Origin of the sequence: uncultured Roseobacter sp. (assembly GCF_947499265.1) — a bacterium.
GTDB lineage: Bacteria > Pseudomonadota > Alphaproteobacteria > Rhodobacterales > Rhodobacteraceae > Roseobacter.
Genome location: NZ_CANMNK010000005.1, coordinates 55,862 through 108,659 on the forward strand (window position 1 = coordinate 55,862; position 52,798 = coordinate 108,659).

At 59.4% G+C, this 52,798-nt stretch carries 65 protein-coding genes and 1 riboswitch (2 of these 66 cut by a window edge); of the genes, 30 read left to right on the top strand and 35 right to left on the bottom strand.

Annotated features, from left to right (window positions below):
- The 3 genes in view from Q1A63_RS14305 to Q1A63_RS14315 are tightly spaced (each overlapping or abutting the next) and all read left to right on the top strand, a layout consistent with a single transcriptional unit that may run on beyond the window.
- On the top strand, nucleotides 1–49 hold the final stretch of the coding sequence (locus tag Q1A63_RS14305; RefSeq protein ID WP_298973603.1) for a DUF692 domain-containing protein. The gene continues 806 nt to the left of window position 1, outside the view; the window shows 49 of its 855 coding nt (coding positions 807–855); its start codon lies beyond the left edge, outside the window; its stop codon occupies nucleotides 47–49.
- Nucleotides 46–801, top strand: a complete 756-nt coding sequence (locus tag Q1A63_RS14310; protein WP_298973605.1) for a DNA-binding domain-containing protein — start codon at nucleotides 46–48, stop codon at nucleotides 799–801. The genes Q1A63_RS14305 and Q1A63_RS14310 overlap by 4 nt, the downstream gene beginning before the upstream one ends.
- Nucleotides 802–1,350, top strand: coding sequence for a DoxX family protein (locus tag Q1A63_RS14315; RefSeq protein ID WP_298973607.1), 549 nt, complete (start codon nucleotides 802–804; stop codon nucleotides 1,348–1,350).
- Nucleotides 1,351–1,352: 2 nt separating this feature from the next.
- Here Q1A63_RS14315 and Q1A63_RS14320 read toward each other — a convergent pair whose 3' ends face one another.
- Nucleotides 1,353–1,670, bottom strand: a complete 318-nt coding sequence (locus tag Q1A63_RS14320) for an ArsC/Spx/MgsR family protein (protein WP_298973609.1) — start codon at nucleotides 1,668–1,670, stop codon at nucleotides 1,353–1,355.
- A gap of 184 nt (nucleotides 1,671–1,854) precedes the next feature.
- Here Q1A63_RS14320 and Q1A63_RS14325 point away from each other — a divergent pair, with 184 nt between their 5' ends.
- Nucleotides 1,855–2,061, top strand: a complete 207-nt coding sequence (locus tag Q1A63_RS14325; protein ID WP_195820234.1) for a cold-shock protein — start codon at nucleotides 1,855–1,857, stop codon at nucleotides 2,059–2,061.
- A gap of 179 nt (nucleotides 2,062–2,240) precedes the next feature.
- Here Q1A63_RS14325 and Q1A63_RS14330 read toward each other — a convergent pair whose 3' ends face one another.
- The 5 genes from Q1A63_RS14330 to thyX all read right to left on the bottom strand — a co-directional run bounded on the left by Q1A63_RS14330 (nucleotide 2,241) and on the right by thyX (nucleotide 5,892).
- Nucleotides 2,241–2,489, bottom strand: coding sequence for a hypothetical protein (locus Q1A63_RS14330; RefSeq protein WP_298973611.1), 249 nt, complete (start codon nucleotides 2,487–2,489; stop codon nucleotides 2,241–2,243).
- A gap of 99 nt (nucleotides 2,490–2,588) precedes the next feature.
- Nucleotides 2,589–3,773: a cytochrome P450 gene (locus Q1A63_RS14335; RefSeq protein WP_298973613.1), complete on the bottom strand. Its 1,185-nt coding sequence runs from the start codon at nucleotides 3,771–3,773 to the stop codon at nucleotides 2,589–2,591.
- A gap of 50 nt (nucleotides 3,774–3,823) precedes the next feature.
- Nucleotides 3,824–4,147: a TraR/DksA C4-type zinc finger protein gene (locus tag Q1A63_RS14340; protein WP_298973614.1), complete on the bottom strand. Its 324-nt coding sequence runs from the start codon at nucleotides 4,145–4,147 to the stop codon at nucleotides 3,824–3,826.
- Between the two features lie 405 nt (nucleotides 4,148–4,552).
- Nucleotides 4,553–4,987, bottom strand: coding sequence for a TIR domain-containing protein (locus Q1A63_RS14345; RefSeq protein ID WP_298973616.1), 435 nt, complete (start codon nucleotides 4,985–4,987; stop codon nucleotides 4,553–4,555).
- A complete protein-coding gene (thyX, locus tag Q1A63_RS14350) occupies nucleotides 4,984–5,892 on the bottom strand; it encodes an FAD-dependent thymidylate synthase (RefSeq protein WP_298973619.1) in 909 nt (302 codons plus the stop codon). The genes Q1A63_RS14345 and thyX overlap by 4 nt, the downstream gene beginning before the upstream one ends.
- Before the next feature lie 185 nt (nucleotides 5,893–6,077).
- Here thyX and Q1A63_RS14355 point away from each other — a divergent pair, with 185 nt between their 5' ends.
- The 3 genes from Q1A63_RS14355 to Q1A63_RS14365 are packed head-to-tail and all read left to right on the top strand — an operon-like array spanning nucleotide 6,078 to nucleotide 7,934.
- Nucleotides 6,078–6,506 carry a VOC family protein gene (locus Q1A63_RS14355; RefSeq protein WP_298973622.1) on the top strand — a complete coding sequence of 143 codons (429 nt, stop codon included), beginning with the start codon at nucleotides 6,078–6,080 and terminating at the stop codon, nucleotides 6,504–6,506.
- Entirely contained in the window at nucleotides 6,503–7,216 is a 714-nt protein-coding gene (locus tag Q1A63_RS14360) for a DUF1194 domain-containing protein (RefSeq protein ID WP_298973624.1), read from the top strand. Before Q1A63_RS14355 ends, Q1A63_RS14360 begins: the two co-directional genes overlap by 4 nt.
- Nucleotides 7,217–7,220: 4 nt before the next feature.
- Nucleotides 7,221–7,934: a DUF1194 domain-containing protein gene (locus Q1A63_RS14365; RefSeq protein ID WP_366524365.1), complete on the top strand. Its 714-nt coding sequence runs from the start codon at nucleotides 7,221–7,223 to the stop codon at nucleotides 7,932–7,934.
- On the opposite strand, the gene Q1A63_RS14370 is transcribed toward Q1A63_RS14365, so the two are convergent.
- The 3 genes from Q1A63_RS14370 to Q1A63_RS14380 all read right to left on the bottom strand — a co-directional run bounded on the left by Q1A63_RS14370 (nucleotide 7,928) and on the right by Q1A63_RS14380 (nucleotide 9,192).
- Complete coding sequence (locus tag Q1A63_RS14370) at nucleotides 7,928–8,440, bottom strand: winged helix DNA-binding protein (protein WP_298973629.1); 513 nt, start codon at nucleotides 8,438–8,440, stop codon at nucleotides 7,928–7,930. The two genes, Q1A63_RS14365 and Q1A63_RS14370, sit on opposite strands and share 7 nt — an antisense overlap.
- 94 nt (nucleotides 8,441–8,534) lie before the next feature.
- Nucleotides 8,535–8,801: a succinate dehydrogenase assembly factor 2 gene (locus Q1A63_RS14375; protein WP_298973631.1), complete on the bottom strand. Its 267-nt coding sequence runs from the start codon at nucleotides 8,799–8,801 to the stop codon at nucleotides 8,535–8,537.
- On the bottom strand, nucleotides 8,785–9,192 hold the full coding sequence (locus tag Q1A63_RS14380) for a helix-turn-helix domain-containing protein (protein WP_298973633.1): 408 nt from the start codon (nucleotides 9,190–9,192) through the stop codon (nucleotides 8,785–8,787). The genes Q1A63_RS14375 and Q1A63_RS14380 overlap by 17 nt, the downstream gene beginning before the upstream one ends.
- Before the next feature lie 88 nt (nucleotides 9,193–9,280).
- On the opposite strand from Q1A63_RS14380, the gene Q1A63_RS14385 reads away from it, so the two are divergent.
- Together Q1A63_RS14385 and Q1A63_RS14390 are read left to right on the top strand one after the other, a co-directional pair.
- Nucleotides 9,281–10,483 (top strand): pyridoxal phosphate-dependent aminotransferase, encoded by a 1,203-nt coding sequence (locus Q1A63_RS14385; RefSeq protein WP_298973635.1) that lies wholly within the window; start codon nucleotides 9,281–9,283, stop codon nucleotides 10,481–10,483.
- A gap of 13 nt (nucleotides 10,484–10,496) precedes the next feature.
- Entirely contained in the window at nucleotides 10,497–10,904 is a 408-nt protein-coding gene (locus Q1A63_RS14390) for a hypothetical protein (RefSeq protein WP_298973638.1), read from the top strand.
- A gap of 164 nt (nucleotides 10,905–11,068) precedes the next feature.
- On the opposite strand, the gene ychF is transcribed toward Q1A63_RS14390, so the two are convergent.
- Both ychF and Q1A63_RS14400 read right to left on the bottom strand, forming a co-directional pair.
- Nucleotides 11,069–12,166: a redox-regulated ATPase YchF gene (ychF, locus tag Q1A63_RS14395; protein WP_298973641.1), complete on the bottom strand. Its 1,098-nt coding sequence runs from the start codon at nucleotides 12,164–12,166 to the stop codon at nucleotides 11,069–11,071.
- A 46-nt stretch (nucleotides 12,167–12,212) separates the two neighbouring features.
- Nucleotides 12,213–12,416 (bottom strand): hypothetical protein, encoded by a 204-nt coding sequence (locus Q1A63_RS14400; RefSeq protein WP_298973643.1) that lies wholly within the window; start codon nucleotides 12,414–12,416, stop codon nucleotides 12,213–12,215.
- A gap of 159 nt (nucleotides 12,417–12,575) precedes the next feature.
- Here Q1A63_RS14400 and trpA point away from each other — a divergent pair, with 159 nt between their 5' ends.
- Entirely contained in the window at nucleotides 12,576–13,367 is a 792-nt protein-coding gene (gene trpA / locus Q1A63_RS14405) for a tryptophan synthase subunit alpha (protein ID WP_298973645.1), read from the top strand.
- Here the strand turns inward: trpA and Q1A63_RS14410 are convergent.
- Both Q1A63_RS14410 and Q1A63_RS14415 read right to left on the bottom strand, forming a co-directional pair.
- On the bottom strand, nucleotides 13,359–13,823 hold the full coding sequence (locus tag Q1A63_RS14410) for a MarR family transcriptional regulator (protein WP_298973648.1): 465 nt from the start codon (nucleotides 13,821–13,823) through the stop codon (nucleotides 13,359–13,361). The genes trpA and Q1A63_RS14410 overlap by 9 nt on opposite strands.
- The gene (locus Q1A63_RS14415; RefSeq protein WP_298973650.1) at nucleotides 13,816–14,922 is read right to left on the bottom strand and encodes a twin-arginine translocation pathway signal protein; all 1,107 of its coding nucleotides are present in this window, start codon (nucleotides 14,920–14,922) and stop codon (nucleotides 13,816–13,818) included. Before Q1A63_RS14415 ends, Q1A63_RS14410 begins: the two co-directional genes overlap by 8 nt.
- 149 nt (nucleotides 14,923–15,071) lie before the next feature.
- Between Q1A63_RS14415 and Q1A63_RS14420 the strand changes: the two genes are divergently transcribed.
- Entirely contained in the window at nucleotides 15,072–16,238 is a 1,167-nt protein-coding gene (locus Q1A63_RS14420) for an alpha-hydroxy acid oxidase (protein ID WP_298973652.1), read from the top strand.
- Between the two features lie 18 nt (nucleotides 16,239–16,256).
- Here the strand turns inward: Q1A63_RS14420 and Q1A63_RS14425 are convergent, their stop codons facing one another.
- Nucleotides 16,257–17,420 carry an MFS transporter gene (locus tag Q1A63_RS14425; RefSeq protein ID WP_298973654.1) on the bottom strand — a complete coding sequence of 388 codons (1,164 nt, stop codon included), beginning with the start codon at nucleotides 17,418–17,420 and terminating at the stop codon, nucleotides 16,257–16,259.
- A gap of 149 nt (nucleotides 17,421–17,569) precedes the next feature.
- On the opposite strand from Q1A63_RS14425, the gene Q1A63_RS14430 reads away from it, so the two are divergent.
- From Q1A63_RS14430 to Q1A63_RS14450, 5 genes are all read left to right on the top strand, one after another.
- Nucleotides 17,570–18,226 (top strand): 50S ribosomal protein L25/general stress protein Ctc, encoded by a 657-nt coding sequence (locus Q1A63_RS14430; RefSeq protein ID WP_298973657.1) that lies wholly within the window; start codon nucleotides 17,570–17,572, stop codon nucleotides 18,224–18,226.
- Nucleotides 18,227–18,329: 103 nt separating this feature from the next.
- On the top strand, nucleotides 18,330–19,043 hold the full coding sequence (gene pth, locus Q1A63_RS14435; protein ID WP_298973659.1) for an aminoacyl-tRNA hydrolase: 714 nt from the start codon (nucleotides 18,330–18,332) through the stop codon (nucleotides 19,041–19,043).
- Nucleotides 19,040–20,095, top strand: a complete 1,056-nt coding sequence (locus Q1A63_RS14440; RefSeq protein WP_298973661.1) for a DUF2332 family protein — start codon at nucleotides 19,040–19,042, stop codon at nucleotides 20,093–20,095. Before pth ends, Q1A63_RS14440 begins: the two co-directional genes overlap by 4 nt.
- A 1-nt stretch (nucleotide 20,096) precedes the next feature.
- Entirely contained in the window at nucleotides 20,097–21,284 is a 1,188-nt protein-coding gene (locus Q1A63_RS14445; RefSeq protein ID WP_298973663.1) for a serine hydrolase, read from the top strand.
- Complete coding sequence (locus Q1A63_RS14450; RefSeq protein ID WP_298973665.1) at nucleotides 21,271–21,645, top strand: DUF2237 domain-containing protein; 375 nt, start codon at nucleotides 21,271–21,273, stop codon at nucleotides 21,643–21,645. The genes Q1A63_RS14445 and Q1A63_RS14450 overlap by 14 nt, the downstream gene beginning before the upstream one ends.
- 23 nt (nucleotides 21,646–21,668) lie before the next feature.
- On the opposite strand, the gene Q1A63_RS14455 is transcribed toward Q1A63_RS14450, so the two are convergent.
- The 11 genes from Q1A63_RS14455 to trmB form a co-directional block, all read right to left on the bottom strand.
- Complete coding sequence (locus tag Q1A63_RS14455) at nucleotides 21,669–22,043, bottom strand: SH3 domain-containing protein (protein WP_298973667.1); 375 nt, start codon at nucleotides 22,041–22,043, stop codon at nucleotides 21,669–21,671.
- 57 nt (nucleotides 22,044–22,100) lie between these two features.
- Entirely contained in the window at nucleotides 22,101–23,333 is a 1,233-nt protein-coding gene (gene trpB / locus Q1A63_RS14460; protein WP_298973668.1) for a tryptophan synthase subunit beta, read from the bottom strand.
- A 14-nt stretch (nucleotides 23,334–23,347) separates the two neighbouring features.
- On the bottom strand, nucleotides 23,348–23,797 hold the full coding sequence (locus Q1A63_RS14465) for a GNAT family N-acetyltransferase (protein WP_298973670.1): 450 nt from the start codon (nucleotides 23,795–23,797) through the stop codon (nucleotides 23,348–23,350).
- Nucleotides 23,794–24,438, bottom strand: a complete 645-nt coding sequence (locus Q1A63_RS14470) for a phosphoribosylanthranilate isomerase (protein ID WP_298973672.1) — start codon at nucleotides 24,436–24,438, stop codon at nucleotides 23,794–23,796. The genes Q1A63_RS14465 and Q1A63_RS14470 overlap by 4 nt, the downstream gene beginning before the upstream one ends.
- Before the next feature lie 45 nt (nucleotides 24,439–24,483).
- Nucleotides 24,484–24,834: a LapA family protein gene (locus tag Q1A63_RS14475; protein WP_298973673.1), complete on the bottom strand. Its 351-nt coding sequence runs from the start codon at nucleotides 24,832–24,834 to the stop codon at nucleotides 24,484–24,486.
- A complete protein-coding gene (ihfB, locus tag Q1A63_RS14480) occupies nucleotides 24,834–25,118 on the bottom strand; it encodes an integration host factor subunit beta (protein WP_298973675.1) in 285 nt (94 codons plus the stop codon). The genes Q1A63_RS14475 and ihfB overlap by 1 nt, the downstream gene beginning before the upstream one ends.
- A 410-nt stretch (nucleotides 25,119–25,528) precedes the next feature.
- The gene (gene rpsA, locus Q1A63_RS14485) at nucleotides 25,529–27,310 is read right to left on the bottom strand and encodes a 30S ribosomal protein S1 (protein WP_366524366.1); all 1,782 of its coding nucleotides are present in this window, start codon (nucleotides 27,308–27,310) and stop codon (nucleotides 25,529–25,531) included.
- A 141-nt stretch (nucleotides 27,311–27,451) separates the two neighbouring features.
- Nucleotides 27,452–27,997 (bottom strand): hypothetical protein, encoded by a 546-nt coding sequence (locus Q1A63_RS14490; protein ID WP_299402961.1) that lies wholly within the window; start codon nucleotides 27,995–27,997, stop codon nucleotides 27,452–27,454.
- Nucleotides 27,998–28,230: 233 nt separating this feature from the next.
- Nucleotides 28,231–28,848, bottom strand: a complete 618-nt coding sequence (locus Q1A63_RS14495) for a d(CMP) kinase (protein ID WP_299402959.1) — start codon at nucleotides 28,846–28,848, stop codon at nucleotides 28,231–28,233.
- 6 nt (nucleotides 28,849–28,854) lie between these two features.
- The gene (gene aroA, locus Q1A63_RS14500) at nucleotides 28,855–30,207 is read right to left on the bottom strand and encodes a 3-phosphoshikimate 1-carboxyvinyltransferase (protein ID WP_298973682.1); all 1,353 of its coding nucleotides are present in this window, start codon (nucleotides 30,205–30,207) and stop codon (nucleotides 28,855–28,857) included.
- Between the two features lie 82 nt (nucleotides 30,208–30,289).
- Entirely contained in the window at nucleotides 30,290–30,991 is a 702-nt protein-coding gene (gene trmB / locus Q1A63_RS14505) for a tRNA (guanosine(46)-N7)-methyltransferase TrmB (RefSeq protein WP_298973684.1), read from the bottom strand.
- A 142-nt stretch (nucleotides 30,992–31,133) separates the two neighbouring features.
- Here trmB and Q1A63_RS14510 point away from each other — a divergent pair, with 142 nt between their 5' ends.
- Nucleotides 31,134–32,015 (top strand): response regulator, encoded by an 882-nt coding sequence (locus tag Q1A63_RS14510; RefSeq protein ID WP_299632138.1) that lies wholly within the window; start codon nucleotides 31,134–31,136, stop codon nucleotides 32,013–32,015.
- 96 nt (nucleotides 32,016–32,111) lie between these two features.
- Here Q1A63_RS14510 and metK read toward each other — a convergent pair whose 3' ends face one another.
- The 8 genes from metK to miaB all read right to left on the bottom strand — a co-directional run bounded on the left by metK (nucleotide 32,112) and on the right by miaB (nucleotide 39,979).
- Complete coding sequence (metK, locus tag Q1A63_RS14515) at nucleotides 32,112–33,293, bottom strand: methionine adenosyltransferase (protein WP_298973687.1); 1,182 nt, start codon at nucleotides 33,291–33,293, stop codon at nucleotides 32,112–32,114.
- 4 nt (nucleotides 33,294–33,297) lie between these two features.
- A riboswitch (SAM-SAH riboswitch) is annotated at nucleotides 33,298–33,349 on the bottom strand.
- 36 nt (nucleotides 33,350–33,385) lie between these two features.
- Nucleotides 33,386–34,852 (bottom strand): apolipoprotein N-acyltransferase, encoded by a 1,467-nt coding sequence (gene lnt, locus Q1A63_RS14520; RefSeq protein WP_298973688.1) that lies wholly within the window; start codon nucleotides 34,850–34,852, stop codon nucleotides 33,386–33,388.
- A 68-nt stretch (nucleotides 34,853–34,920) separates the two neighbouring features.
- On the bottom strand, nucleotides 34,921–35,817 hold the full coding sequence (locus Q1A63_RS14525; RefSeq protein ID WP_298974365.1) for a hemolysin family protein: 897 nt from the start codon (nucleotides 35,815–35,817) through the stop codon (nucleotides 34,921–34,923).
- A 43-nt stretch (nucleotides 35,818–35,860) separates the two neighbouring features.
- Entirely contained in the window at nucleotides 35,861–36,355 is a 495-nt protein-coding gene (gene ybeY / locus Q1A63_RS14530; protein WP_298974366.1) for an rRNA maturation RNase YbeY, read from the bottom strand.
- A 34-nt stretch (nucleotides 36,356–36,389) separates the two neighbouring features.
- Nucleotides 36,390–37,406 carry a PhoH family protein gene (locus tag Q1A63_RS14535; RefSeq protein ID WP_298974367.1) on the bottom strand — a complete coding sequence of 339 codons (1,017 nt, stop codon included), beginning with the start codon at nucleotides 37,404–37,406 and terminating at the stop codon, nucleotides 36,390–36,392.
- 160 nt (nucleotides 37,407–37,566) lie between these two features.
- Nucleotides 37,567–37,875, bottom strand: a complete 309-nt coding sequence (locus Q1A63_RS14540; protein ID WP_298973689.1) for a hypothetical protein — start codon at nucleotides 37,873–37,875, stop codon at nucleotides 37,567–37,569.
- 12 nt (nucleotides 37,876–37,887) lie between these two features.
- On the bottom strand, nucleotides 37,888–38,463 hold the full coding sequence (locus Q1A63_RS14545) for an OmpA family protein (RefSeq protein ID WP_298973690.1): 576 nt from the start codon (nucleotides 38,461–38,463) through the stop codon (nucleotides 37,888–37,890).
- A gap of 190 nt (nucleotides 38,464–38,653) precedes the next feature.
- Nucleotides 38,654–39,979 carry a tRNA (N6-isopentenyl adenosine(37)-C2)-methylthiotransferase MiaB gene (gene miaB, locus Q1A63_RS14550; RefSeq protein WP_298973694.1) on the bottom strand — a complete coding sequence of 442 codons (1,326 nt, stop codon included), beginning with the start codon at nucleotides 39,977–39,979 and terminating at the stop codon, nucleotides 38,654–38,656.
- 110 nt (nucleotides 39,980–40,089) lie between these two features.
- Here miaB and Q1A63_RS14555 point away from each other — a divergent pair, with 110 nt between their 5' ends.
- Nucleotides 40,090–40,959, top strand: coding sequence for a hypothetical protein (locus tag Q1A63_RS14555; RefSeq protein ID WP_298973697.1), 870 nt, complete (start codon nucleotides 40,090–40,092; stop codon nucleotides 40,957–40,959).
- Nucleotides 40,960–41,000: 41 nt separating this feature from the next.
- Here the strand turns inward: Q1A63_RS14555 and irr are convergent, their stop codons facing one another.
- Complete coding sequence (gene irr / locus Q1A63_RS14560) at nucleotides 41,001–41,420, bottom strand: Fur family transcriptional regulator Irr (protein WP_298973700.1); 420 nt, start codon at nucleotides 41,418–41,420, stop codon at nucleotides 41,001–41,003.
- A 208-nt stretch (nucleotides 41,421–41,628) separates the two neighbouring features.
- Between irr and fabA the strand changes: the two genes are divergently transcribed.
- The 4 genes from fabA to Q1A63_RS14580 all read left to right on the top strand — a co-directional run bounded on the left by fabA (nucleotide 41,629) and on the right by Q1A63_RS14580 (nucleotide 44,616).
- A complete protein-coding gene (gene fabA, locus Q1A63_RS14565) occupies nucleotides 41,629–42,138 on the top strand; it encodes a bifunctional 3-hydroxydecanoyl-ACP dehydratase/trans-2-decenoyl-ACP isomerase (RefSeq protein ID WP_298973702.1) in 510 nt (169 codons plus the stop codon).
- Between the two features lie 37 nt (nucleotides 42,139–42,175).
- Nucleotides 42,176–43,405, top strand: coding sequence for a beta-ketoacyl-ACP synthase I (gene fabB, locus Q1A63_RS14570; protein ID WP_298973705.1), 1,230 nt, complete (start codon nucleotides 42,176–42,178; stop codon nucleotides 43,403–43,405).
- Nucleotides 43,406–43,415: 10 nt separating this feature from the next.
- On the top strand, nucleotides 43,416–44,207 hold the full coding sequence (locus Q1A63_RS14575; protein ID WP_298973707.1) for an enoyl-ACP reductase: 792 nt from the start codon (nucleotides 43,416–43,418) through the stop codon (nucleotides 44,205–44,207).
- A gap of 76 nt (nucleotides 44,208–44,283) precedes the next feature.
- Complete coding sequence (locus tag Q1A63_RS14580; RefSeq protein WP_298973710.1) at nucleotides 44,284–44,616, top strand: hypothetical protein; 333 nt, start codon at nucleotides 44,284–44,286, stop codon at nucleotides 44,614–44,616.
- A 130-nt stretch (nucleotides 44,617–44,746) separates the two neighbouring features.
- Here Q1A63_RS14580 and Q1A63_RS14585 read toward each other — a convergent pair whose 3' ends face one another.
- Nucleotides 44,747–45,190 (bottom strand): peptidylprolyl isomerase, encoded by a 444-nt coding sequence (locus Q1A63_RS14585; protein ID WP_366142078.1) that lies wholly within the window; start codon nucleotides 45,188–45,190, stop codon nucleotides 44,747–44,749.
- 168 nt (nucleotides 45,191–45,358) lie between these two features.
- On the opposite strand from Q1A63_RS14585, the gene Q1A63_RS14590 reads away from it, so the two are divergent.
- The 8 genes from Q1A63_RS14590 to Q1A63_RS14625 form a co-directional block, all read left to right on the top strand.
- Nucleotides 45,359–46,045, top strand: a complete 687-nt coding sequence (locus Q1A63_RS14590; protein WP_298973715.1) for a haloacid dehalogenase type II — start codon at nucleotides 45,359–45,361, stop codon at nucleotides 46,043–46,045.
- Nucleotides 46,045–46,869, top strand: a complete 825-nt coding sequence (locus Q1A63_RS14595) for an alpha/beta hydrolase (RefSeq protein ID WP_298973718.1) — start codon at nucleotides 46,045–46,047, stop codon at nucleotides 46,867–46,869. Before Q1A63_RS14590 ends, Q1A63_RS14595 begins: the two co-directional genes overlap by 1 nt.
- A complete protein-coding gene (locus tag Q1A63_RS14600; protein ID WP_298973721.1) occupies nucleotides 46,866–47,867 on the top strand; it encodes a threonine/serine dehydratase in 1,002 nt (333 codons plus the stop codon). The genes Q1A63_RS14595 and Q1A63_RS14600 overlap by 4 nt, the downstream gene beginning before the upstream one ends.
- On the top strand, nucleotides 47,864–48,652 hold the full coding sequence (gene pcaD / locus Q1A63_RS14605) for a 3-oxoadipate enol-lactonase (RefSeq protein WP_298973724.1): 789 nt from the start codon (nucleotides 47,864–47,866) through the stop codon (nucleotides 48,650–48,652). Before Q1A63_RS14600 ends, pcaD begins: the two co-directional genes overlap by 4 nt.
- A 31-nt stretch (nucleotides 48,653–48,683) precedes the next feature.
- Nucleotides 48,684–50,009, top strand: coding sequence for a lyase family protein (locus Q1A63_RS14610; protein WP_298973726.1), 1,326 nt, complete (start codon nucleotides 48,684–48,686; stop codon nucleotides 50,007–50,009).
- 3 nt (nucleotides 50,010–50,012) lie between these two features.
- Nucleotides 50,013–51,227: a TCR/Tet family MFS transporter gene (locus Q1A63_RS14615; RefSeq protein WP_298973727.1), complete on the top strand. Its 1,215-nt coding sequence runs from the start codon at nucleotides 50,013–50,015 to the stop codon at nucleotides 51,225–51,227.
- 111 nt (nucleotides 51,228–51,338) lie between these two features.
- Nucleotides 51,339–52,430 carry a Zn-dependent alcohol dehydrogenase gene (locus Q1A63_RS14620; protein WP_298973728.1) on the top strand — a complete coding sequence of 364 codons (1,092 nt, stop codon included), beginning with the start codon at nucleotides 51,339–51,341 and terminating at the stop codon, nucleotides 52,428–52,430.
- 56 nt (nucleotides 52,431–52,486) lie between these two features.
- Nucleotides 52,487–52,798, top strand: the beginning of a protein-coding gene (locus tag Q1A63_RS14625; protein WP_299632147.1) for a mandelate racemase/muconate lactonizing enzyme family protein. 921 nt of this gene lie beyond the right edge of the window; 312 of the gene's 1,233 nt are visible here — the first part of the coding sequence; its start codon is at nucleotides 52,487–52,489; its stop codon lies off the right edge, out of view.

Consider the following 52,798-nt stretch of genomic DNA (forward strand, 5'->3'; position numbering starts at 1 on the left):
GCGAGCAGAGGCCGAACGTGCGGCACTGGCGCTCGCCCCGGCACAATGAGCGTTTCACAGGCCACATTCCGCAGCGCTTTGCTGGACGCGGAAGAAGCCGTGCCCGAAGGTCTCCTCGACGGCTCCGACACCCCAGCAGGCGCCAGATTTTCCGTATACCGAAACAACGTAGTGGTGTCCCTGACCGAAGCTCTGCGCACGGCGTTTCCGTTGATTTACAAGCTCCTGGGTGCGCAAACCTTTGACCGGTTGGCAGCGATCTATGTGCGCCAGCAACCGCCATCGTCACCACTGATGATGCACTACGGACAAGAGCTGCCAAAATTCCTGCAAAGCTTTCAACCGCTTTCGCATATCGGATATTTGCCCGACTGCGCCCGTTTGGACATCGCAATGCGCCGCTCTTATCACGCGAAGGACGCCGCGCCGATTAACCCCAGCGTTTTCCAGACCGATCCCGAAGAGCTGATGTCGCTGCGGTTGGCGCTTGCGCCCGCAACCATTGTGCTGCGCTCTGACTGGCCCTTGCATGACATCTGGCGGTTGAATTTTGAGCCAGATGCGCCAAAACCACGGGCAACGGCCCAGGACGTTCTGATCACCCGCCCGGAATTCGACCCCGCGCCCCATGCATTGCAGCCGGGGGGTGCGGATTGGCTTCAGCACCTGCAAAACGGCATGGCATTTGGGTCGGCGCATGAAGCGACGATCACCGCCGCGCCCTCATTTGATCTCTCGGCAGCGCTGTCGCAGGCGCTGCAAACCGGTGCCCTCACAGAATTCAAGACAAAGGACAGCTAAATGATCTCCGCCTACACTTCAGTCACCGAACGCCTCTCGCGCGCAGACTGGCTCTTGCCGACGCTTGCGCGCCTTGTCTTCGCGGGTACTTTGCTGATGTATTTCTGGGTCTCCGGGCTGACAAAACTGGGCGGCGGTCTTGTCGGGCTCTTTCAGCCCTCTGTCGGTGCCTACGCGCAGATTTTCCCAAAGGCGATGGAAGCGGTGACATATGACACCTCACAGCTGTCCCTCTACCATTGGGCGGTCGTTGTTGCGGGCACCTGGGCGGAATTCATTCTGCCAGCACTCATCGTTCTGGGGCTGCTAACACGGCTCTCCGCGCTTGGCATGATCGGGTTCATCATCGTGCAATCCTTGACGGATTTGATTGGTCACGGCGGGTTTGAGCACAAGGAAACTTTTGGCGCGTGGTTTGATCGCTTTCCCGACAGCGTGATCCTGGACCAACGCAGCTTCTGGATTTTCGTATTGTTGGTTCTGGTGATCAAAGGAGCCGGGCCTGTGTCACTCGACAATGCGCTGCGCGGCCGCAGCGCCCAAACCTGATCTCACTGAACCCCAAGCGCCTGCTGTGTGGCGGGCGTCCACCCCAAATGCATGCCGCTCTCGGTGACAATCAGAGGGCGCTTCATCAGCGTTGGATGCACCTTGAGCAATTCAGCAGGTGGCTTTTCGCGCTCGGTCGCATCCAATCCGCGCCAGGTGGTTGATCTGGTATTCATCAACGCCTCCCCGAACTGCTCCAGTGCCGCCTGCAAGACAGCCTCCGGCACGCCATCGGCCCGCACATCGACGAATTCCGCCTCCGGCAAGGTTTTCAGCGCCTTCCTGCAGGTGTCACAGGTCTTCAATCCATAAAATCGCATAATTTGCCCACAACTTGGGGTTTTCGGCGCGAAAATCGCAACCTTTGCACCCGTTTTCCTTGATTTTTACATGTGAAGGTCAATCTCTTAAAGGGTGTTCAATGCAATTTTTGTGTTGGGTGCGTGAACAAGCCGCGTCGGAAGAGCTGACGCGGTCTCAAATACAAAAGGAGGCACGGGACTGATGCCAAACGGCACCGTGAAATGGTTTAACACGACTAAAGGTTACGGATTTATTGCGCCGGAAGGTGGTGGCTCAGATGTGTTTGTACACATCTCAGCAGTCGAACGATCCGGCCTGACCGGACTTGCCGATGATCAGAAAGTCAGCTTTGAACTTTCTGAAGGACGCGACGGACGGCAGATGGCCAGCGATCTGAAACTACTTTAACACCCCAGGAAACCCCAAAAGACCAGAAACGCGGGCGATCGCCGATCGGCCGCATGAAGACACTGAACCGCCTATGTGTTTGGGTACGGGCACGAAAAACCCGGTCAGGTGATCGCAATTGCTTCTGCAAGCCGGTAATCACACAGGGCTTTTCATCTCCGCATCTCAGACCAGCTTGATCAGCCCGGGTCGTGCGGCGCGAAATCTGTCCAATGCTCGCCCATGGCCACGATGCACGATGTGCCGGAGGCGTAGCGCACCACCATCGTCCAATCTCCACGATCATCCGTCCAGACTTCCATCACCTGTTCCCGCCCGCGCAGGCCACTGGCCTGGCGCGCGCTCCCGTATTGCTGGGCAAGCCGGGAAAGCATCTCGTCTGACGGCGCGCAAATGACCTCACCAATCGGTGTTGTCGCGCCAACCATGGACGCCGAAGATAGAAAAACGACTGCTGACCATTTCAACATGCTCAATCGTAACAGTTTTATGACGCCCTGTGGATAACAAAATGCGCCCAATTGCGACTATCTGGCGAGTTCGGCGCAAAGCGCGGCATAGCCCCGGAACCGGATACGTCCCCCATGCGTGCGCGCAGTGATCGCATAGTCCGGAAAGCGATTCAAAAACCGCTGAAGCGCGATGCGGCCTTCCATGCGCGCAAGCGTCAGGCCGACGCAAACATGTGGCCCGCCCGCAAAAGCCAAATGCCGGTTTGGATGACGGGAGATGTCAAATCTCGTTGGGGCATCAAAGACTTGCGGATCCCGATTGGCGGCCCCAATGCACAGATGCAGGTTAGCCCCCGGTGGGATCGCATAGCCACCCAACGACACCTCGACCGTCGTCTGCCGGTTCCCGAACTGATTGGGCGACCGAAAGCGCAGGATTTCCTCCACCGCCCGGTCGATGAGGTCGGGATTGCGCACCAGCAGGTCGCACTGTTGAGGGTGATCGTAAAGCAGCGCCAGACCATTACCGATCAGGTTCGTGGTCGTTTCATGCCCTGCGTTGAGGATAAAGATGCAGTTCTGGATCAGCTCGATTTCAGACAGTTGTCCGCCGTCATCGCCCTCGATCAAGCGGGTCAGCACATCGGTTTCCGGGTCGCCGGGATGGGCCCGTCTACGGGCGATCAGGTCTTGCAGATATTCCTTGAACTCGGAAACGGCCTCATGCCCGCGCGTGAGCTGCGCATCCGTCAGGGTTGGTTCAAGCGCGCCAAGAATGGCGAGGGACCAGCCCCGCAAGGGCGCGCGTTCCGACATCGGCACGTCCAGCAGGTTGCCAATCACCTGAATGGGGATCGAGGCTGCAAAATCCTCGATCAGGTCAGGCTGGTCCGGCATCTGATCCAAAAGCTCGTCAACGGTTGCGACCAGTCCGGGCTCCATGCGTTTCAGGGCCTTGGGCGTGAGCGCCGAAGTCATGATCCGCCGGACACGGGTGTGCAGCGGAGGGTCGTTGAAAACAAGGCTGGTGGTATGGTGTTCAAAGAGTGGGGACCCTTCGCCGAATTTTGGCGCAAAGGCGGTCTTTTTATCAGAAATATAGCGGGTAACGTCCCGATAAATTGATGACAGATCCGCATGGCGGGCGAGCAGAAAGGACCCATCGGGCTGCGGGCAGACAGGGCTCTCGCGCAGCCATTGATCGTAGTAGGGAAAGGGGTTTTCCGGGAAGTCCGGCGGCGGGTCTGCGAGGTTAAACATGGGCGAAGTGTGCGGGATCGGGCGGCCTTGTCAAATGCCAAGCAGCTTCGCTAACCGCGCGTGCAATCGAGACAGCGGGCGATGGCGAGGTCCGCTAGGAGCCGTGCGGGCGCAATCTCCTCTCCGCAATCGGTGCAAAAACCGTATTCGCCTTCGTCGAGGCGCTGGAGGGCGGCGGCGATCTTCTGACGCTCTGCCTGCCGACGTCTCGCCTGAGCCTGCGCCATGGCCTGATTCTGCAAGGCATCCATGCGGGAAAGCCGCCCCACCGCCTGCTGATCGAGCGTAACGGTTTTCTGACCATCAAGGCCTGCGGCATCCTCTGCGTCGAGGGTTTTGAGGCGTTTGGTGAGCGCGGTGCGTGGATTGGTCATTGGGTAAGCTTAGTCCGATTGATCGATGGCTCAAAGGTGCTTCGTCAAGCGACCAGGTAGTGTATCGGTCCGTTCCCGATGGGTCAGTGGGTGTGATGTGTTGCGGTTGGAACTGGCGCGCCCGCCCCGTGGTGGGGTGAGGCATGGTCCGGCGTCAGCCGGATCAAATGATCCGGGGGATCATTTGAAATGCCGAACGCAAAATTCGCAAGAATCGGGCCGGGTGACAGGCGCTTTTAACGTCACCAATACGCTTAGAATAGAGCCCCGCGCCCGAACCGAGGGGCAGGAAGCGAAGCGCCCGCCCCGTGGGGGCGGTTCGGGCGCTGCCCGCCTTTGGCGGGCAATACAATAGAGATCTAAGGCAATGGGCGATTAAGTTTGAATTGCTTAGAACTTTCAAGATTACTTACCAGATTGTCGCCAAGACGAATTGACAACAGACTTTCCAGACCAGCCGACAATCTCGTTGGCTGCTTTGCTCACAATCGATGATTTTCGGTCGGCACCCCAAAGATCAACTGCAACAATTGGCCTTCTAAAAGCTTGAGCCCCATCAATTTCAGTTTTTATCCACCGCGAATAGTTCGCGTACATCCCTGTTGGAATTACGACAACATCACTCTGATCAATTCGTTGAAAAATTGCCATTGCCAATTCCTGATCGTTTACCGCGGAATGAACCGGGCTACTTTCAGGAATCGATTTGTCAATGAATTGAAGGCTGGTTCGCTCGTTGCCCCACTGGGTTTCAAATAACCATCCTGCTAACCGCTCGTAGTGGTTCGAGTAGCGCCACGAGTGACTTATGAAAACGTTGATAACGGATGTATACTTCACCCATCAATAACCCCCATAAACTCCCGCCACTCGCCCTTGGACATTCCCGAGGTCTCTTGCGTGACCTCCTCACCTTTCAGCATACGCTTCACGCAGTCCAATGCTTTGCCGGACATGGTGGCGCCGCCCAGACGGTAGTCCTCGAAGGCGCCGTAGGCGGCGGGCACCCAGTCGGCTACCATGGCGCAAATCGCATCGGCGTAGACCCGGATTTCATATTGCGCGTGGGCATCGGCGCGCAGGCGCAGGAAGTGGAAGAGGTTGTGCAGGTCCACTTTCCAATACCATTGGGTGTAAACATTGGCGGGCAGGTTCATGCGGGCAAGCTCACGCGCCAGACCGTCCTGCCCCTCCTGTGAGATCATGGTTTCGTAGTTGTCATAGCAGCGGTTGCTGTCAGCTTTCAGGATTTCAAGAACGCGCGCGGCCTCATCGCCTTTCAGCACGCCACCACGCCCCTGATTATTCACCACCGATTGCGCGTTAATGTGTTCCGGTGCGGGAATGTAGAATTCGCGGTCGAGGATCGAGTAGCGGGCGGAGTATTCGTTGACGTTGGCGGTGCGGTGGCGGATCCACTGGCGGGCGACGAAAACGGGCAGTTTCACGTGCAGTTTGATCTCGCACATCTCGAAGGGGGTGGAGTGCCAGTGGCGCATGAGATAGCGGATCAGACCTTCGTCGTTCTGAACGGATTTGGTGCCCTTGCCGTAGGAGACACGGGCGGCCTGGCAGATAGCAGCATCATCGCCCATGTAGTCGATAACGCGGACAAAGCCGTGATCAAGCACGGGCTGCGCCTTGTAGAGGTGTTGTTCCATGCCGGGGCTGACCGCGCGCAATGTTGGCGTGGGTATGCTGCGTTGTTCGTCGATTTCGGCCTGTTGTTCAGGGCTCAGCGGCATGGGCGTGGTCCTTTTCGGGTGTGAGTCGGGGATGACTATATCTGGGCAAAGCGTATGGCGGAACAGCTATATGCTGTATTCCGGAAATGTTCTGATGCTGCATCACAAGTGTCTGATGGTGCTGGCATCTGGGGCGGGGCATGTTAGATTTGCCCGGAGCGTAACCTGAAAACTGGAGGGGCGAGATGAGCCTGAAGTACCTGCACACGATGGTCCGGGTCAAAGACCTTGATGCATCGATCGCGTTTTACAAGTTGCTGGGCCTAGAAGAGACCCGGCGGATGGACAGCGAGGGCGGTCGTTTTACGCTGGTGTTCCTTGCGCCGCCTGGCCAGGAGGAGTGCCCTGTTGAGCTGACATACAACTGGGATGGCGACGAGGGGTTGCCGAGTGACAGCCGTCATTTTGGGCATCTGGCCTACCGCGTCGGCAATATCTACGACGTGTGTCAGCACCTGATGGACAATGGCGTGACGATCAACAGACCGCCACGTGATGGCCATATGGCCTTTGTAAGATCGCCCGACAACGTCTCAATTGAGCTGTTGCAAGAGGGTGACCATCTGGCACCGGCAGAACCCTGGGCCAGCATGGAAAACACCGGGCATTGGTGATCCGTGCCGGCATCGTCGGGCTGACGCTCTTTGCCAGCGGGGCGGGGGCGGCTGAGTGCCGCCTGGCCTTGGTGTTGGCGTTGGACGTGTCCAGTTCGGTTGATGATACCGAGGATAGGCTACAGCGGGGCGGCCTCGTGTCCGCCCTGACGGCACCGGAAGTAAGTGCTGCTTTTTTTGCGACGGATCAGCCCGTTGCCCTTGCGGTATTTGAGTGGTCGGGGCGGTATAATCAGGAGATCCTGCTGGATTGGACCCTGATCGAAGGGCCCGCGGAACTGATCGGCGCCGCGGAAGCGATTGCCGCCAGCAAAAGAAGTCACAACGATTTTCCGACGGCGATGGGGTATGCTTTGGGGTATGGGGCGGGTCTGCTGCAACGCGCGCCCCAATGTCTGTACAAAACTTTGGATATGGCAGGTGATGGCCAGAACAATGAAGGTTTCGGCCCCGCCGCGGCTTATGCTGAGTTCCCATTTGAAGGTGTCACGGTGAACGGGCTTGTGGTGAACGGCGCGGACTACGAGGCGGAAACTGGCTTGATCGCATTCTACAAGAGCCAGGTGCTGCATGGGCCAGGTGCATTTATCGAAATCGCACAAGGATTCGAAGACTACGAGCGCGCGATGCGCCGCAAACTTGAACGTGAGCTGACACCGCCCGTGATCGGAATGGATGGTGCGCGCCCTGAACTGCGACCAAAGGGGTGAGATGATGCGCAGTCTGCTAACCAGCCTGCTGGTCACATGCGCTCTCGCCCAATCGACGGCGGCAAATTGCAGACAGGCCCTCGCGTTGGGGCTGGATGTTTCCGGTTCGGTGGATCTTCGGGAGTACAGGCTGCAGCTGGACGGATTGGTGACAGCTTTGAATCACCCGGACGTTGTAAGTGCTTTGCTGGCATCGCCCGATGCGCCCGTGGCATTGATGGTGTTCGAGTGGAGCGGACCTGCCGATCAATCGGTCCTCGTGCCGTGGACGTCCATTTCTGATGCGCAAACTCTGGCGATTGTCAGTGAAACCCTGGCTGGCACACAAAGACGCAACGCGACACCCGGAACGGCTTTGGGTGTGGCGATGACTCTAGGCGCGCAGTATCTTGATCAACAAAAAGATTGCTGGAAACGGACGCTCGATATCTCAGGAGATGGGCAATCAAATCTGGGTCCGCGTCCGCGAGACGTGAAACAGGCCATCGGCGCACGCGGGATAACGATCAATGCGCTGGTCATCGGCGCGGACGCTCCGGCAACAGGGGATCGCCAACAATCCGAAATTGGAGAGCTTTCCTCATACTTCCGCGCCGAAGTCATCACAGGCCCGGATGCGTTTGTGCAGACAGCTCTTGGTTTTGAAGCCTATGCAGAAGCCATGACCGCCAAGTTGAAACAGGAACTCGACGGCTTGGCTGTCAGCGCGCTTCAGTAGATGTAGCGGATCTGGTCGGACCAGTAACGCTCCATACGCTTCAGCGACCGGGTGATGTCATCGATCCCATCAGGTCCCAGGACACCTTTGGCCTCCAGCCCATCCGCGTGACGGGAGAACAACTCTGACACCACTTCTCGGATTTTTTGACCTTTTTCCGTCAGCTTGACACGCACGGACCGGCGATCAATTTCACAACGCTGATGATGCATGTAGCCCATATCCACCAGCTTTTTCAGATTGTAGCTGACGTTGCTGCCCTGGTAATACCCTCGGCTCTTCAGTTCACCCGCGGTGACCTCGTTGTCGCCAATGTTGAACAGCAACAGGGCCTGGACTGCGTTGATCTCCAGAACGCCAACTCTTTCGAATTCGTCTTTGATCACATCCAGCAACAAGCGGTGCAAACGCTCCACCAGCGAGAGTGCCTCAAGGTAGTTGACCATGAAGCCCTGCGTGCGGCTCATTGCAGAGGTTTCTGAAGGGATTTGATCTTGAATGCTCATCTACGCGCTCCGACTCGTTCTAATTTGGTCAGAATTTGCGTGGGAAAAGCCAATAATTCGTTAAAAGCGTGAAAAGAAGCCGTTCGCTGCGTTTTCAGGCCGAGGTTTTGGGCAACTGCTCGACAATGCGACCGATCAGATCAGCGTAGGTATCGGGCGGCGTTACCTGCCCGCTAACCCATTGATATAAGTCGTGATCATTCTCACTGAGCATTGCGTCATAGAGGCTGAGGCCCGCGTCATCCATCGCATCGAGATTGGCTTCGGCGAAGCGTTGCAGGATCAGGTCCATCTCCTTGATCCCGCGCCGCATCGACCGCATTTTCAGCCGCTTGACGCGGTGATCATGCGGCTCTTTCATGCGCTTCTTCTTTCAGTGCCGTCCGCAATTTCTTCTCCAGACGGCCCATTTGTTCCACGCGGGCGATCATATCTGTCCTCAGATCGCGTAGCTCGTTCAAAATGTCATTCGCTGATGTCGGCAAGGTCGCTTCTTCAAGAGGCGCGTCCAGCCCTTCCCCCTGCCCGTTGATCAACCACATCATGGAAACGTTCAACAACCCCGCCATCATCGACAGACGGTTGGCGCGCGGCTCACTCAGGTCATCCTCCCAGGCGCGCAAGGTACTGATGCGCACGCCCAGGCGCCGCGCCAGTTGAGACTGTGACATGTCCGCCATTTCACGCGCCGCTGCGACCCGGTCGCCGAATGTTGCGGTCTCGGGGCCATACCAATCTTGTGTCTCGTGCATGCTGTGATTTCCTTTGCGATGATCGCGCTTGAATGGCGGCGGGACGCCCCCTATGAGTCGGCCTTAGTCCTATCAAACGGAGGCCAGAATGGAATTCCTGTCTACGACACTTGCCCGCGTCAAACCGTCTCCCACTATTGCGGTGACGACGAAAGCCGCAGAGCTCAAGGCCGCGGGACGTGACGTTATTGGTCTCGGCGCCGGGGAGCCGGATTTTGACACTCCCCAGAACATCAAAGATGCTGCCGTTGCTGCAATTGCCTCTGGGAAGACAAAATACACCGCTGTAGATGGAATTCCAGAGCTTAAAAAAGCGATCTGCGAAAAACTGCTACGCGACAACGATCTGACCTACACCCCCTCACAGGTCAGTGTGGGCACAGGTGGTAAACAAATCCTTTACAACGCCCTGATGGCCACGCTGAATGAAGGCGACGAGGTGGTGATCCCCGCCCCCTATTGGGTGAGCTATCCCGATATGGTGCTGCTGGCGGGGGGCACGCCCGTGATTGCCGAGGCCTCGTTGCAGACGGGCTTCAAGCTGACAGCGGATCAACTTGAAGCGGCGATCACCGACAAGACCAAATGGCTGATCTTCAACTCGCCCTCCAATCCGACGGGTGCCGGGTACACATGGGACGAGTTGAAACAGCTGACCGATGTGCTGATGCGCCATCCGCATGTCTGGGTGATGACCGACGACATGTATGAGCACCTGGTCTACGACGATTTCAAATTCTGCACCCCGGCGCAGGTAGAACCGCAGCTTTATGACCGGACACTGACTGTCAACGGGGTCTCAAAGGCCTACGCGATGACCGGCTGGCGGATTGGCTATGCGGCGGGGCCCGAAGAGCTGATCAAGGCGATGCGCAAGGTGCAATCGCAAAGCACCTCGAACCCCTGCAGCATCAGTCAGTGGGCGGCGGTGGAGGCGCTGAACGGCACGCAGGAGTTCCTCGCCCCCAACAATGCGACCTTCCAAAGGCGCCGCGATCTGGTCGTCGATATGCTGAACGCCGCCGAGGGCATCCGCTGTCCGGTGCCGGACGGTGCCTTCTACGTCTATCCGTCCATCGCTGGCTGCATCGGCAAGACCTCGGCAGGCGGCACGGTCATTGCAGATGACGAAACCTTTGCCACGGCTTTGCTGGAAGAAACCGGCGTGGCGGTTGTTTTCGGGGCGGCATTCGGCCTTTCGCCGAACTTTCGGGTCAGCTACGCTACTTCAGACGAGGCCTTGAAAGAGGCCTGTGGCCGCATTCAGACATTCTGTGCGGGGTTGACGTAGCAAGGGGCACCACATGGCGGGCGAGCTGCCGGAATACTATTTCCGCGTGCGTGAGAACGGCGCTGCCGTTTTTCGCGTGGACACCGAAAACCGTCAGCGCCGGATCGAGATGGATCAGATTGCGGTGGTGAATATTCGCAATGGTGAGATCAAACCCCAGGGCAATCGCCAGCTGTCAGAGAACGATCTCGGGGTCATTCGGGATTGGATGTCAGAACGTAAGGCGCTTCTTGCGACACGCGACATGGATGACATCCACCGCGCCATCGACCACCTGAACCTTACGACACAATGGGCGCAGTCGCGTGCGACAACGGCACAGTTGGAAGATGTGACTGACGACCTGCTGCTCGCCATGCATGATTTGCGCTCGGTTCTGGTGCGCAAGAAAGCGGACCGCCTGATGAAGGAAGACACATGACGGATCAGCCGCCCTTTTGGTAAGGCTGTGCCATCTGCGCGCCCCATCTTGACGGTAGAAAGAGCGCCGCCTGCCCCCGTGATGCCCTGAAATAAGCGAAACCATCCCAATGCCTGCTGGGCGATCTTGGCAAAACGCGCCCGCTTCGCCGACCTGCGTGCCGCTTATGTATTGAACAGAAAATGAAGCACGTCACCGTCCTTGACGATGTAGGCCTTGCCCTCGGCGCGCATCTTGCCGGCTTCCTTGGCGGGACCCTCTCCACCCAGAGACACAAAATCGTCGTAGGCAATGGTTTCGGCGCGGATAAATCCCTTTTCAAAATCGCCGTGGATCACGCCAGCAGCTTTCGGTGCGCTGGTGCCATTGCGAATGGTCCAGGCACGCGCCTCCTTCGGACCAACGGTGAAATAGGTTTCCAGGTGCAACAGCGCATAGCCCGCCTGGATCAGCCGGTCGAGACCCGCCTCAGACAATCCCATTTCATCCAGAAACATTGACGCTTCGTCGGGTTCGAGCTGACTAATTTCCTCTTCGATCTGCGCAGAGATTACCACATGCGCATTGCCCTGCTTTGCAGCCATCTCCGCGACTTTGGCGGAATGCGCATTGCCAGAAGCGGCCTCCGCTTCACCAACGTTACAAACGTAAAGCACCGGCTTTGTGGTCAAAAGCTGCAAAAGCGACCAGGCGCGCGCATCCTCGTCATCCACCTCAACAACGCGGGCGGGCTGGCCCTCTTCCAACGCCGCCAACGCGGCGCGCATCAACCGTTCCTGTTGCACCGCTTCCTTGTCGCCACCGCGCACTTTGCGCACGATGTTTTGCAGGCGTTTCTCGATGCTTTCGATGTCGGCAAGCATCAATTCGGTCTCGATGGTCTCCGCGTCCGCAACCGGGTCCACCCGGCCCTCGACATGGGTCACATCACCATCTTCGAAACACCGCAGCACATGGGCGATCGCATCGACCTCGCGGATATTGGCCAGGAACTGGTTTCCCAGACCCTCGCCTTTCGACGCCCCTTTGACCAACCCGGCGATGTCTACAAAAGTCATGCGGGTCGGAATGATCTGCTTCGATTTGGCGATGTCGGCAAGACGGTCCAATCGCGCGTCAGGAACCGCAACCTCACCCACGTTGGGCTCAATGGTGCAGAAGGGGAAATTCGCCGCCTGTGCCGCCGCCGTGCGCGTCAACGCGTTGAACAATGTGGATTTACCGACATTCGGCAACCCCACGATACCCATTTTGAAACCCATGTCCGCGTCCTTTTTTGCTGGCGCTTGTCCTAGGGTGTCTCAGGCGTCAAGACAAGTCCCTGCGCTGGCGTCTGTCCTCACGGGCGTGGAAGATCAAAAACCAGGCCAGCAATATGAACATCGGATGGGTCAGCCCGCCTGATAAGAACAGCGCGGGAATCCAGATCAGAAACACCAGCACCGCCAGGATCGGGCGCCCCGTCAGCAGGATGGAGAGCGGGGGCAGAAGGATGGCAAGAATGTAGTTCATGACCTCAACCTAGGTGCCAATGTCGAAAACGTAAGGGGGAAAATGAAATTCTACCCCTCATGCGCTGCCCGCACAGCTCCGGCGCGCGGATGTCCAAGGTGCATTGATTTCCCTGCGCGTTTTGGGCATTGCGGGGCAAGTAGAAGAAAGGCACGCCCCATGACCCGCATCGACGCCAAATTTGCAGAGCTTTCCAAGGCCGGAAAGAAGGCTTTCGTTTCCTACATAATGGCAGGCGATCCGGATTTTGAAACCTCTTTGGAAATCGTGCGCGGCCTGCCGGGCGCTGGCGTCGATGTCATCGAATTGGGTCTGCCGTTTACCGATCCAATGGCGGACGGTCCGACCATCCAACTGGCGGGCCAACGCGCGCTCGAAGGCGGCATGACCTTGCAGAAGACGCTGCAGCTTGCCCGCGCCTTTCGCGAAACCGACCAGACGACACCGATTGTCCTGATGGGATACTACAACCCGATCTACAGTCGCGGCGTGGACAGCTTTTTGGCAGAAGCCAAGGCGGCGGGTATCGATGGTTTGATTGTTGTCGATCTGCCCCCCGAAGAAGACAGCGAATTGTGCCTGCCCGCGCAGGCAGCAGGGTTGAATTTCATCCGGCTGGCCACCCCGACCACGGATGCAAAGCGCCTGCCCCGCGTTTTGCAAAACACTTCCGGCTTTGTCTACTATGTGTCGATCACCGGCATCACCGGGGCGGCCGAAGCGCAGGCAGGCGATGTGGGCCCGGAGGTTGCACGGATCAAAGGCGAGAGCGGCCTGCCCGTCATCGTCGGCTTTGGGGTGAACACCCCCGAAAAGTCGCGCGCCATCGCAAGTGTCGCGGACGGCGTCGTGGTCGGCTCAGCGATCGTTGGCAAGATCGGTGCGGGCGCGCCGGTATCGGAGGTTCTGACTTTCGTGAAGTCGCTCTCGGATGGGGCGCATTCAGCCTGATTGCGCGGTGCCATTGCGGTCTTCATCCAGGAAAGCCCGCAGATCTTTCAGAACCGGCAGGATGTTCAGCAACCGGTCCGTATCGAACCCCTGGGCCAGTCGTTTGAAATCCGGGCCGAGGTCTGCAATCGCCTGATCCCGCATTTGACGCCCTTTTTCTGTAAGCCACACAAGTTTTGAACGGCCATCTTCCGGGTTTGGGCGCACATCCACCAGGTCATGCGCCTCCAGTCCCTTGATGGTATGAGTCATGGTTGTTTTAGGCACCTGAAACGCGCGCGCCATGTCGATGGGGGCCCGCCCATCCCCCAGCCGGATCAGATGGTTGATCACGGCAAAGTGCGGCGCAATCAACCCTCCTGGCAACCGCGCTTCCAGCAAAGCGCGACTGAGTTGTTCGATAATACCGATCTCATTGAAAACGTCGAAATAGAGGGCTGCACGTTTATCAGGCATTCATCAACTTTGCTTCAAGGGGCCAGCGCGGCGTGCGCGGCGTCATGGGACCGTACCCCAATCGTCCGAGCATTTGAACCGTCTGACCCGGTGACGCCAGCACATCCTGCGCGCGGGTGTAAAGCTCGGCCATTTCGGGGTATTCCTGCAAACACTGGCTGACCGGGTGCAGCGCAACTCCCAGGCCCGCGCATTTGAGGTTCAGGCGCACCCACCGGCGCCCCGCTTCAATCTGGTCGGCCCGCGTATTTCCAGCGGTGACCAAGGCGGCGTATGCGGGCGTTGCTTGCAGCATCTCCCGATAAATCTCGACACCCTGTTTGAAGCTCTGGCTTGTGGGATCGGCCTGCTCAGCGCGGGTTAGAACACCCGCCAGCATCAGGCTCTCCAGAAATGGCCCCCCAAGATCGATGCCATCCGGGTTGGCGTTGATCTGCGCCTTGCCAAATCGCATCAGGTCCACCGATTCCTGCATCGTGCGCGGGGTCCGAGCCTCAACCTCCCAGGCGGCCCAGGTCAGCGCTTTCAGCGCCTCAACGGTCGGTGCGTCGGTGTAGACATCCGCAAAGAGCTCCAGCTCATTTGCATGTGCCGCGCTCAAAGCTCTGTTTTCGAAAGGTTCTTTGCACGAGCGACGGCGCATCACCTTATCAAAAAGCGGATCATGTGTACCGCCGGAGGCAAAGACCGCCCTTGCAATCGGGCCATTATCGCCCTCGGGATACAGCGTCAGATCAACGGCATATCCGGCAGCACCCGCGGCCAGAACCATCAGTTCGAGAAAACAGCCGAAGCCAATGATAATCTGTCGGTCAAAGGGGTCGGTTTCGGGCAAACGGCGCGATGCGTCATGATAAATCATCACGCGATCCTCCCCTTCCAACGCCACCTGCCAGGGCTGAAGATTGTGCGGATTTGGGGCCAGCAACGCAAAGCTGAGCGCATTCAGGCGCGGGTCGCCGTAGTCACCGGCCGCATCCCAGGGGGCCAGGGCATCATGGGGCGTGCGCGTGGTCAAAAAGGCGCCCGCGGAAGCGGAGGCAGCAAGGATCGTGCCCCCTCCGATCAATGTCAGTGTCTTGCGGCGTGTGATGGGCATTCCAGAATTCCTCCATATATATAGTGCGATTTCGTACTTTATATATGGTACGATTTCGCACTAATCAACTTGTTTTTTTACTTTCCTTTCTCCGATTGATCTTTCCGCCCTCAATTGGTAACTAAAATTGACCAATCCGAGGGGCCAGCATGCCGATCATCACCACCATTCAAGACCTCAAAGACCTGCACAAACGCCGGACCCCGCGCATGTTCTACGACTACACAGAGTCAGGCAGCTGGACCGAGCAGACCTTCCGCGAGAACACAACGGATTTTGAAAAAATCAGGCTGCGGCAACGCGTGGCCGTTGACATGACTGGTCGGACAACGGCTAGCCAGATGATCGGGCAGGATGTCACCATGCCCGTGGCGCTCGCCCCCGTCGGCTCCACCGGAATGCAACACGCGGACGGCGAGATCCTGGCGGCGAAAGCGGCAGAGAAGTTCGGTGTGCCCTTCACGCTTTCCACCATGTCGATCTGTTCGATTGAGGATGTCGCCGAGAACACCAGCAAGCCGTTCTGGTTTCAGCTCTATGCGATGCGCGACAAAACATTCGTCAAAAACATCATCCAGCGCGCGAAGGATGCGAAATGCTCTGCGCTGGTGGTCACATTGGACCTGCAAATCCTTGGGCAACGGCACAAGGACATCAAGAACGGCTTGAGCATTCCGATCAAACCAACGCTGCCGAATATCATCGATCTGGCCACGAAATGGCGCTGGATCGCGGGGATGGCCCAGACCAAGCGGCGTCAATTCGGGAATATTGTCGGCCATATCGACGGGATCAGCGATCTGTCGTCGCTGGCGGTCTGGGCTGCTGAAAGCTTTGATCCACAGCTGAATTGGGAAGAGGTCAAGGAAATCAAGAAGATGTGGGGCGGGCCGCTGATCCTGAAAGGCATCCTGGATGCGGAAGATGCCAAAATGGCGTTGCAGGTGGGTGCCGATGCCATCGTGGTATCCAACCACGGCGGTCGACAATTGGACGGCGCGCTCTCCTCCATTCGCGCGCTGCCCGCGATCATGGATGCGGTGGGCGACAAGGTCGAAGTACATCTGGACAGTGGTATCCGCTCCGGTCAGGACGTCCTCAAGGCGCTCGCGATGGGGGCCAAGGGCACCTACATCGGCCGCGCCTTTGTGCATGGGTTGGGCGCGATGGGCGAGGCTGGCGTGACCAAAGCGCTGGAGGTGATCCACAAGGAACTCGACACCACCATGGCGCTCTGCGGCGACACCAAGGTCACGGATCTGGGGCGCCACAACCTCTTGATACCAGAGGATTTCGAAGGGCGCTGGCAGCCCTGACCCGAAGCTGAGCTGCGCTCAGACGGCCAGTTCGTTCCGCCGGACCCCACGTGCCAGTGCGGGTACGATGGTGGCGCAGGCAATGATCAGAACTGCGGCGATGACAAAAAACGCGGCACGCAGGCCAAAGAGTTCGGAGGTGAAGCCCATCAGCGGCGGTCCCAGAAAAAACGCACCATAGCCCAGTACAGACGCGCGACTAATGGCGGCCAGCCGCGCCTTGGGCGGGACAATCCGCCCTACAAGCGCGAGCGTCACAGGGGCCAAAACGGAAATGCCCAGGCCGCCCAGCCCAAACCCCAGGTAAGCGATGCCAAGCGTCGGCGCTGCCCCCGCCAGCGCCAGCCCGAAGCCCGACAGCAAGAGGGCGCAGATCATCATCACCGTATCGGTGACCCGATGCGCGATGATGTGGCCCGCAAGCCGTCCGATCCCCATGGTGAGGCCCAATATGGCAGGACCCAGCGCCCCCTCGGCAGCGCCGCCCCCAAGCGTGCGTTCCAGATGCAGCGCGGACCACCCTTCGGCGGAGGCTTCGGACAGGAAAGCGACCATGACCAGCAGCCCGGCCAGCCAGACCAAACCGTGCGGCATCGCGGCACCCTGGGGGATCTCCGTCTCCATCTCGGGCGGGGTGCGCGCTTCGAGCGTCATCCAGGCCAGAACCGCCACCACGGCGCCCAGTAGGGCAAAGACCTGTAACGGCGTCCACCCCAATTCGCGAAACGCCCCGGTCGCCAGGGCGGCACCGGCGTAGGTGAACGAATAAAGCGCGTGATTGAGGTTCATCAGTTTGCGCCCGGTCCGGGCCTCGATCTCGGAGACACGCACATTGACCAGCACATCGACCACACCAGAGCCCGTAGCGGCGAGCAGCATGCCCAGCGTAAAGGCGATCACCTCGGTTGCCGCCCCGGCTCCGATCATGCCCGCGCCCACGGCACAGGCAAAAACCGGCATGGCCCACCGCCCCGCGACGCGGTCCGCAAAGGGGGCCAGCCACATCGCCGCCAGCGCGCCCATCGAAGACACCAGAATCGCCGTGCCCAGAACCGCGTCAGACGCGCCGATCCCGGCCTTGATCGCAGGCATTTGGGCAAAACAGGTCGCCCAGGCACAGCCGATGACCAGAAAGCCAGCCAGCGGTTTACGCGAGTGTTTGATGTCGTTTATCAGGCTCATGCTCGATGCGTGACACGGGGTCCGATCCCCCGCAAGAGACAGGGTGCGAAAAACTTCTTTTCATGCTGCGCAAACCGGTCTATACGCGCGACTTCACGCGGGTCTACAGCCTTGGAGGAGGCCCGCCCTTAACATATTGGAGACTAAAGATGGCTGGAGCAATTCCGGATCTTGAAGCTCAGGAACGGACGGGGACAGGCAAGGGCGCCGCTCGTCAGGCACGCCGCGATGGCATGGTTCCTGGGATTGTATTTGGTGGCGACGTTGACCCGCTGCCGATCAACATTCCGTTCAACGTGCTGATCAAGAAGCTGCGCGCAGGACGGTTCAAGTCGACCCTGTTCAACATGAAAGTAGACGGCCACGACGACGTGCGTGTGATCTGCCGTGATGTGCAGCGCCACGTGGTCAAGGACCTGCCAACGCATATCGATTTCATGCGCCTGCGCCGCACCACCAAGATCAACCTCTTCATCGCGGTTGAAGTGGAAGGCGAAGATGTAGCGCCCGGCCTGAAGAAAGGCGGCGTGCTGACGCTGATCCGTCCGGAAGTTGAGCTGATCGTGACCGCGGGTGACATCCCCGATCACGTCACCATCGACATTTCCGAGATGGAGATTGGCGACAACATCACGATTTCCTCGGTGACGCTGCCGGAAGGCGCCAAGCCGACGATCGACCGTGATTTCGTGATTGCGCAGCTGTCCGCACCTGCGGGTCTGGCCTCGTCTGACGACGAAGATGAAGACGATGCAGCCGAGGGTGAAGATGCACCAGAGGCAGAAGCAGAAGCCACTGAAGAATAAGACAATCTCTTCGAATATGGTGAATGCGGGGCCCTTTGCGGCCCCGTATTTCGTTTCGGGCAGGCCTTTGCTAGGCTGCATCGCAACATAAAGGAGCAACGCCATGAAACTGATCGTTGGCCTGGGCAATCCAGGCGCGAAATATGCCCGTCATCGGCATAACATCGGCTTTATGGCGCTGGACCGCATGGCCGACGACCACGGGTTTGGCCCCTGGAAAGGCAAGCATCAGGGCAGCATCACCGAAGGACGCTTTGGCTCGGACCGTGCGGTGCTGTTGAAGCCCGAGACCTTCATGAACAACTCCGGCCAGTCGGTGCAGGCGGCGATGCGATTCTACAAACTGGACCCCGAGGATGTGGTTGTCCTGCACGACGAGATCGATCTTGCGCCGGGCAAGGTGAAACACAAGGTGGGCGGCGGCCACGCGGGGCACAACGGGCTGCGGTCGGTGCATGCACATATCGGACCTGACTACGCACGGGTGCGGCTGGGCGTTGGCCACCCCGGGCACAAGGATCGCGTGCCCGCCTATGTCTTGCATGATTTCGCCAAGACCGACGAGACCTGGCTGGAGGACGTTTTGCGCGGCGTCAGTGATGGCGCGCCTTTCCTGGCCGCAGGTGATCCGCCCAAATTCATGAATGCGGTCGCGCTGCGGGTGTCGCCGCCGCGGTCGGGAACCGGCCAGAAAGCCCCAAAGCCCAAGGCATCAGCCGAAGCTGTCCCAAAAACCGCAGCTGCCACGCCGGAACCAGCGGAGGCCGTAACCGAGAGCAAGTCGGCGATCCAAAAGCTGCTGGAGCGCTTTCGATGAACCTGCCTTTGGCCTTTCGGGAACAGGCGATCAGCTGCGAAAGACTGGGCTCGCCTTTCATGGCGCAATTGCTGCGGCTGCTGGCGGAACACTGGCCGCGTGACAGCAAACTGGACGCTGCGCTCGCGCGTTTTACCGGTGACATTGGTCCTGCTGGGGCATCCCTGCCTCTGCGCACGGCCGGTGGGCTTCACGCTTTGGTTCTGACCGGGCAGGCCCCGGAGCTCGCCGCCGTCTACCCGCCACAGAAAGTGTCCGATCAGGCGTTGTGGCAAGCGGTGCAGGCGGCGATGATCGCGCATGAAGATTTCATGCTCGACTGGGTCACCAGCCCGCCGCAGACAAACGAAGTGCGCCGGTCTGCGGCCCTGATGGCAGGCGCCGGCGTCGCTGCCGAGCGTTTCGATCTGCCGTTTGTGATCTCGGAACTGGGGGCAAGCGGTGGCCTGAACCTGATGTGGGATCACTACGCGCTGTCGCTGCCGAAGCTGCAGATCGCCCCACAAAACCCCGCGCTGACCCTGTCGCCCGATTGGACAGGGCCCATGCCGCCGGTCACACGCCCCAAGATCGCAGCGCGCGCGGGCGTCGACCTGAACCCGCTCGATCCTGCCAACGCCACGGATCTGTTGCGGCTGATCGCCTACCTCTGGCCGGACCAGCCCCATCGGCTCGCCCTAACCCGCGCCGCAGCCTCGGTGATGACCGCTGAAATCGTGCAGGGCGATGCAATCGATTGGCTGGACACACGATTAAACGAAGCGCCCGAAGGCCATGTGCATCTGATCCAACACACCGTTGCCTGGCAATATTTTCCACCCGATGCGCAAGAACGTGGCAGGTCCCTGATCGAAGCTGCGGGGCAACGGGCCACTGAAACCCGACCGCTGGCGTGGTTGTCCATGGAGAGCGATGGCGACACAACCGGTGCTGTTGGTGCGGCGATCACCCTGCGCCTGTGGCCAGGCGATGTGACGCTACACCTTGGCCGCGGTGACTTCCACGGTCGGTGGGTGAAATGGGTCGGCGCGACCGGGCAGGATCAGACCTGACATGCACAGCATTTTGAAATGGGTTGTGCGGCTCGTGGTCGCGCTGATGCTCGCAGGCCTGGTCATGGGCTATTGGAAACGCGAAGAACTCTTTCGGCTGATCGCTGTGAACAGCCTCTTTCTTCCAGATCAGATCGTCGAAAACTTCAACCATATGGATCGGGCGTTTCTGAATGCCCCGATCCCACGCGGGGATGGCCCTGCATCCCCCCTGCCCGGAGGCGCTGAAGCCTCCCTGCCCGATGGGTTTGAACAATTTGCGCAAGACCGAAACGTGACGTCGGTTGTCGTGCTCAAGGATGGTGCCATCGTCTACGAGCGCTACCTGCAGGGGACGCAGCCGGATGATCTGCGCGTCAGTTGGTCGATGGCCAAAAGCTATCTCTCCGCCCTGATGGGCGTTGTTCTGGCAGAGGGCAGCATCAACAGTTTGGATGACCGGGTCATCGACTATGTGCCGGCGCTGCGCGACGGGGCCTACCACAAGGCGACCATTCGAAACGTGCTCAACATGGCCACTGGTGTGACTTTCGACGAGGACTATCTGGACCAGAAATCCGACATCAACCGCATGGGGCGCATTCTGGCCCTGGGCGGCGAAATGGATGCCTTTGCGGCGGGCCTGACCGATACCTTTGCCGCGCCCGGCACCGATTGGAAATATGTCTCCATCGACACCCATGTTCTGGGCATGGTGATCCGCGCGGCCACCGGGCGGTCGATCATTGATCTGATGGGCGACAGGATCATCACGCCGCTGGGCGTTGAGCGTACACCCTATTATCTGACCGATGGCACGGGCGTGGCCTTTGTTCTGGGCGGGCTCAACAGCACGACGCGCGACTATGCCCGGTTTGGGCAGATGTATCTGCAGCAAGGGCTGTGGAACGGCAAGCAAATCGTGCCGCGCGACTGGGTGATCGCCTCGACCACACCGTCGGCACCGACAGATGCGGATCAGATGGGCTATGGCTACCAATGGTGGATGCCCCGTGACGCGCGACCGCGCGAATACATGGGACGTGGCATTTACGGACAATACCTCTACATCAATGAAGAGGCGGGCGTCGTGATCGCCCTGACCGCCGCTGATTTGCAATTTCGCGATAAAACAGTGCAGCGGCAGAACGTTGCGATGTTCCGGGACATTGCAGACAGCCTGCAAGGAGGCGCCGATGGAGAAAGATGAGAGCATAAATGTATTAGGCCAGGCGCTCGCCGTCTGTGGCACCGATCCTGTGACTGGTTTTTTTCGCGATGGTCAATGCAATACCTGCGCCGCCGATCAGGGCAGCCATACCGTGTGTGCCGTGATGACCGACGAATTCCTGGCCTATTCGAAATACGTCGGCAATGATCTGAGCACGCCACGGCCTGAGTTTGGCTTTGCTGGCCTCAAATCCGGCGATCCCTGGTGCCTCTGCGCGGGCCGGTTTCTGCAGGCCCATGACGAGGGCTGTGCGCCCAAGGTACATCTTGCCGCTACGCACCGGCGGGCGCTGGAAATCGTGCCGTTAAAGGTGCTGCAGGCGCACGCTTTGCCCGCGTGATGCCACCAAGCCAGAAGTTCTGATCAGATTGCGCTGAGATTTCTTGCGGGCACCCAGCCTTCCGCTCCGTTTTGTGCCCTGCATAGTATCCAGCCGTGCGTCTCGCTGAGGGCGAGCAGTTCTTCGCCTCGGTGAGACGTCAGCTCGACCGCAGAAAAATCTGCATTCGCATAGGTCTTACCGACACGACTTTGAACCAGCGTGTCGGGTATCCAGCCCTCTTTGCCCCTTTGATTTCGCGCCCAGACCCAGACATGTCCGTCCCACATGTCTGACTTTCCGGTCAACCAGAGTTCTTCACCCGCGCTCAGAGCAATCGGATCAGGGTACGCCGCTTTCCAATCAGCCGTCACGCGATAGCGATCCATCACTCGTTCTCCCATTGCGATCGTGACCATTGGGTCAAAAGCACTTCAAAATGACCAGGTAGGCCCGTCAGGGATTCTGCGACGGTTTTAAGCGAATTCACCCATCTCGAAGTCCAAGGCTTTGGCAACAGTGAAAATATCCTTATCGCCGCGCCCACACATATTCATGCAGATGATGTGATCTTTGGGCAGGTCCGGGGCGATTTTCATCACATGCGCCAGCGCATGGCTGGGCTCCAGCGCGGGGATGATCCCTTCCAACTCGCAGCAAAGCTGGAACGCCGCCAAGGCTTCCTTATCCGTGATCGACACGTATTCGGCGCGGCCAATGTCGTGCAGCCAGGCGTGCTCGGGCCCGATGCCGGGGTAGTCGAGACCGGCGGAGATCGAGAAGCCTTCGAGGATCTGGCCATCATCATCCTGCAACAGATAGGTGCGGTTGCCATGCAGCACACCCGGGCGACCACCGGTCAGGGACGCGCAATGTTCCATCTTGGCATTCACACCCTTGCCGCCAGCCTCAACGCCGATGATCCCCACTTCCTTGTCATCGAGGAACGGGTAGAACAGGCCCATCGCGTTTGACCCGCCACCAATCGCGGCAATCAGTGTATCCGGAAAACGCCCTTCCGCTGCGGTCATCTGCTCGCGGACTTCCTTGCCGATGATCGCCTGGAAATCGCGCACCATGGCCGGGTACGGGTGCGGGCCCGCAACCGTACCAATGCAGTAGAAGGTATCGCGGACGTTCGTCACCCAGTCGCGCAACGCATCGTTCATCGCGTCCTTGAGCGTGCCGCGTCCGGAGGTCACCGGCACCACCTCGGCGCCGAGCAAACGCATGCGGAAGACGTTGGGCGCCTGACGCTCGACATCATGCGCGCCCATGTAGACCACGCATTTCAGCCCGAACTTGGCGCAGACGGTGGCCGTGGCCACACCATGCTGGCCTGCGCCGGTCTCCGCGATGATCCGGGTCTTACCCATGCGGCGCGCCAGGATGATCTGACCCAGCACGTTGTTGATCTTATGCGCGCCGGTGTGGTTGAGCTCGTCGCGCTTCATGTAGACCTTGGCACCGCCCAGATGCTCGGTCAGCCGTTCGGCGTGATAGAGCGGGCTGGGTCGGCCCACATAATGGGTCCAGAGATGGTCCATCTCCGCCCAGAAGCTCTCGTCGGTCTTGGCCACCTCATATTGTTCTTCCAACTCCAGGATCAGCGGCATCAACGTCTCGGAGACGAACCGCCCGCCAAAATTGCCAAATCGGCCATTCTCGTCCGGGCCGGTCATGAAAGAATTGAATAGATCGTTCGCCATCCCGCGCACTCCTGTCAGATCAGATTGCGTTTATACCCGATGTGCGAAGGGGTAAAGCCAAGGTCACCGTAGAACCGCGCCGTATCAGTGCGACTTTTGTTCATGGTCAGCTGCATCAGGCTGCACCCTGCGGCCTTTGAACGCACCACCGCATCCTCGATCATCAGGTGCCCGATGCCCTGGCCGCGCAAGTCGCTGGACACCCGAACGCTTTCAATCTGCGCCCGGCGCGCGGCGCGCAGGGAAAGCCCGGTGATGAAGGTCAGTTGATAAGTCGCGATCACGCGACCGTCCATCTCACCGACAATCAACTGGTTGCCGCCTTCTTCAGCCATCCTGTCAAACGCGCTGAGATAAAGCTCCAGATCACTGCCCTCGCGGGTCGCGCCAAGCGCATCGTCCTGCAGCAGCGCGATGATGTCCGCGACCTCCTCGCGTTTTGCGGGGCGGAAGGTAACGTTCATGCGTGGGCCGCCTTCACGAAAGCTTTGATCAGCTCCGGGTCTTTCTCTCCGGGTGCGTGCTCTACGCCCGAGGACACATCCACCTGTTTCGCACCTGTCATGGCAATGGCTTCGCCCACGTTTTCGGGCGTCAGCCCGCCCGCCAGCATCCACGGGATCGGCCACCGGCGTCCGGCGATCAGCCGCCAATCGAACGATAACCCATTGCCGCCCGGCAGCGCGGCATCCTTCGGCGGCTTGGCATCGACCAGAATCTGATCGGCTACTTTCAGATAGCTTTCCAGCAGAGGTAAATCCGACGCATCAGCAACCCCCACCGCTTTCATGACCGGCAGGCCATAACGTGCCTTGATCTCGGTAACACGCTTGGGAGTTTCATGCCCGTGCAACTGAAGCATATCCAGCGGCACCTGGGCGGTCACCGCATCAAGAAAGGCGTCATCCGCATCGACGATCAACGCAACCTTGGCGAGCCCCAGCGGCGCGTCGAGGGCCAAGGCACGCGCTGTGGTCAGCGACAGGTTGCGCGGAGATTTATCGAAAAAGACAAAGCCGCAGTAGGCAGCCCCCGCTTCAGCAGCCGCTGACAGGTCTTTCGCTGTGCTCAATCCACAGATTTTTACAGAGGTGTCCTCAGGCATGGCCGGGTTTGATCACGGTCCCCGCGCCAATGCAAGATACTCAGGTCAACTCGCTTCATCCAGAAGCGCCAGAACCTCATCCTTGCCTTCGTGTTTTTCGCCCTTGAGCTTAGCGATCTCACGTTCCAGCCGACGCATCTCGCGGGCCTGGCGGGCCGCTTCGGCGCGCTGGTTGTGCTCACGCACCCACTCCCAGACGAACCCGACCAGAAGCCCGACAACAATCCCGCCGAAAATCACGATGAAGAGCGGCAGATCGATGCCAGGGTTCATATGAAACCATCCGGCCACTTCCGAAGGGATCAGTTGCAGCGAAACCATCTGACGATTGGCAATTGCCACAGAGATCAAAGCAGCCGCAAAGGTCGCAATGCAGGCGTAGCGGATGTAGCGCATCAGGATTTCCCGTTCAAACGATCACGCAGCAGTTTTCCGGTCTTGAAGAAGGGCACATGCTTTTCCTCGACGTGTACGGTTTCGCCGGTGCGCGGATTGCGACCTACGCGCGCATCCCGTTTTTTCACCGAGAAGGCTCCAAAGCCACGAAGCTCAACCCGATCCCCGCGCGACATGGCCCCGGTGACCTCTTCGAAGATGGTGTTGACGATACGCTCGACGTCTCGCTGATAAAGATGTGGATTTTCATCTGCGATCTTTTGGATCAGCTCGGAACGGATCATGGCAGCACCCCTCTTTGGATTTTAGGGCGTATTTTCTCGCGCCCCTTTGACGAACTATAGAAAGAAAGCAGGCCTACGGAAAGTGAACCATTGCCCGCCTTTCACAGTTTTTTGCGTCGAAGGCGCTGTATTTGTGCGGCTTTTCGCGGGCTTACCGGCAATCTCGGTTTTTCGGGCCAGACCGCCCGCATTGCTGCGTCGCAGCATTCCCAAATGATTCGCGGCGCCCCGACATCCATCTGATCTTCAGCAAAAGAAGCGTATTTTGGTCTGACCGGGTGCTGTTGAAAGGCATTGGTAACAGCCCCGCTACCCAGATCGCCGCAGAAAAATACGCTCGCTGGTGCCGATGAAAAAGGCCCCGCAGATTGCTCTGCGGGGCCCTCGAATTTTCAGATCGAGCGAAGCGCTTATTCGTCGCCTTTGAGCGCCGCGCCGAGGATATCGCCCAAGGATGCGCCGGAGTCCGAAGACCCGTACTGTTCCACGGCTTCTTTTTCTTCGGCGATTTCGCGCGCTTTGATGGAGACGCCAAGACGACGGGTCTTGTTGTCCACATTTGTGATGCGCACGTCGACCTTGTCACCAACCGAGAAACGCTCAGGGCGCTGTTCGGCTCGGTCACGCGACAGATCGGAGCGACGGATGAAGGACTTCATGCCTTCGTATTCCACTTCGACACCACCGTCTTCGATGGCTGTCACGGTCACGGTCACGATCGAGCCGCGCTTCACGCCACCAACGGCTTCGGCGAACTTGTCGCCACCAACGGCCTTGATCGACAGGGAAATGCGCTCTTTCTCAACGTCCACCTCGGAGACAACGGCATGCACCATGTCGCCTTTGCGGTAGTTCTGGATCGCATCCTCGCCCCGCTCGTCCCAGCTGAGGTCGGAGAGGTGCACCATGCCGTCGATGTCGCCGTCGAGGCCCACGAACAGACCAAACTCGGTGATGTTCTTGACTTCGCCTTCGACCTCTGTGCCCTCGGGGTGTGTTTCTGCAAACACTTCCCATGGGTTGCGCATGGTCTGTTTCAGGCCCAGAGACACGCGGCGCTTGGCACCGTCGATTTCCAGAACCATGACTTCGACTTCCTGGCTGGTGGAAACGATCTTGCCCGGATGCACGTTCTTCTTGGTCCAGGACATCTCGGAGACGTGCACAAGACCTTCAACACCGGCTTCGAGCTCAACAAAGGCACCGTAATCGGTGATGTTGGTCACGCGGCCTGTGTGCGTGGACTCCAGCGGATATTTCGCGGCCACCAGATCCCATGGATCTTCCTGCAGCTGCTTCATGCCGAGGGAGATACGGTGTGTATCTTTGTTGATCTTGATGACCTGCACCTTGATCGTCTCGCCAATCGCCAGAATTTCAGACGGGTGGTTGACCCGGCGCCATGCCATATCTGTGACGTGCAGCAGGCCGTCGACACCGCCAAGATCCACGAAGGCCCCGTATTCGGTGATGTTCTTGACCACACCGTCGACCGTTTGACCTTCGGTCAGGTTGCCGATCACTTCGGCGCGCTGTTCGGCACGGGATTCTTCGAGGATCGCACGACGCGATACCACGATGTTGCCCCGGCGACGGTCCATTTTCAGGATCTGGAACGGCTGTTTCAGACCCATCAACGGGCCCGCGTCACGCACGGGACGCACATCAACCTGGGAGCCGGGCAGGAAGGCCACGGCACCGCCAAGGTCGACGGTAAAGCCGCCTTTGACACGACCGAAGATGGCGCCTTCAACGCGCTCTTCATCGGCATAGGCTTTTTCCAGACGATCCCAGGCTTCTTCACGGCGGGCCATTTCGCGGGAAATGACAGCTTCGCCACGCGAGCTTTCGACCTGGCGGAGGAAGACTTCAACCTCATCACCAACTTCGATTTTGGGCGCTTCGCCCGGATCTGCGAATTCTTTGAGTTCGACACGGCCTTCCATTTTGTAGCCGACGTCGATGATGGCTTGGCCCGCTTCGATTGCGATCACCTTGCCTTTGACAACAGACCCTTCTTCGGGTGTGTCCATTTCGAAGCTTTCTTCCAAAAGGGCTTCGAAGTCTTCCATAGTTGCGTTTTGCGCCATGTAGCGTGTGTTCCTTTGTACGTTTGTTTCTGGCCGTGCGGTTGTCTCCGCCGGTCTTTGGATTTGATCTGCCGATACGCGCGGAACCAATGCATTTAACAAACGAAGGGCCGGTTTGCACCGACCCTGCTCGTTTGCTCAGCTGCAAAGGCTGTTCCCGCCTTGTCAACGCTCGCGCGTATAGAGGGGTTTTTGTCCGGGATCAACCCATCTGCGCATTTTGCCTGCTGTCAGACATTTGTGCTAGAGGGCCTGTCCCTTGCGCAATTCATCCAGCAGGTCCTGATAAATGCCGTTGCTGTCCCCACCGCCGAAGACTTGCGCGCCGCCGGAATAGGTCTGCCCATAGGTCCGCGCGACGTTAATCGTCTGCGCGATGGCGGAGAGGAATTGCTCGTGTTGCAGCGGTGACAGTGGGTGGATGAAAACCCCCCATAGCCTGCCCTGGGCCACGGCGTAGCGGGCGTCCAAGGCGCTATCAAAATTGGCCTGCATCAGGCGCATCAATTCTTCTGCGTTCAGGCCTTCCGCCGATCTGATCGGCACCATCGCCCGCATGCGATCCGCGCGCGGATCGGCAATGACAACCACCGGAATGTCCTGCACCGTGAATTCAATGGCTGCACCGCGCAGCTGTGCTTCGGCATCGATGACCAGAATAATCTCTGCGAGGCGTTCCAGTGTCATCGGTGGCTCAACCGCGGGCGCGCCCTCTGTTGTATCGTTTTCCTGTGCCAAACTGAGAGATCCCCAAAAAACCAGGACCAACGTGATGAGAAGTCGTGCCATTGAAATGCCTTTCGCCGTCGTTATGCGGTTAGGCTAGCCGCGCGGGGCATCAAACACCAAGCACCCTTTGGTGATCAGTTTGCAACATCGCGGGCGCGCGCCGGAAGCAAATTCAATCGATAAGGACCCACGGCCCCTGTAATCGCCGCCAAATCGAAACAGGCCGTTTTAGCGGAACCAGCCGGAGTTTGTGCAAAGCGTCGCGGGTCACAGACACCACCGGTGATTCCGGCCTAGCCCGCCCGCTTCGCCTCAATCACTGCGATTGCGGCCTCGATCGCGGCCTCGATCTTCATCTCCGAGGTGTCGATCTCAACCGCATCTTCTGCAGGCTTCAGGGGGGCTTCGGCGCGGTCCCGATCCCGGGCATCGCGTTCTTTAACATCGGCGAGCACCTGGGCGCGGCTGATCGCGGCACCTGATGCGGCCAGTTCGGCAAAACGCCTGTCCGCGCGCACCTCTGCACTGGCGGTCACAAAGAGCTTGGCCTCAGCATTGGGGCAAATGACCGTGCCAATGTCCCGCCCATCCAAGACAGCACCGCCTGCCCGACGGGCGAAACTGCGCTGAAAATCAAGCAAAGCGGCGCGCACTTCAGCAATCACGGCCACTTTACTCGCGGCCTGTGCCACCTCGGGGCTGCGCAAATCATCTGCCTCTAGGTCTTCGGCGGTCAGCGTCTGCGCCGCCATGATCGGCTCCATACCCAAAAGCAGTTTTGCGCCCACGGCGCGGTACAGCAGCCCGGTATCCAGATGCGCAAAGCCGAAATGCGCCGCGACCGCCTTGGAGATCGTCCCCTTGCCCGCCGCAGCAGGGCCATCAACCGCGATTGTGAAGGTTTTGGCCATAGCGTGTCACTGATTGTTGCGCACCAATTGCGCGCCCAGGGCAGACATAAGTGGCTCAAAGATCGGAAAGGAGGTGGCAATCGGCCCGCCATCATCCACGCTCACCGGGTTTTGCGTGGCCATCCCGAGGATCAGAAATGACATGGCAATCCGGTGATCCAGATGGCTGGCGCAGGTTGCACCGCCCGGCACGTTCCCATGCCCAAGGCCCGTCACCGTCCACCAATCCGGGCCCTCGTCCACGGTAATGCCATTGGCACGCAGACCCACCGCCATCGCATCGATACGGTCGCTTTCCTTGACCCGCAGTTCCTTGACGCCGCGCATCACGGTCTGGCCTTGTGCGAAGGCCGCAACCACGGAGAGCACCGGGTATTCATCGATCATGCTGGCGGCACGCTCGGGCGGCACCTCGATGCCTTTGAGGTCCGGTGAGAACCGCGCGCGCAAATCAGCCACAGGCTCCCCGCCCTCGGTGCGTTCGTTCTCATAGGTCAGATCCGCGCCCATCTCGCGCAGCGTGGTGTAGAGCCCGGCGCGCGTCGGGTTCAACCCGATGCCGGGCACCAGCACATCCGAGCCCGGCACGATCAGCGCTGCACAGACCGGGAAAGCCGCCGACGACGGATCACGTGGCACGTCGATCTTCTGCGGCTTCAGCTCTGGCTGCCCGGTCAGGGTGATGACGCGGCCCGCCTCCGTTTCCTCGACGGTGATCTCCGCGCCAAAGCCTGCCAGCATACGTTCGGTGTGATCGCGCGTGGCTTCGGCCTCGATCACGATCGTCTTGCCCGGTGCGTTCAACCCGGCCAGCAACACCGCCGACTTCACCTGTGCCGACGGCACTGGCACCGTGTATTCAACGGGTACAGGGTCAACGGCCCCCACGATGGTCATGGGCAAACGCCCCCCGGCCCGTCCGTACGCCTGCGTGCCGAAGAGCGCCAAAGGATCGGTCACCCGTGCCATCGGGCGCCCGTTGAGCGATGCGTCCCCGGTAAAGGTCGCGCTGATCGGGGAGGTGGCCATGGCGCCCATGATCAACCGAACACCGGTGCCGGAGTTCCCACAATCGATCACGTTCTCAGGCTCCGCAAAGCCACCGACACCTACGCCGAAGACCGACCAATCGCCATTGCCATGGTCGGTGACCTCCGCGCCAAAAGCCCGCATCGCATCAGCCGTATCGAGCACGTCCTGCCCTTCAAGCAATCCGGTGATCTCGGTTTTGCCGACGCTGAGCGCCCCAAGGATCAGTGAACGGTGAGAAATGGATTTGTCACCCGGCACCCGCGCTTCGCCTGTGAGAGGGCCGCAGGGGCGTGAGGTCATGGGAATGGGCGCGCCGTGGCTGGACATGGTATTTCTCGGTTAAGTCTGATGTTGCGCGAGGCTTAACGGCTGCGCCCCGGAGGGTCCAGCCCCCATGGCTCCGCCTGGGTCAGCTCTTTTGGAACGTCAGATAGTGGGGGGTGCGCCCCTCACGCAGGGCCTTTTGTTCATATCGCGTGGAAATCCAGTCGTCCCAAGGCTGCCGCCAGTCTCGCGGTCGCTCGGCTAACCACTCAAACCCATGCTTTGGCACCTCTTCCAGGGTCTGCCGCACATAGTCTTCGATATCCGTTGCGACACGAAAGATCGCGCCGGGTTTCAGGGCCTTGGCCAGCGGTTGCAGATGTTCCGGCGTGACAAACCGACGACGATGGTGGCGCGCTTTCGGCCAAGGATCCGGGTAGAGCAAGAAGGCGCGGTCTATCGTGTTTTCCGGCAAAACGTCGAAAAGGTCACGCACATCACCGGGATGCACCGCGAGATTGTCAACACCGGCGCGTCTGATTTTCCCCAGAAGCATCGCGACACCGTTGATGTAGGGTTCTGCCCCGATCAGGCCGACCTCAGGGTTGTTGCTGGCCTGGTGCACCATGTGCTCTCCCCCGCCAAATCCGATCTCGAGCCAAACCGGTTTGCCACCAAACAGCCCAGGCAGATCAAGTGGTATGCGGTCTGGATTGTCTTCCCAAGAGACCAGGCCAGCCGACAAAGCGCCCAGATCCTCATCCAAATATACCTTCTGTGATCGCTTGAGGCTCTTGCCTTTCAAACGTCCATAGAAGTTTCTGCGGGGGCGGGATTTCTGCGACATGCGAGGCCTTTAGCTTGGACCAGCCGCTACCGCAATGTCATCTGCTCAATGGCCTTCACTGTTTCATCAAGAATTAAGAAGGCGCTGCTACAGAGAGTGCCAGATAGGTATTGCTCCAGAGGGAGGCAGATCATTGAGCCAGATGGGAAAAATACACGCAAAGCTTGCGCCCAGCGTGACCGCCCTACCCAAGTTCGCGAGTATCTTGATCGTCGATGACCAACGCTTTGACCGGGCGCGGCTGTTGCGTCTGATCGATGAGTTGGAATTTGACACCCATGTGGTTCAGGCGGATTGTCTTGAAACGATGGGGGCAAAACTCCAGAGCGACAAGTTCGATTTGATCTTCGTGGACTATAACCTGCCCGATGGTAACGGGTTGCAAGCTCTGGATGCCATTCGCCTTGATCCGCACAACCGCCAGGCTGCGATCATCATGGTCGCCGGTGATGGCCAGAATGAGATCGCGATTGAGGCCCTGAAACGCGGGTGCAGCGATTACATTACCAAGGATGACATCTCCGCCTCTTCCTTCAGGCGCGCTTCGATCAATGCACTGCAGAAATCGCACCTGGCCATTGGCATGGAAACCCAGGACGGCAAGCGCAAACAGATGGAAGAAGTGCTGGAACGGTTCTCAACCGAATGCGCCAATGAAATCAAACCTGTTGTTAGCCGTGTCATGCGGCAATTACGCGATTTGCGCGAAGCCCCGGCGCTGAGTGCCGACCAGCTTGCGGATCGGTATGATCGGATCGAAAGATCCTGCATGCGCCTGTGGGAGTTTCTGGACGACCTTGGACGGTATCAGGGGACGGACATCTCGGAGGAGGCATTCGCCGCGCAGAATTTTGTGAAATCGCTGGAACCGGGTGCCGTACCTGAGGCCGCTCCGATCAGCGATGCTGCCAAGGTGACCCCATCGAAACCGCGACGGCTGCAAGCGCCGCAGGAGGCACCGGCGTCCGTTCAGCGCAAAAGAAAACCGGTCAAGCCAAGCCTGTTCGGAAAATCAAAAAAGTAGTGGCACACGATATCTTGCTATCAGACAGGCATCATAGTCATGCGTGCCTTGGTTCAGAGGCAAATGCCCAACGCCGAATTCAGCGAGCAGAGACCATTAGACAGCGGCTTTCAATGCATCGACCAAGTCTGTTTTTTCCCAGCTGAAGCCACCATCAGCCTCTGGCGCACGTCCGAAATGGCCATAAGCGGCGGTGCGGGCATAGATCGGTCGGTTGAGACTGAGATGTTCGCGGATACCGCGTGGTGTCAGGTCAATGATCTGACCAATAGCCGCTTCGATCACGCTGTCATCCATCTCACCCGTGCCAAAGGTGTCACAATAGATCGACAGCGGTTTGCTCACACCAATCGCATAGCTCAGCTGAATGGTGCATTTGTCCGCAAGGCCTGAGGCCACCACGTTCTTCGCCAGATAGCGCGACACATAAGCAGCAGAACGGTCCACTTTCGTCGGGTCCTTGCCCGAGAACGCGCCGCCACCATGTGGCGCGGCACCACCATAGGTATCGACAATGATTTTCCGCCCCGTCAGGCCCGCGTCGCCATCCGGCCCGCCAATCACAAAAGTGCCGGTGGGATTCACCCACCATTCGGTGGCTTCGGTGATCCATCCCTCCGGCAGAACCTCACGAATATAGGGTTCAACAATCGCGCGGATGTCCTGTGAGGTCTGGTTTTCATCCGCATGTTGGGTCGACAGCACGATGGACGTAACACCAACCGGTTTCCCGTCCTCATACTGGACCGACAATTGGCTCTTGGCGTCCGGCCGCAATGTGGGCTCAGTACCATCCTTGCGCACTTCCGCCAAACGACGCAACACGGCGTGGGCGTAGTGGATCGGGGCTGGCATCAATTCCGGTGTCTCATTGGTGGCAAACCCGAACATGATACCCTGATCGCCTGCGCCCTCATCCTTGTTCCCGCTGGCGTTCACGCCCTGGGCAATATGCGCCGACTGTTCGTGCAGCAGATTGGTGATTTCACATGTCGCGTGGTGAAACTTATCCTGCTCGTAACCGATATCCTTGATGCAGGCGCGCGCGATCTCCTCGATACGGCCCATGTAATCCTTGAGCGCTTCTTTATCCGACAGCCCTACTTCGCCACCGATCACAACTCTATTTGTGGTCGCGAAGGTTTCCGCTGCGACGCGCGCTTCGGGTTCCGCGGCAAGAAAAGCGTCCAATACCGCGTCTGAAATACGGTCGCACACCTTATCAGGGTGCCCCTCCGAAACGGATTCCGAGGTGAATACATAATTTTTACGAGACATGAATTGCTCCGATAAGACAAATACTGTGCCACGCCAGGAAGCCGTTGCGGCACGTTCGAGCGTGCTTACGTGGCCCGCCATCACCCGTCAATCTAATTCTGCCGCCTTCTACCCAGCCGTGTGCACAGAAGACCCAATGCCAGCAAAACAATGATCGGCGTGTCGCCTGTTTGGCTGTAAAATGTTGGGGCCATCGGAGCGGGCAGGGGTACATCCAGAAATCCCGCGACGCCCATCGGCAAGCTCGCGAGGATACGGCCTTGTGGATCGATCATGGCCGAAATTCCAGTGTTCGCCGCACGCATCAACGGCAGGCCCTGTTCAATCGCGCGCATGCGGGCTTGCGCCAAATGCTGTTGCGGTCCGACATTTTGCCCGAACCAGGCGTCATTTGTAATTTGCAACAGAAAGTCCGGACGTTCTTCCACAGCGCCTACGCCGTGTGCAAAGACGGCTTCATAACAAATGAGCGGCAAACCCGACCCAAGGGCACCAAAATCGAGTACTTCAGCGCCGGGCCCGCTGGCAAACCCGGTCGATGATGTCTGAGCCAGGCCCATAATACCAAACCGGTTCAGCAGGTTGGCAAAAGGAATGTATTCGCCAAAGGGTACCAGGTGGTGTTTGTCATAGATCTGCGTTGGCGACCCTGCGGCGTCTAAAAGGACCATGGCATTGTAAAGCGCATCCTCATCGCGGCGCAAAAGCCCGAGGGTGACTGGCTTTCCCTCTGCCGCTTCGGCGATTTGGCGCAATGCCGGTCCCGCCGTTTCCAATGTCCAGAGAATCGCCGTCTCCGGCCAGACGGTCAGATCGGGCATTGGCTTACCTGCTTCTGGTGCCGCCGCCGTGAACGCCAACTGCCTGTCGAAAAATGTTTGCGTGTGATCGGATCGCCACTTCAGATGTTGTGCCGCATTGGGCTGGATCAGGCGCACGGTGTGAGGTGTGAGGGGTGCTGGCGGTGCAGAAGGCGGAAGATAGAAAAGCGCCGCTGTGCTGCACAGCAAAACCGCCTGCCCCGCGCGCATTACACCGCGTTTCCGGTAGACCGCGGGGAAAGACAGCGCCCAGGCGATTGACATCAGCCACAACGTCATGCCGTGCGGTCCCGCCCACGCAAGCCCCTGCCCGGCAGCCCCCCCCACCAGCGCCTGCGCAGGACTGGCCCAGGGAAACCCGGTGAACAAATAGGCGCGCAGCACCTCTGCAGCGGTCCACGTTAGGATCAGCGGCCAGGTGCGTGATGACAATAATCGCGCCAGCCAGAATGCCCCGCCCCAAAAAAGCGCGAGCCCCATGCTCATGAGCACCAAAGCAAAGGGCGCCATCCAGGCATGCCGGTCAGGATCAACCTGAAAGGGCTCCACGATCCAGGCCAGCGCGACAGCGAAATACCCAACACCAAAGGCCCAACCGATCAACGCGGCATTCCAGGGGCGCCTTTGACGGCGCAGGGTCAGAAACGCGAGTGAGAAGACCAGCAACATGACCAGCGGCTGGCCGTAAGGTGCCTGCCCCAAGGGCGCAATCGCCCCCAAGACCGCTGCGATTGCCATGCGGCCCAGACGCGGCAAGCGTGTGTACCACCCCCAAGGTTTGTTCTGTCTCGGGATGGTTTTGACCATTATGCGGCGTGCGTCCCGGTGCGTACACGCAATCGTTTGATGCGGCGCGGATCAGCGTCAAGAACCTCAAACTCCGGGCCGTCCGGGTGCACCACCACCTCCCCACGCGCCGGCACGCGGCCGGAGAGCATAAAGACTAGCCCACCCAAGGTGTCGATTTCTTCCTCGTCCACTTCGTCGTGTTCGGTCAGTGATTGTCCAATTTCGGCTTCAAAATCATCCAGCGGGGTTTTGGCCAGCGCCAGATAACACCCCGGTTTTTCCTGCGTCCAATACAGCCCTTCGTCGACGTCATGCTCATCCTCAATCTCACCGATGACCTGCTCGATCAAATCCTCAATGGTCACAAGGCCATCAACGCCGCCATATTCGTCAATGACCAGCGCCATATGACGGCGTTCGGCCTGCATTTTCGTCAGCAAGACACCGATGGTCATGGAGGGTGGCACAAAGAGCAACGGGCGCAGCATGGCCCGCATATCGAATTCATGACTGTCGCCATTGAATCCATGGGTCAGCGCAAGGTCCTTGAGGTGGAGCAATCCAATCGGCGTGTCCAGCGTGCCATCATAGGCAGGCAATCGCGTCAGACCACTTTCCTTGAAGATGGCGACGACTTCTTCCAGCGAGGCGGTCGCAGGGATCGCCGTGATATCCGCCTTGGGAATAGAAACATCCTCAACCCGCATGCGTCTGAGGTTGATCATCCCATGGGTCTGCGGACGTTCCTGAAGCGCCGCAGCCAAGGGCACTGCCGCCTCTGATTCCGATGGGCTCAAGGCCCCGATCACTCGGCTGAAAAAACCACCTGGCCTGGAAGGTTCAGGTTCTGAAGTTTTGTCTGTTTCGACATGCGCGCGTTGCGCTGCGTCAGACTGTCCGTCGTTGTCGCCCATTGGGTCCTGTTCAAGAATGGCTCGGCTCCGGGGCCGATCAGCGTTAATATGGGTCATCAACACCCATTTTGCCAAGTATTTCGGTTTCCAATGCCTGCATCAGCGTGGCATCGCGGTCACGGACATGATCGTATCCCAAAAGATGTAACAGCCCGTGAACAATCAGATGGGTCGCGTGATCTTCCAGAGATTTTTGCAAGTCAACCGCTTCGCGCGCACAGGTTTCATAGGCGATTGCGATGTCGCCCAACTCGAAAGACCCATCAAAATCGGGCTTTGGCGGTGCCGGTGCGTGCCCCTCGATCCCGGCGGATAAATCAACCGCCGGCCAGCTCAACACGTTTGTCGCAACCGGTTTGCCCCGAAACGCCTCGTTCAGCGTTACAATCCGCGCGTCATCACAGGCCAGCAAGGAGATATCCACCTGTTCCACCGGTAAACTGACCTGCGCCAGCGTTTGCGAAATGGCCTGCTTGGCCAGTGCATCCACAGCGATTTCGCGCCAGCCGGACGCTTCAATCAGAATGTCCAACATGATTTATCCGATGTATCGCGCAGGCCCGGCATCGGCCTCACGCCGAGGGTGTCTCTGCTTCATAGGCCTCAATGATCGCCGCCACGAGCGGATGGCGCACAACATCTTTGGAAGTGAAGTAGTTGAAACTTATTTTGGGGATCGATTTCAGAAGCCGCTCCGCGTCAGCCAGACCTGACGAAACCCCGCGAGGCAGGTCGATCTGGGTTCTGTCACCGGTAATCACCATGCGCGATCCTTCGCCCAGCCGGGTCAAAAACATCTTCATCTGCATGGACGTCGCATTTTGCGCCTCATCCAGCACCACAAAGGCATTGGAAAGCGTACGACCGCGCATAAAGGCCAGGGGCGCGATTTCAATCTGCTTTTCTTCGATCAGCTTTGCCAGTTGCTTGCCGGGCAGGAAATCCCCAAGCGCATCATAAAGCGGCTGCATGTAGGGATCGACCTTGTCTTTCATATCCCCCGGCAAAAAGCCCAGGCGCTCACCGGCTTCAACCGCGGGGCGCGACAGGATGATCTTATCCACCTGACCTGCAAGGAACATCGACACGCCCACAGCCACTGCAAGATAGGTTTTGCCGGTGCCCGCCGGGCCGATGCCGAAGGCCAGCTCATTGTCAAAGAGAGATTGGACATAGGCTTTTTGCGCTTCTGTGCGTGGCTCTACCCGTTTTTTACGGGTCTGAATTTCGATGCGATTGCCAATCGGCATTTCCAACTGGTCGCCATCCCGCGTGCCGGTCGCCTCCTCGAAGGGGCCCATCCGCAATTCACGATCCACATCACCGGCCTCCACCGCGCGACCACTTTCAAGACGGGCGTAAAGCGCGTGCAGCACGCGAATGGCATCTGTCCGAGCCTCGGCATCCCCCAAAACGGCAAGCTCATTGCCCCGGCGCACAATCTGAACGCCCAGCGCCTTTTCGATTTGCGCAAGATTGGCATCATATGCGCCGCACAAATCGATCAATAAACGATTATCAGGGAAATCAATTGTACCGCCGGGCGCGGCAATCAACGTTTCTGTTGGACTCGGATCGCTGGGGGCCAATCGCTGTTCCTCAAGCATGGGGTTACAAATGACGGTGCCAATTACATGCGCTCAACACAAGCGCAACCGCGTGGAAATCACAACATTGAAACATTCGCCGGACCGAAAAAAGGCGCGCCGGTGATACCAGCGCGCCCAGAATGGTCATGACTGCGCAAGATCAGAAAATATCGCCGATGATCGTCGTCGCGCCACCTTTGAATTCACCGGTGGTTTGCGTCGGTGCGGCGATGCCCGAACACACCGGTTTGCCGGTTTTGCGATCAAGTCGTGCAGACAGATAGCCTTCCAACCCATCATCGATAATCCAATGATCACAGCCATTGGGATCGACCCATATGCCGGCCTGCAACTCCAGCAACTCTTTGGAGTCGATACCCCGGTCAGAGGTTTTGTTGGCACTCAATTCGCCACATCCGGTCATCGCGACGGCACAGGCAACGAGTAAAATCGATTTATTATGTATCATCTGCAGGCCCCTTCAGCGTACGCACGTGACTTCAACACGGCGGTTCTGAGCCCGGCCAGATGCTGTATCATTGGATGCCTTTGGCTGGCGTTCACCCAAACCACGAATGTCCGACACAACCGCACCCTGCGATCGGGCGACGTTTGCAACGGTGTTGGCCCGCGCCAGCGAAAGCCGCATGTTGGACGCATCCGATCCCTGGCTGTCTGTGTGCCCGGTGATCACAAAAGATCTGGCCTGTGTGGTTGCAAAGAATTCTTCGAGGCTGGCCCGCCCGCTCGCGCTGATCTCGGGACTGCCACTTGCAAAAAACGGATCAGAATTCAAAACGCCGCAGATATTTCCGTCTCGGCAAACCGGAATGCCGTTGCGATTGACATGCGGGGTCATGAACCCTTCCGCGCCGTCATCCATCACCCAATGTTCACAGCCATCCGGGTCCACCCAGATTGTGGGGATGTACTGCCCCTTGTCCAAACCACCCTGCGATGATTCCTGCGCAGCACTTGCCCCGCCCTGCAGCGAAACGGTCAGGCTCAGCGCCAAGCACGCCAGCCTTTGTCCGGCATCGGAAATATTGAAACCCAAAGCCCTGTCCCTCACTTTAAACCCAAAACCGATCCTCAACGCCAAAATGCACGCGAGGAAATACAATTTATCAACACGTTATTTAAAATCTAACTATCATCAGGCGCAAGAACTTGCACGTATTGTCTACGCTTTGGCATCACTGCAGTGTCAAAAAGGGCATTGCTGACGACATGTGCGAGATTAACTCTTAATTTCGCCTTATTGCTGCCAAGGAGTTTCGCTTGGCCTCAGTGATTCTCACCGGCACGATATCGCCGACCGCCGCGTCCGAATTCTCGATGTGCACGGCATGCAGATATTCCGACTTGCCCACCATCTGACCAGGGTTGCGCCCCGGCTTTTCGACCAGCACATGCAAATCCCGACCCACCATGGCGTTTTGAATTTCCTGTTGCTGGCGCGTGATCAGCGCCTGAATACGCTGCAGCCGCTCATCCGCCACATCCGCGTCAACCTGGGCGCGCTCGGCCGCCGGTGTCCCGGGACGGGTCGAATACTTGAAGGAATAGGCGTAGCCGTACCGCACGTTTTCGATCAGATCGAGGGTCGCCTGAAAGTCCTCTTCGGTCTCTTCAGGAAAGCCGACAATGAAATCGCCTGACATCAGGATATCGGGGCGTGCGGCCCGGATACGCTCGATCACCCGCAGATAGCTTTCAGCAGTATGGCTGCGGTTCATGCGTTTGAGAATGCGGTCTGACCCGGATTGCACCGGAAGATGCAGGTAGGGCATCAGCTTGTCGCAACTGCCATGCGCCTCAATCAGGTCGTCGGTCATATCGTTCGGATGGGAGGTGGTGAACCTGATCCGCTCCAAACCATCAATGTCATTCAGGGCCCAGATCAGCTGCGCAAGGCTATGCTCTGCGCCGTCAGGCCCGGTGCCGTGATAGGCATTCACGTTCTGACCCAGCAAGGTGAGCTCACGCACACCGCGATCAACCAGCTCCCGCGCCTCGTCGAGAATGCGCGTCACTGGGCGACTGGCTTCCGCACCCCGCGTATAGGGCACCACGCAAAAGGCGCAAAACTTGTCGCATCCCTCCTGCACAGTCAAAAACGCCGAAGGCGCGCGAACCGCCTTGGTCCGCCCTTTGAGGGTTTCGAACTTGTCTTCTTCCGGGAAATCGGTGTCGAGCGCCGTCTGCCCTGCCCGCACCCGTGCTTCCATTTGCGGCAACCGGTGGTAGGACTGCGGCCCGACCACCAGATCAACAGCAGGCTGGCGGCGCATGATCTCCTCGCCCTCCGCCTGGGCGACACATCCTGTCACGCCGATTTTCAGGTCCGGGTTTTCGGTCTTCAGCGCCTTGAGGCGGCCCAACTCGGAATAGACCTTCTCGGCGGCTTTCTCGCGGATATGGCATGTGTTCAGCAGGATCATATCCGCTTCTTCAGCGGTTCGCGTTTCCACATACCCCTGCCCGCCCAGCGATTCCGCCATGCGTTCGCTGTCATAGACGTTCATCTGGCAGCCATAGGTCTTGATGAATAGCTTTTTAGGCGTGGTCATGGGGTTTCCGGAACAAAGGAGGTTGGCGCGGTGCTTACCAGCCCCGGCAGAGGCTTGCAATGAACGCTGAATTAACTGATTCTGCGTCATGCAGCCAAGCGGAGAGCCTGATGCAATATAGAGATGTGACCGCGTTCCTGAAAGACGGCCAGACCGCCCTGACCAAGGGACCGGTCGCGATGATCTTTGTCGAAGACGATGTTGAGGTTGCAACTACACTGCGGCACCACGAACAAATGGGCTTTGCATCGGTGCTTGCCTTCATGCCAGCGGTTTTCGATCTGCCGCGCGATCTGCAAGAGACCGTGCACCGAATTGACTATGACGCCACGGCGGGGGGGGCGGTTGAGGCCGCGGTCAATGCCGTCGCGGCAGCGGCTCCGGGCGTTTGGATGTTTTACTGCTACAACGCTGAATACCTGTTTTTCCCCTTCTGTGAGACACGCAGCATCAGCGAGTTGCTCGCTTTTCACACCGAAGAGCGGCGCGATGCCATGCTGACCTATGTGGTCGATCTATACGCGGATGACCTGTCGGAGCATCCGGATGCCGTGTCGCTGGACCGGGCGCATCTGGATCGGTCAGGCTACTATGCCCTGGCGCGCAAGGATGCCGAAAATGGCTACCAGCCCAAGGAACGCCAGTTGGACTTCTTTGGCGGGCTACGCTGGCGGTTTGAAGAACACGTGCCCTACACCCGACGCAAGATCGACAGGATCGCGCTCTTTCGGGCCCAAGCTGGTGTGGCGTTGCGGGCCGATCACACGTTCTCGCAGGAAGAGTACAACACTTACGCCTGCCCCTGGCATCACAACATCACGGCGGCGCTCTGCTCGTTCCGCACTGCCAAGGCGCTGAAGCGCAATCCGGGCAGCACCCATGGCATTCACACGTTCAAATGGCACAACTCGGCGCCATTTGAATGGCATTCACGACAGTTGCTTGATTTGGGCCTGATGGAGCCCGGCCAGTGGTTCTGACCCCGTCAACGGGGCCACTCAGTCTGCGAAGTCAGAAAGCTTCAGGATTTGCGCCGCAGCCGGATGACCACATCAACCGATGCAATCTCGGCCCCTTCCGGCGCGTCCGGAATCTGTGCAATCACCAATTGATCCGATGGTGCGTCTGTCAGCTTCGCATCATCTTCCCAGTAGAAATGCGGGTGATCGTGGGTGTTGGTGTCAAAGTAGCTCTTGGATCCATCCACGGTTACTTCCTGCATCAGACCCGCATCGCAAAAGGCACGTAACGTATTGTAGACCGTCGCCAGTGACACCGGTTCGCCCTGCTCTTTTACGGAGGCAAAAAGGCTCTCTGCCGTGACATGCCGATGTTGACCATCACCGACCAGCAACGTTGCAAGCGTTACCCTCTGACGCGTCGGACGCAGCCCGGCCGTCGCCAGCCAGGAGGCTCCTATGTCTTGTTGCGCACGTGTCATGGCACCCTCTTGATCATGCTCGCCTATTATATAGGGCGCTTTGCGAGGCATTTTCAATTGAATAAGCCGATTTTGTCTGCGCGCTTTGACGCGGCAAGGGGGCTGGATCGCGGGGCGCATGGCCCGTTCCCGCACTTGCAGAGCCCGCAAACCCGATGCTAGAGGGGTTTGACCAACAAAAAAACTGCCGAGCAGGAGACGCGCCAGTATGGCCCAATACCCCACAAGCTTTGACAAAGATGCCCTGCTGAAATGCGCGCGCGGGGAGCTTTTTGGCCCCGGGAACGCGCAGTTGCCCGAACCGCCAATGCTGATGATGGACCGGATCACCGATATCTCAGGGGATGGTGGCGAGCACGGCAAGGGTCACGTTGTCGCTGAATTCGATATCCAGCCGGATTTGTGGTTTTTCGACTGTCACTTTCCGGGAAACCCCATCATGCCCGGCTGCCTCGGGCTCGACGGGCTGTGGCAACTGACCGGTTTCAACCTCGGCTGGCGTGGCTGGCAGGGGCGTGGCTATGCGCTTGGCGTTGGTGAGGTCAAACTGACCGGCATGGTGCGTCCGGATCGCAAAATGCTGACCTATTACGTTGATTTTACAAAAGCCCTTCAGACCCGACGCTTGACAATGGGGGTTGCCAATGGCCGGGTGGAAGCAGACGGCGAAACCATCTATCAGGTAACTGACATGAAGGTCGCGCTGTCAGAAAGCTGACGCCTGAACACGCATCGAAGGAATGAAGGAGAGCGCCATGCGCCGCGTCGTCGTGACAGGATTGGGGATCGTCTCATCCATCGGGAACAATGCCGAAGAGGTTCTCGCCTCTCTCAAAGCGGGCAAGAGTGGCATCGTCGCCAGCCCGGAGATGGCAGAACACGGGTTCCGCAGCCGGGTCGCCGGCACGCTCAAGATCGACGTATCCGAGCATATCGACAAACGCACATTGCGGTTCATGGGGCCGGGCGCTGCCTATGCCTACATCGCCATGGCCCAGGCGATTGAAGATGCCGGGCTGGGCGAAGATGTGGTTTCCCACCCGCGCACCGGTCTGGTGGCAGGCTCTGGCGGTCCCTCCACCAGTGCCATGCTGACCGCGCACAACGTCGTCAAAGATACCGGTGCAACGAAACGTATTGGCCCTTTTGCGGTGCCCAAATGCATGTCCTCGACGGTCAGTGCCAACCTCAGCACGGCCTATAAGATCAAGGGCATCAACTATTCGATCACCTCGGCCTGCTCGACATCGCTGCATTGCATCGGCAACGCAGCCGAGCAGATCATGCTCGGCAAGCAGGACGTGATGTTTGCCGGCGGCGGCGAAGAACTCGACTGGACGCTCTCCTGCCTCTTTGACGCGATGGGCGCGATGAGCAGCAAATACAATGAGGCACCCGACACGGCGAGCCGCGCCTTTGACGCCAACAGGGATGGGTTCGTGATCTCCGGGGGCGGCGGGATTGTCGTGCTGGAGGATCTGGATCACGCACTTGCGCGGGGTGCTGATATCTACGCTGAAGTGACCGGCTATGCGGCCACATCGGACGGCCACGACATGGTGGCACCCTCTGGCGAAGGCGGCGGTCGCGCTATGCAGATCGCCCTTGAGACGTTACCAGCGGGCCGCAGTGTCAGCTATATCAACGCGCATGGCACCAGCACTCCTGCCGGTGATCAGCCGGAGATCGAAGCCGTGCGCCGCGCCTTTGAGGGCATGAACCAGCCGCCTGTCAGTTCGACCAAATCGATGACCGGGCACAGCCAGGGGGCCGCGGGCGCGCAGGAAGCGATCTACTGCCTGCTGATGCTTAAGGAAGATTTCATCGCGCCTTCGATCAATGTTGAGACCTTGGACCCGGCTTTCCAAGCTGATGAGATTGCCACGGAGCTTGTTGAAAATGCCGGGCTCGATTCCGTGATGACCAACTCTTTCGGTTTTGGTGGCACCAACGGGTCCATGATCCTGTCCAAGTATCAGGAGTAAGAGAGCACATATGTCTGGTCTACTGAACGGAAAACGCGGCCTCGTCATGGGCGTGGCCAATGAACGCTCCATCGCCTGGGGCATTGCCAAAGCCATGGCCGAGGCGGGCGCAGAGCTGGCCTTCACCTATCAAGGCGACGCCTTTGGCTCCCGGCTGGCCCCTCTCGCGGCTTCGGTTGGTTCGGATTTCATGGTCGACGTGGACGTCACCGATGATGCCTCGCTGGACACCGCGTTTGAGCAACTGGCGGCGCGCTGGCCGACCATTGATTTCGTAGTGCATGCCATTGCTTTTTCCGACAAGAACGAGCTGACGGGGCGGTTCCTGAACACCACCCGTGACAATTTCAAACAAACCATGGACATCAGCGCCTATTCCTTCATCGAGGTGGCCCGTCGCGCACATCCGATGATGGTGGAAAATGGCGGCACGCTGATGACGCTGACCTATCAGGGCAGCAACAGCGTTGTCCCCAACTACAATGTGATGGGCGTGGCCAAGGCGGCGCTGGAGAGTGCGACGCGCTATCTGGCCAACGATCTCGGCCCGGAGGGCATCCGGGTGAACGCGATCTCACCCGGCCCGATGAAGACGCTGGCGGGGGCCGCGATTGGTGGCGCGCGCAAGACCTACAAACACACCGATCAGAACGCGCCTTTGCGCTCCAATGCAACGCTCGAAGCGGTGGGCGGCACGGCCGCATACCTTGCGTCAGACGCAGGCGCCTGCACCACGGGAGAGGTCATTCGCGTTGATGGCGGCTACCACGTTCTGGGCATGCCGCAGGGTGAAAACCTCTGACAGGCTGACCCCAGAAGCCCACGCGGCGGCACCGTGACGCCGCAGTCATGCCATATTCAACGCCTACGCTATCAGCATGTATAGTTACGCTGATTCCCGTACCCTGCGCCAAGCGCGCTACATCAAACGCGCCAGTCGCGCCCGCCGTTTTGGCTGGCTGCTGATGCCGGTCACGGCCGCAACGTTTTCGGCGGCGCTATGGTCGGATCCGGCGATTCAGCCGAAACTCATGGATGGCCTTGAGGTGGTCAAACCGATGGTGACCGCCATGATCGACGGTGAGTTTTCGACGGACGAAGTGCGCGAACTGCAGGAAGCCGCCATGGAAAGGGCCGCAGAATTCAATGCGAAACTGGCTGGCCTTCCGGTATCCAGAACACCGGTGAACCGCCCCGAAGTCGACGGCTAAGCGTTTCGGGGAAACCTGAAGCGACGAACATCATTTTCCGCGGTTGCGCCGAAGGCGAAAGGCGGCAAACAATGGATCTAGGCACTTGCCGGAACGCTAAAGGCTGCACCCCGACACGCCGGGATCCCGATCACTTGATCGACATCAGCTCGATATCGAATTTCAGGTCCTGACCAGCCAGCGGATGGTTGGCGTCGATGGTAACCGTCGCCTCATCCACTTCAACGACCATCACCTGCATGGCCTGACCATCCGGCGTTTGCACATTCAGCTGCGTGCCGATGTCCAGCGGCACATCTGCCGGAATGCCCTCACGCGGTACCGCCTGACGCATTTCCGGGTTCAGCGGCCCATAAGCCTGATCGCAGGGAATTTCGACCGTCTTTTTGTCGCCGACCGCCATGCCGGGCAGCGCCACATCCAGCCCTGGAATGATCTGCCCCGACCCGACCTCGAACTCCAGCGGCTCGCGCCCATCGGAGGTGTCGAATGGGGTGCCATCCAGCAACGTGCCCGTATAGTGAATGCCAACAGTATCGCCCGTTTTAACCTGGGTCATCAGTTCTCCGATCATATGTGAGAAGGGGTGTTGGAGGCCGCGTATCTGCGCAGGTTCTCCTGAGATGCGGATAGCCTGCCCGTCCCTTTTGGCCGAGTAAACCCGAAATCCGCGCATTTGGGCCTTTTCGCGCAGGTCGCGCCGTGACAATCTGACCTTAAGCTTTGCAACAGGAGCGCACCCATGCCGATCACGAATTGTGTTTTTGATGCCTATGGCACGCTCTTTGATGTCGCAGCCGCAGCGCGACAAGCGGCTTCTGAACCCGAATTCGCACAGTTGTCGGATCGTTGGCCGGCACTGGCGGAACACTGGCGCCAGAAGCAGTTACAATATACCTGGCTGCGCGCGATCACGCAGGCGCATTGCGATTTCTGGGACGTGACGCAAGAGGGTCTGGATTGGGCCTTGGAAAAAACTGGGCTGGAGGGCGACGCACCGCTGCGCGAGCGGCTTCTGGCGCTCTACTGGGAGCTACAGAGCTATCCCGAAGTGCCGCAAATGCTGCAGCGCCTGAAAGCACAGGGCATGGCGACCGCAATTCTGTCCAACGGGTCACCGGATATGCTGCGGGGTGCGGTGACCTCTGCCGGGATCGAAGCGGTGCTCGACGACACGCTGTCGGTTGAAAGCGTTGGTGTCTTCAAGCCGGACGCGCGTGTCTATGATCTGGTGAGTAAAAGGTTTGGCTGCGCAAAAGATGAGGTTCTGTTCGTGTCATCCAACGGCTGGGATGCGGGTTGCGCGACGGGCTATGGCTTCAAGACGGTATGGGTCAACCGGGCCGGTGATCCGGTGGACCGCCTGCCCTGGCGGCCCGCACACATCTTGCAGGACCTGACGGGCATTCCGGAATTGGCAGGACTTTGATGGCACATTTCAACTCCTCCGATGGGCTGTCATTGCACTACACCGACCAGGGTGATGGCCTGCCCGTTCTATGCCTTGCCGGGCTGACCCGCACGACAGCCGATTTCGATTACGTCACCCCCTTTCTGGAGAACGTTCGCCTGATCAAGATGGACTACCGTGGGCGTGGCGCATCGGATTGGGACAGCAACTGGCAAAACTACGCACTGCCAATTGAATGCCGCGATGTGCTGGAATTGCTTGACCACCTCGCGCTTGAAAAGGTTGCCATTCTGGGCACATCCCGCGGCGGCCTCAATGCGATGGGGCTGGCTGCGGGTGCCAAGGAACGGTTGATCGGGGTGGCGCTGAACGACATCGGCCCGGTGCTTGAGCCCAAGGGCCTTGCCTTCATTTCAGGCTATTTGGGGCGCAATCCGGGTGCCAAGAATTACGCCGATGCGGCGCAGGCGATGCAGCAGTCTTACAGCGGTTTTCAGGATGTTCCCCTGTCGCGCTGGATGGAGGAAGCACACAAGCATTTCCGCCAGATCGACGGTCGGTTGGAGATCACTTATGATCCACATTTGCGCGACGCGATTGAAGCCTTGGGCGCGCAGGCCGCGCCAGACCTCTGGCCCTATTTCGACGCGCTTGAGGGTCTGCCGATTGCCTGTATTCGCGGTGAAAACTCTGATCTACTGAGCCATGAGACGCTGAGGGAAATGGAGCGCCGCCGACCGGATATGATCAGCGTGACCGTCCCGGGGCGCGGCCATATACCCTTTCTCGATGAGCCTGAGGCCGTTGCGGCCTTGCAAACATGGGTGAATGCACTGTCATGAATATCGAAATGATCCGCGCCGCGGCTGAGCGGCTTAGAGGCCACGCAAGACGCACCCCCCTGCTGTCTTCGCCGTTCCTGGATGAAATTGCGGGGCGCCGCGTCTGGGTCAAACCGGAATGCCTGCAGCATACTGGCAGCTTCAAATTCCGTGGCGCTTGGTCGGCTGTCTCCGCCCTGACGGAAGACGCGCGGGCGCGAGGTGTGATCGCCTACTCCAGCGGCAACCACGCACAGGGCGTGGCGCTGGCCGCGGCCTCACATGGTGCGTCGGCTGTCATCGTGATGCCGCGCGACGCGCCGCAGGTCAAAATCGAGAATACGCGGGCATTGGGAGCCGAAGTTGTCCTCTATGATCGGGCAGCGGCCGAAGACCGCGACGCCATTGGTCGCGAGATTGCCGGTGCGCGCGGGCTGACGCTGATCAAGCCCTTTGACGAGCCGCAGGTGATCGCCGGTCAGGGCACGACAGGTCTGGAAATCGCGGCACAGGCTGCAGAGGTCGGTGTAAGCCAGGCGGATGTGATTGTCTGTTGTGGCGGTGGTGGGTTCTCCTCCGGCATCGCCCTGGCGCTGGAGGCAGACGCGCCCGGCCTGCGCATGCGCCCCGCCGAACCCGAAGGCTTCGATGATGTCGCCCGCTCCCTGCGGTCGGGCAAAATCGAACGCAACGCCAGGGTGTCAGGCAGCCTTTGTGACGCGATCATCAGCCCGCAACCGGGCGACATCACCTTTCCGATCCTGAAACGACTGGCGGGTCCAGGGTTGGTGGTGACCGAAACGGAGGCACTCCGCGCGGTTGCGCAGGCGTTCAACCGGCTGAAAGTTGTGGCCGAACCCGGCGGCGCCGTGGCGCTCGCCGCAGCCCTTTTTCACGGCGACCAGATTGAGGGGGAAGACGTGATTGTCACGATCTCCGGCGGCAACGTGGACCCAGATGTTTTCCAGCAAGCGTTGAACCTTGGCGACGAGGCCGTGCCACAAGGAGACGCCGCATGAAACTGCTGGATCTCGGCGATGTCAGGCTGCATTACCGCGTGGACGGACCCGACGACGGGCCGCCCGTGGTCTTTGTCAATTCGCTGGGTACGGATCTGCGGCTGTGGGATCCGATCCTGCCGCATCTGCCGGACGGGCTGCGGATCATCCGTTTCGACAAACGCGGGCATGGGCTGTCGACCTGCCCACCAAGCCCCTATACGATGGGGGCGCTGGTCACTGATACCGAAAGGCTGCTGGATCATCTGGGCGTCCGGGACTGCGTCTTTGTCGGTCTGTCGATTGGCGGGATGATTGCGCAGGGTCTTGCGGTCAAACGGCTCGACATGATCCGCGCCATGGTTTTGTCGAACACAGCGGCCAAGATCGGCAATCCGGAGCTTTGGGCGGAACGTATCGAAGGCGTGCAACAGGGCGGCATTGAAAGCCTTGCGGATGCTGTCATGGAGCGGTGGTTTTCCAAATCCTTCCAGGACAAGCCGGACCTGGAGCTTTGGCGTAACATGCTCACCCGTCAGGAAGACGAGGGATACATGGGGTGTTCTGCCGCGATTTCCGGCACGGATTTTTACACGACGACCGCCAGTCTGCGCTTGCCGACGCTGGGCATTGCGGGCGCGGAGGATGGCTCCACCCCGCCGGATCTGGTGCGCGAGACCACCGATCTTATCCCAGGCAGCCAGTTCCATGTGATCCGCAAGGCCGGGCATCTGCCTTGCGTCGAACAGCCCGAAGAATATGCCGCCGTCCTGACCCGTTTCCTGAAAGAGGTGGGACATGTTTGACCGTCTCCCTGGGAACAGGGCCCCCTGATCCATGGCGGCAAGCGTCTTTGACAGCCCGCTCTATGCGCGCCTCTTTCCGACCGGAGACGCGGGCCGCCTTTTCTCCGACAGCGCGGCCCTGCGCGCGATGCTGCTGGTCGAGGGCGCATTGGCCAAGGCGCAGGGTGCCATGGGGATCATCCCTGAACTCAGCGCCGCTGCCATCCACCGCGCCACGCTGGAAATCCAGATAGATCCCGGCGCTCTGGCGCAGGCGACCGGGCAAAACGGGGTCTGCCTACCGGGTCTGGTCGCCGCTTTTCGTGCGGAAATGAACGCGCCGGAGCATGCGCAATACCTGCATTGGGGGGCGACGTCGCAGGATATCATCGACACCGGTCTGATGTTGCGGCTGCGCCAGGCCCTCGCGCTGGCAGAGGCTGATTTACGGACCATCGTCGTGGCGCTGGCCGATCAGGCGGAAACCCATGATGATCTGCCGATGCCCGCACGCACCTATGGTCAACAGGCCACGCCCACCAGCTGGGGCGCGGTGCTGGCAAGCTGGGGCATGCCGCTGCTGGCCGCGCTGGAGGCGCTGCCCGACCTGCGGGAAAGATCGCTCTGGGTGTCGCTGTCTGGTGCCACGGGGACGTCCGCGGCGCTGGGGGACGAGGCTGCCGCACTCCGCAAAGCCTTGGCAGAGGGCTTGGGCCTGCATGACCCGGCACGCTCCTGGCACACCGACCGGGGGCCGATGTTGCGGATCGCCGGGTGGATAGCACAGGTGACGGCGACCTTGGGCAGCATGGGGCAAACGCTGACGGCTCTTGCGGCGACAGAGGTGCAGGAGGTCACGACCGGCCCGGCCGGTGGGTCGTCAACCATGCCGCAAAAGCAAAACCCCGTGGGGGCGTCGGCGCTTGTCGCCCTGTCGCATCAAACCGCCGGCTTGCTGGCCGCTTTGCAATCTGCAGCCTCCCATCAACACCAGCGCGACGGGGCGTCATGGTTCACCGAGTGGATGCTCATGCCGCAAATCGCGCTCAGCTGTGCATCGGCGCTGCAACACGCTGTTTCCCTGGCCCAGTCGATACAGCCGAACCCGGCGCAAATGGCGCGGGCCTTTGAGCAAGGACAGGGTTTGCTCCACGCCGAGGCCTTGAGCTTTGCCCTGGCTGCACAGATGCCCCGCCCTGATGCTCAAGCAGCCACAAAAGCGCTCTGCGCCGAGGTCGCGCAGACAGGCGTACCGCTGTCGGATCTCGCCCGCACGCAGTATCCGACCCTGCCTGCATCACTCTTCGATCCCAAAGCGCAATTGGGTCAGGCCCCGGCTGAGGCACGTGCTTTTGCAGCACGTGCGCGAGCGCTCTGACACATGCGCCCTGCCGTTCTGTTCATCCTGATCACCGTGATGCTTGATTCCATGGGCATTGGGCTGATCGTCCCGGTGATGCCGGATCTCATTCAGGAAATCCAAGGCTCCGATCTGGGGACCGCGGCGCTTTGGGGCGGCATCCTGTCGACCACATTCGCCGTGATGCAGTTTCTCTTCGGTCCGGTGATCGGCGGCCTGTCTGACCGCTTTGGCCGACGCCCGGTACTGCTGATCTCGCTGGTCGTGATGGCATTGGATTATCTGGTGATGGCAGTTGCGGGCAGCATCGCGCTGTTGATGCTGGGCCGGATCGTCGGCGGCATCACTGCGGCAACGCAATCGACGGCCAATGCCTATATGGCCGACATCAGCCGTCCCGAAGACCGCGCCGCAAACTTCGGGTTGGTCGGCGCGGCCTTCGGATTGGGCTTCGTTCTGGGGCCGCTTTTGGGCGGTCTGCTCGCCGAATTCGGCACCCGCGCGCCGTTTTATGCCGCCGCCGCTCTCGCCGCCCTTAACGCGGTCTTCGGCTACGTCGTCCTGCGCGAAACGGTGACCGATGACATCCGCCGCCCGTTTCGATGGAAACGCGCCAACCCCTTGGGCAGTTTCCGCCAACTTGGCCGCTTGCCCGGGTTAGGGCCGTTGCTCATCGTCTTTTTCCTCTACCAACTGGCCTTCATGGTCTACCCTGCCGTCTGGGCCTATTTCGGCAAGGAGCGTTTTGGCTGGGAGCCTGCCACCATCGGGCTCAGCCTTGCGCTTTTCGGTATCATGCTGGCCATCGTCCAGGGCGGGTTGATCCGCTGGGTGCTGCGCCTGCTGGGCGAACGCGGCACAGTCGTCTACGGGCATCTCATTGATGTTGCGGCCTTTCTGGCCATCGCCTTCGTGACCAGCGGAACCATCGCCCTCATTTTGACCCCCATAGCCGCCCTCGCCGCCGTGATCACTCCCGCCCTTCAGGGCATCATGTCAAAAGCGGTCGGCCCCGACGCGCAAGGCGAATTGCAGGGTGCGCTCACCTCCGTCACAGCGCTCGCAATGATCCTGTCCCCGATGATGATGACCAGCGCCTTCGCCGCTTTTACCGACACCAACGCCGCCGTTTACATGCCCGGCGCGCCCTTTGTCCTCTCCGCGGGGCTGATTGTGGTGGGGTTGGTCGTCTTCGTCTCCTTTCCTCCGCGCAAAACCGCCCCCGTGGAAGGATAACAACAACGACACGGGCATGTCGCAATGTGTCTTGCGCGCAGGGCGCCATCGGGTCACCCTGAACGCTGACATCCAGCGCATTGGCGTGCGAAGCAGAAAGACAGTTCATCCATGCAGACGATCAAAGCCGCTGTTTGCCACAAATTTGGTGCTCCCCTGAAAATCGAAGACATCCAATTGCGCGCGCCCGACCTGGGTGAAGTGGAGGTGACACTCGACGCCGTGGCGATCTGCCATTCGGATATTTCCTATGCCGATGGCGCCTGGGGCGGGTCCCTGCCCGCGGTCTACGGCCACGAGGCCGCGGGCATCGTCAGCGCAGTTGGTGAAGGTGTTCGAGGGTTGTCTGCGGGCGATAGCGTTGTGGTGACCCTGATCCGCGCCTGTGGCAGTTGTGGCAGTTGCGCCGGGGGTAAGCCGACCTTGTGTGAAACGCCCTATGATGGCGATCACGGCCCAATCAAAACCGCAGATGGTGGCAAATTGCATCAGGCGATGGCCACCGGCGCTTTTGCGGAAAAGGTCGTTGTCGATCAAAATCAAGTGGTGCGGATCAATGCCGATATGCCCAAGGACGCGGCGAGCCTGATTGCCTGCGGGGTGATTACCGGGGTCGGCGCCGTGGTCAATGCAGCCCAATTGCGCGCAGGTCAGGATGTGGTTGTCATCGGCGCCGGTGGCGTCGGTTTGAACGCGATCCAGGGCGCGCGCATCGCAGGCGCACGCCGCATTGTGGCGGTTGATATGAGCGCGGAGAAGCTGGAGACCGCCAAGGAATTTGGCGCGACGGATGGTGTCTTGGCCACGCAAGACAAACCCTGGAAAGCCGCCTTCAAGGCGCTCGGCGGAAAAGGTGCCGACGCTGTGATCGTCACCGTTGGGGCGATCCCGGCCTATGATCAGGCGCCGCGCTATCTGGGCATGGGCGGCAAGGTGATCATCGTGGGCATGCCGCATTCCGGGGCGCAATCCTCTTATGAACCGGTGATCCTGGCGGCGGTGGGTCAGGGCATGATCGGATCCAAAATGGGCGATGTGGTGATCCAGCGTGACATCCCTTGGATGGTTGATCTCTACGCGCAGGGACGCTTGAAGCTTGATGAATTGATCTCAGGCCGCTGGCGGCTTGACCAGATCAATGAAGCCATTGCTGACACGAAATCCGGTGCCGCGCGGCGCAATGTGATCCTCTTTGACCGGTAAACCCCTCAAACAGACGCGTTAAGCTTAGGCCCACCATTTGGCAAAAGGACGCCGTGATGAAACTGCAGGACCTCGACATCATCGTTACCGCGCCCCCGGCGCCGGGCTGGGGGGGACGCTATTGGATATTGGTGAAACTGACCACGGACAATGGTATCACAGGCTGGGGGGAGTGTTATGCGTCCTCTGTCGGACCTGACGCCATGCGTGCGGTGATCGAAGATGTCTTTGCACGGCACATGGCGGGCGAAAACCCCGAAAACATCGAACTGATGTTCCGCCGCGCCTATTCCTCAGGCTTTACCCAGCGGCCCGATCTGACGGTGATGGGGGCATTCTCCGGGCTGGAGATCGCCTGCTGGGACATC

What these genes read in the sequence shown, in the direction of transcription:
- Q1A63_RS14310 (WP_298973605.1), top strand. Translation starts at nt 46, where the DNA reads ATGAGCGTTTCACAGGCCACATTCCGCAGCGCTTTGCTGGACGCGGAA.
- Q1A63_RS14315 (WP_298973607.1), top strand. Translation starts at nt 802, where the DNA reads ATGATCTCCGCCTACACTTCAGTCACCGAACGCCTCTCGCGCGCAGAC.
- Q1A63_RS14320 (WP_298973609.1), bottom strand. Translation starts at nt 1,670, where the DNA reads ATGCGATTTTATGGATTGAAGACCTGTGACACCTGCAGGAAGGCGCTG.
- Q1A63_RS14325 (WP_195820234.1), top strand. Translation starts at nt 1,855, where the DNA reads ATGCCAAACGGCACCGTGAAATGGTTTAACACGACTAAAGGTTACGGA.
- Q1A63_RS14330 (WP_298973611.1), bottom strand. Translation starts at nt 2,489, where the DNA reads ATGGTTGGCGCGACAACACCGATTGGTGAGGTCATTTGCGCGCCGTCA.
- Q1A63_RS14335 (WP_298973613.1), bottom strand. Translation starts at nt 3,773, where the DNA reads ATGTTTAACCTCGCAGACCCGCCGCCGGACTTCCCGGAAAACCCCTTT.
- Q1A63_RS14340 (WP_298973614.1), bottom strand. Translation starts at nt 4,147, where the DNA reads ATGACCAATCCACGCACCGCGCTCACCAAACGCCTCAAAACCCTCGAC.
- thyX (WP_298973619.1), bottom strand. Translation starts at nt 5,892, where the DNA reads ATGCCGCTGAGCCCTGAACAACAGGCCGAAATCGACGAACAACGCAGC.
- Q1A63_RS14355 (WP_298973622.1), top strand. Translation starts at nt 6,078, where the DNA reads ATGAGCCTGAAGTACCTGCACACGATGGTCCGGGTCAAAGACCTTGAT.
- Q1A63_RS14365 (WP_366524365.1), top strand. Translation starts at nt 7,221, where the DNA reads ATGCGCAGTCTGCTAACCAGCCTGCTGGTCACATGCGCTCTCGCCCAA.
- Q1A63_RS14370 (WP_298973629.1), bottom strand. Translation starts at nt 8,440, where the DNA reads ATGAGCATTCAAGATCAAATCCCTTCAGAAACCTCTGCAATGAGCCGC.
- Q1A63_RS14375 (WP_298973631.1), bottom strand. Translation starts at nt 8,801, where the DNA reads ATGAAAGAGCCGCATGATCACCGCGTCAAGCGGCTGAAAATGCGGTCG.
- Q1A63_RS14380 (WP_298973633.1), bottom strand. Translation starts at nt 9,192, where the DNA reads ATGCACGAGACACAAGATTGGTATGGCCCCGAGACCGCAACATTCGGC.
- Q1A63_RS14385 (WP_298973635.1), top strand. Translation starts at nt 9,281, where the DNA reads ATGGAATTCCTGTCTACGACACTTGCCCGCGTCAAACCGTCTCCCACT.
- Q1A63_RS14390 (WP_298973638.1), top strand. Translation starts at nt 10,497, where the DNA reads ATGGCGGGCGAGCTGCCGGAATACTATTTCCGCGTGCGTGAGAACGGC.
- ychF (WP_298973641.1), bottom strand. Translation starts at nt 12,166, where the DNA reads ATGGGTTTCAAAATGGGTATCGTGGGGTTGCCGAATGTCGGTAAATCC.
- Q1A63_RS14400 (WP_298973643.1), bottom strand. Translation starts at nt 12,416, where the DNA reads ATGAACTACATTCTTGCCATCCTTCTGCCCCCGCTCTCCATCCTGCTG.
- trpA (WP_298973645.1), top strand. Translation starts at nt 12,576, where the DNA reads ATGACCCGCATCGACGCCAAATTTGCAGAGCTTTCCAAGGCCGGAAAG.
- Q1A63_RS14410 (WP_298973648.1), bottom strand. Translation starts at nt 13,823, where the DNA reads ATGCCTGATAAACGTGCAGCCCTCTATTTCGACGTTTTCAATGAGATC.
- Q1A63_RS14415 (WP_298973650.1), bottom strand. Translation starts at nt 14,922, where the DNA reads ATGCCCATCACACGCCGCAAGACACTGACATTGATCGGAGGGGGCACG.
- Q1A63_RS14420 (WP_298973652.1), top strand. Translation starts at nt 15,072, where the DNA reads ATGCCGATCATCACCACCATTCAAGACCTCAAAGACCTGCACAAACGC.
- Q1A63_RS14425 (WP_298973654.1), bottom strand. Translation starts at nt 17,420, where the DNA reads ATGAGCCTGATAAACGACATCAAACACTCGCGTAAACCGCTGGCTGGC.
- Q1A63_RS14430 (WP_298973657.1), top strand. Translation starts at nt 17,570, where the DNA reads ATGGCTGGAGCAATTCCGGATCTTGAAGCTCAGGAACGGACGGGGACA.
- pth (WP_298973659.1), top strand. Translation starts at nt 18,330, where the DNA reads ATGAAACTGATCGTTGGCCTGGGCAATCCAGGCGCGAAATATGCCCGT.
- Q1A63_RS14440 (WP_298973661.1), top strand. Translation starts at nt 19,040, where the DNA reads ATGAACCTGCCTTTGGCCTTTCGGGAACAGGCGATCAGCTGCGAAAGA.
- Q1A63_RS14445 (WP_298973663.1), top strand. Translation starts at nt 20,097, where the DNA reads ATGCACAGCATTTTGAAATGGGTTGTGCGGCTCGTGGTCGCGCTGATG.
- Q1A63_RS14450 (WP_298973665.1), top strand. Translation starts at nt 21,271, where the DNA reads ATGGAGAAAGATGAGAGCATAAATGTATTAGGCCAGGCGCTCGCCGTC.
- Q1A63_RS14455 (WP_298973667.1), bottom strand. Translation starts at nt 22,043, where the DNA reads ATGGTCACGATCGCAATGGGAGAACGAGTGATGGATCGCTATCGCGTG.
- trpB (WP_298973668.1), bottom strand. Translation starts at nt 23,333, where the DNA reads ATGGCGAACGATCTATTCAATTCTTTCATGACCGGCCCGGACGAGAAT.
- Q1A63_RS14465 (WP_298973670.1), bottom strand. Translation starts at nt 23,797, where the DNA reads ATGAACGTTACCTTCCGCCCCGCAAAACGCGAGGAGGTCGCGGACATC.
- Q1A63_RS14470 (WP_298973672.1), bottom strand. Translation starts at nt 24,438, where the DNA reads ATGCCTGAGGACACCTCTGTAAAAATCTGTGGATTGAGCACAGCGAAA.
- Q1A63_RS14475 (WP_298973673.1), bottom strand. Translation starts at nt 24,834, where the DNA reads ATGCGCTACATCCGCTACGCCTGCATTGCGACCTTTGCGGCTGCTTTG.
- ihfB (WP_298973675.1), bottom strand. Translation starts at nt 25,118, where the DNA reads ATGATCCGTTCCGAGCTGATCCAAAAGATCGCAGATGAAAATCCACAT.
- Q1A63_RS14490 (WP_299402961.1), bottom strand. Translation starts at nt 27,997, where the DNA reads ATGGCACGACTTCTCATCACGTTGGTCCTGGTTTTTTGGGGATCTCTC.
- Q1A63_RS14495 (WP_299402959.1), bottom strand. Translation starts at nt 28,848, where the DNA reads ATGGCCAAAACCTTCACAATCGCGGTTGATGGCCCTGCTGCGGCGGGC.
- aroA (WP_298973682.1), bottom strand. Translation starts at nt 30,207, where the DNA reads ATGTCCAGCCACGGCGCGCCCATTCCCATGACCTCACGCCCCTGCGGC.
- trmB (WP_298973684.1), bottom strand. Translation starts at nt 30,991, where the DNA reads ATGTCGCAGAAATCCCGCCCCCGCAGAAACTTCTATGGACGTTTGAAA.
- Q1A63_RS14510 (WP_299632138.1), top strand. Translation starts at nt 31,134, where the DNA reads ATGGGAAAAATACACGCAAAGCTTGCGCCCAGCGTGACCGCCCTACCC.
- metK (WP_298973687.1), bottom strand. Translation starts at nt 33,293, where the DNA reads ATGTCTCGTAAAAATTATGTATTCACCTCGGAATCCGTTTCGGAGGGG.
- lnt (WP_298973688.1), bottom strand. Translation starts at nt 34,852, where the DNA reads ATGGCAATCGCAGCGGTCTTGGGGGCGATTGCGCCCTTGGGGCAGGCA.
- Q1A63_RS14525 (WP_298974365.1), bottom strand. Translation starts at nt 35,817, where the DNA reads ATGGGCGACAACGACGGACAGTCTGACGCAGCGCAACGCGCGCATGTC.
- Q1A63_RS14540 (WP_298973689.1), bottom strand. Translation starts at nt 37,875, where the DNA reads ATGATACATAATAAATCGATTTTACTCGTTGCCTGTGCCGTCGCGATG.
- miaB (WP_298973694.1), bottom strand. Translation starts at nt 39,979, where the DNA reads ATGACCACGCCTAAAAAGCTATTCATCAAGACCTATGGCTGCCAGATG.
- Q1A63_RS14555 (WP_298973697.1), top strand. Translation starts at nt 40,090, where the DNA reads ATGCAATATAGAGATGTGACCGCGTTCCTGAAAGACGGCCAGACCGCC.
- irr (WP_298973700.1), bottom strand. Translation starts at nt 41,420, where the DNA reads ATGACACGTGCGCAACAAGACATAGGAGCCTCCTGGCTGGCGACGGCC.
- fabA (WP_298973702.1), top strand. Translation starts at nt 41,629, where the DNA reads ATGGCCCAATACCCCACAAGCTTTGACAAAGATGCCCTGCTGAAATGC.
- fabB (WP_298973705.1), top strand. Translation starts at nt 42,176, where the DNA reads ATGCGCCGCGTCGTCGTGACAGGATTGGGGATCGTCTCATCCATCGGG.
- Q1A63_RS14575 (WP_298973707.1), top strand. Translation starts at nt 43,416, where the DNA reads ATGTCTGGTCTACTGAACGGAAAACGCGGCCTCGTCATGGGCGTGGCC.
- Q1A63_RS14580 (WP_298973710.1), top strand. Translation starts at nt 44,284, where the DNA reads ATGTATAGTTACGCTGATTCCCGTACCCTGCGCCAAGCGCGCTACATC.
- Q1A63_RS14585 (WP_366142078.1), bottom strand. Translation starts at nt 45,190, where the DNA reads ATGATCGGAGAACTGATGACCCAGGTTAAAACGGGCGATACTGTTGGC.
- Q1A63_RS14590 (WP_298973715.1), top strand. Translation starts at nt 45,359, where the DNA reads ATGCCGATCACGAATTGTGTTTTTGATGCCTATGGCACGCTCTTTGAT.
- Q1A63_RS14595 (WP_298973718.1), top strand. Translation starts at nt 46,045, where the DNA reads ATGGCACATTTCAACTCCTCCGATGGGCTGTCATTGCACTACACCGAC.
- Q1A63_RS14600 (WP_298973721.1), top strand. Translation starts at nt 46,866, where the DNA reads ATGAATATCGAAATGATCCGCGCCGCGGCTGAGCGGCTTAGAGGCCAC.
- pcaD (WP_298973724.1), top strand. Translation starts at nt 47,864, where the DNA reads ATGAAACTGCTGGATCTCGGCGATGTCAGGCTGCATTACCGCGTGGAC.
- Q1A63_RS14610 (WP_298973726.1), top strand. Translation starts at nt 48,684, where the DNA reads ATGGCGGCAAGCGTCTTTGACAGCCCGCTCTATGCGCGCCTCTTTCCG.
- Q1A63_RS14615 (WP_298973727.1), top strand. Translation starts at nt 50,013, where the DNA reads ATGCGCCCTGCCGTTCTGTTCATCCTGATCACCGTGATGCTTGATTCC.
- Q1A63_RS14620 (WP_298973728.1), top strand. Translation starts at nt 51,339, where the DNA reads ATGCAGACGATCAAAGCCGCTGTTTGCCACAAATTTGGTGCTCCCCTG.